At 72.9% G+C, this 53,775-nt stretch carries 42 protein-coding genes, 1 tRNA gene and 4 pseudogenes; 25 read left to right on the top strand and 22 right to left on the bottom strand.

Annotation, left to right across the window (positions count from 1 at the left end; genetic code table 11):
- The 4 genes from N866_RS01425 to N866_RS01410 form a co-directional block, all read right to left on the bottom strand.
- On the bottom strand, positions 1 to 1,432 hold a 1,432-nt coding region (locus N866_RS01425; protein ID WP_081802229.1), incomplete at its 3' end, for an FtsW/RodA/SpoVE family cell cycle protein.
- A 37-nt stretch (positions 1,433 to 1,469) separates the two neighbouring features.
- Positions 1,470 to 2,723, bottom strand: a complete 1,254-nt coding sequence (locus tag N866_RS01420; RefSeq protein ID WP_052022234.1) for a PP2C family protein-serine/threonine phosphatase — start codon at positions 2,721 to 2,723, stop codon at positions 1,470 to 1,472.
- 6 nt (positions 2,724 to 2,729) lie between these two features.
- The gene (locus tag N866_RS01415; RefSeq protein WP_034221580.1) at positions 2,730 to 3,254 is read right to left on the bottom strand and encodes an FHA domain-containing protein FhaB/FipA; all 525 of its coding nucleotides are present in this window, start codon (positions 3,252 to 3,254) and stop codon (positions 2,730 to 2,732) included.
- Between the two features lie 7 nt (positions 3,255 to 3,261).
- Positions 3,262 to 3,969, bottom strand: a complete 708-nt coding sequence (locus N866_RS01410; RefSeq protein ID WP_034221578.1) for an FHA domain-containing protein — start codon at positions 3,967 to 3,969, stop codon at positions 3,262 to 3,264.
- Between the two features lie 265 nt (positions 3,970 to 4,234).
- Here N866_RS01410 and N866_RS01405 point away from each other — a divergent pair.
- Together N866_RS01405 and N866_RS01400 are read left to right on the top strand one after the other, a co-directional pair.
- Positions 4,235 to 4,317 (top strand) — tRNA-Leu (locus tag N866_RS01405).
- Between the two features lie 232 nt (positions 4,318 to 4,549).
- Entirely contained in the window at positions 4,550 to 7,762 is a 3,213-nt protein-coding gene (locus N866_RS01400; RefSeq protein WP_052022233.1) for a type ISP restriction/modification enzyme, read from the top strand.
- A gap of 76 nt (positions 7,763 to 7,838) precedes the next feature.
- Here N866_RS01400 and N866_RS01395 read toward each other — a convergent pair whose 3' ends face one another.
- From N866_RS01395 to N866_RS01380, 4 genes are all read right to left on the bottom strand, one after another.
- On the bottom strand, positions 7,839 to 8,486 hold the full coding sequence (locus N866_RS01395; protein ID WP_034221575.1) for an FAD-dependent oxidoreductase: 648 nt from the start codon (positions 8,484 to 8,486) through the stop codon (positions 7,839 to 7,841).
- A 106-nt stretch (positions 8,487 to 8,592) separates the two neighbouring features.
- Entirely contained in the window at positions 8,593 to 9,153 is a 561-nt protein-coding gene (locus N866_RS01390) for a hypothetical protein (RefSeq protein ID WP_034221573.1), read from the bottom strand.
- A 40-nt stretch (positions 9,154 to 9,193) separates the two neighbouring features.
- Positions 9,194 to 9,895, bottom strand: coding sequence for a ferric reductase-like transmembrane domain-containing protein (locus tag N866_RS01385; RefSeq protein WP_034221571.1), 702 nt, complete (start codon positions 9,893 to 9,895; stop codon positions 9,194 to 9,196).
- 65 nt (positions 9,896 to 9,960) lie between these two features.
- Entirely contained in the window at positions 9,961 to 10,725 is a 765-nt protein-coding gene (locus N866_RS01380; RefSeq protein WP_034221569.1) for an IclR family transcriptional regulator, read from the bottom strand.
- Positions 10,726 to 10,822: 97 nt separating this feature from the next.
- Here N866_RS01380 and hutH point away from each other — a divergent pair.
- The 5 genes and pseudogenes from hutH (at position 10,823) to N866_RS01360 (ending at position 17,517) form a co-directional block, all read left to right on the top strand.
- Positions 10,823 to 12,353: pseudogene (gene hutH / locus N866_RS01375) on the top strand (histidine ammonia-lyase).
- Between the two features lie 25 nt (positions 12,354 to 12,378).
- Positions 12,379 to 12,654 (top strand): annotated as a pseudogene (locus N866_RS20235) (hypothetical protein); the annotation flags it as partial.
- Between the two features lie 23 nt (positions 12,655 to 12,677).
- Positions 12,678 to 13,049 (top strand): type ISP restriction/modification enzyme, encoded by a 372-nt coding sequence (locus N866_RS01370; RefSeq protein WP_245612322.1) that lies wholly within the window; start codon positions 12,678 to 12,680, stop codon positions 13,047 to 13,049.
- Complete coding sequence (locus N866_RS01365) at positions 13,049 to 15,112, top strand: DUF262 domain-containing protein (protein WP_052022232.1); 2,064 nt, start codon at positions 13,049 to 13,051, stop codon at positions 15,110 to 15,112. Before N866_RS01370 ends, N866_RS01365 begins: the two co-directional genes overlap by 1 nt.
- A gap of 131 nt (positions 15,113 to 15,243) precedes the next feature.
- Positions 15,244 to 17,517, top strand: coding sequence for a hypothetical protein (locus N866_RS01360; RefSeq protein ID WP_052022231.1), 2,274 nt, complete (start codon positions 15,244 to 15,246; stop codon positions 17,515 to 17,517).
- 68 nt (positions 17,518 to 17,585) lie between these two features.
- Here N866_RS01360 and N866_RS01355 read toward each other — a convergent pair whose 3' ends face one another.
- Entirely contained in the window at positions 17,586 to 18,551 is a 966-nt protein-coding gene (locus tag N866_RS01355) for an EcsC family protein (RefSeq protein WP_052022230.1), read from the bottom strand.
- A gap of 355 nt (positions 18,552 to 18,906) precedes the next feature.
- Between N866_RS01355 and N866_RS01350 the strand changes: the two genes are divergently transcribed.
- From N866_RS01350 to N866_RS19630, 3 genes are all read left to right on the top strand, one after another.
- Positions 18,907 to 19,908, top strand: coding sequence for a hypothetical protein (locus N866_RS01350; protein WP_155855145.1), 1,002 nt, complete (start codon positions 18,907 to 18,909; stop codon positions 19,906 to 19,908).
- 431 nt (positions 19,909 to 20,339) lie between these two features.
- Positions 20,340 to 21,185, top strand: coding sequence for an alpha/beta fold hydrolase (locus N866_RS01345; protein WP_034221563.1), 846 nt, complete (start codon positions 20,340 to 20,342; stop codon positions 21,183 to 21,185).
- Positions 21,182 to 23,350: a putative bifunctional diguanylate cyclase/phosphodiesterase gene (locus tag N866_RS19630; protein WP_052022229.1), complete on the top strand. Its 2,169-nt coding sequence runs from the start codon at positions 21,182 to 21,184 to the stop codon at positions 23,348 to 23,350. The genes N866_RS01345 and N866_RS19630 overlap by 4 nt, the downstream gene beginning before the upstream one ends.
- 34 nt (positions 23,351 to 23,384) lie before the next feature.
- Here the strand turns inward: N866_RS19630 and N866_RS01335 are convergent, their stop codons facing one another.
- Together N866_RS01335 and N866_RS01330 are read right to left on the bottom strand one after the other, a co-directional pair.
- Positions 23,385 to 24,338 (bottom strand): aldo/keto reductase, encoded by a 954-nt coding sequence (locus N866_RS01335; protein WP_034221561.1) that lies wholly within the window; start codon positions 24,336 to 24,338, stop codon positions 23,385 to 23,387.
- Entirely contained in the window at positions 24,335 to 24,910 is a 576-nt protein-coding gene (locus N866_RS01330) for a MarR family winged helix-turn-helix transcriptional regulator (protein WP_081802226.1), read from the bottom strand. The genes N866_RS01335 and N866_RS01330 overlap by 4 nt, the downstream gene beginning before the upstream one ends.
- Before the next feature lie 270 nt (positions 24,911 to 25,180).
- Here N866_RS01330 and N866_RS19625 point away from each other — a divergent pair, with 270 nt between their 5' ends.
- Positions 25,181 to 25,582 (top strand): PQ-loop repeat-containing protein, encoded by a 402-nt coding sequence (locus tag N866_RS19625; protein ID WP_052022228.1) that lies wholly within the window; start codon positions 25,181 to 25,183, stop codon positions 25,580 to 25,582.
- Between the two features lie 95 nt (positions 25,583 to 25,677).
- Entirely contained in the window at positions 25,678 to 27,255 is a 1,578-nt protein-coding gene (locus N866_RS01320) for an aspartate:alanine exchanger family transporter (protein ID WP_034221558.1), read from the top strand.
- A gap of 20 nt (positions 27,256 to 27,275) precedes the next feature.
- Here the strand turns inward: N866_RS01320 and N866_RS01315 are convergent, their stop codons facing one another.
- The gene (locus tag N866_RS01315) at positions 27,276 to 28,640 is read right to left on the bottom strand and encodes a fructose 1,6-bisphosphatase (RefSeq protein WP_216699355.1); all 1,365 of its coding nucleotides are present in this window, start codon (positions 28,638 to 28,640) and stop codon (positions 27,276 to 27,278) included.
- Positions 28,641 to 28,760: 120 nt separating this feature from the next.
- Positions 28,761 to 29,780, bottom strand: a complete 1,020-nt coding sequence (locus tag N866_RS01310) for a LacI family DNA-binding transcriptional regulator (RefSeq protein ID WP_034221556.1) — start codon at positions 29,778 to 29,780, stop codon at positions 28,761 to 28,763.
- A 289-nt stretch (positions 29,781 to 30,069) separates the two neighbouring features.
- Between N866_RS01310 and N866_RS01305 the strand changes: the two genes are divergently transcribed.
- The 5 genes from N866_RS01305 (at position 30,070) to N866_RS01285 (ending at position 37,919) form a co-directional block, all read left to right on the top strand.
- The gene (locus N866_RS01305; protein WP_081802224.1) at positions 30,070 to 32,139 is read left to right on the top strand and encodes a beta-galactosidase; all 2,070 of its coding nucleotides are present in this window, start codon (positions 30,070 to 30,072) and stop codon (positions 32,137 to 32,139) included.
- Entirely contained in the window at positions 32,136 to 33,059 is a 924-nt protein-coding gene (locus N866_RS01300) for a carbohydrate ABC transporter permease (protein WP_034221553.1), read from the top strand. The genes N866_RS01305 and N866_RS01300 overlap by 4 nt, the downstream gene beginning before the upstream one ends.
- 146 nt (positions 33,060 to 33,205) lie before the next feature.
- A complete protein-coding gene (locus N866_RS01295; RefSeq protein WP_034221589.1) occupies positions 33,206 to 34,030 on the top strand; it encodes a carbohydrate ABC transporter permease in 825 nt (274 codons plus the stop codon).
- A gap of 202 nt (positions 34,031 to 34,232) precedes the next feature.
- Positions 34,233 to 35,576, top strand: coding sequence for an extracellular solute-binding protein (locus N866_RS01290; protein WP_034221551.1), 1,344 nt, complete (start codon positions 34,233 to 34,235; stop codon positions 35,574 to 35,576).
- A gap of 108 nt (positions 35,577 to 35,684) precedes the next feature.
- The gene (locus N866_RS01285; protein ID WP_034221547.1) at positions 35,685 to 37,919 is read left to right on the top strand and encodes an alpha-galactosidase; all 2,235 of its coding nucleotides are present in this window, start codon (positions 35,685 to 35,687) and stop codon (positions 37,917 to 37,919) included.
- 33 nt (positions 37,920 to 37,952) lie between these two features.
- Here N866_RS01285 and N866_RS01280 read toward each other — a convergent pair whose 3' ends face one another.
- Both N866_RS01280 and N866_RS01275 read right to left on the bottom strand, forming a co-directional pair.
- Positions 37,953 to 39,632 carry an HNH endonuclease signature motif containing protein gene (locus tag N866_RS01280; RefSeq protein ID WP_034221545.1) on the bottom strand — a complete coding sequence of 560 codons (1,680 nt, stop codon included), beginning with the start codon at positions 39,630 to 39,632 and terminating at the stop codon, positions 37,953 to 37,955.
- A 222-nt stretch (positions 39,633 to 39,854) separates the two neighbouring features.
- Entirely contained in the window at positions 39,855 to 40,421 is a 567-nt protein-coding gene (locus tag N866_RS01275; RefSeq protein ID WP_034221542.1) for a dihydrofolate reductase family protein, read from the bottom strand.
- A gap of 160 nt (positions 40,422 to 40,581) precedes the next feature.
- On the opposite strand from N866_RS01275, the gene N866_RS01270 reads away from it, so the two are divergent.
- Positions 40,582 to 41,085 (top strand): hypothetical protein, encoded by a 504-nt coding sequence (locus N866_RS01270; RefSeq protein WP_034221539.1) that lies wholly within the window; start codon positions 40,582 to 40,584, stop codon positions 41,083 to 41,085.
- Between the two features lie 110 nt (positions 41,086 to 41,195).
- Here N866_RS01270 and N866_RS22315 read toward each other — a convergent pair.
- Together N866_RS22315 and N866_RS22745 are read right to left on the bottom strand one after the other, a co-directional pair.
- Positions 41,196 to 41,963 (bottom strand): annotated as a pseudogene (locus N866_RS22315) (DNA glycosylase AlkZ-like family protein); the annotation flags it as partial.
- 25 nt (positions 41,964 to 41,988) lie between these two features.
- A pseudogene (locus N866_RS22745) lies at positions 41,989 to 42,309 on the bottom strand (DNA glycosylase AlkZ-like family protein); the annotation flags it as partial.
- 95 nt (positions 42,310 to 42,404) lie between these two features.
- Between N866_RS22745 and N866_RS01260 the strand changes: the two are divergent.
- The 3 genes from N866_RS01260 to N866_RS01255 all read left to right on the top strand — a co-directional run bounded on the left by N866_RS01260 (position 42,405) and on the right by N866_RS01255 (position 44,519).
- Positions 42,405 to 43,091, top strand: a complete 687-nt coding sequence (locus tag N866_RS01260; protein ID WP_034221536.1) for a DsbA family oxidoreductase — start codon at positions 42,405 to 42,407, stop codon at positions 43,089 to 43,091.
- A 143-nt stretch (positions 43,092 to 43,234) separates the two neighbouring features.
- The gene (locus tag N866_RS21235) at positions 43,235 to 43,384 is read left to right on the top strand and encodes a hypothetical protein (protein ID WP_162177282.1); all 150 of its coding nucleotides are present in this window, start codon (positions 43,235 to 43,237) and stop codon (positions 43,382 to 43,384) included.
- A gap of 130 nt (positions 43,385 to 43,514) precedes the next feature.
- Positions 43,515 to 44,519 (top strand): aldo/keto reductase family protein, encoded by a 1,005-nt coding sequence (locus tag N866_RS01255; protein ID WP_034221534.1) that lies wholly within the window; start codon positions 43,515 to 43,517, stop codon positions 44,517 to 44,519.
- 106 nt (positions 44,520 to 44,625) lie between these two features.
- On the opposite strand, the gene N866_RS01250 is transcribed toward N866_RS01255, so the two are convergent.
- From N866_RS01250 to flgN, 5 genes are all read right to left on the bottom strand, one after another.
- Positions 44,626 to 45,885 (bottom strand): HDOD domain-containing protein, encoded by a 1,260-nt coding sequence (locus tag N866_RS01250; RefSeq protein ID WP_034221531.1) that lies wholly within the window; start codon positions 45,883 to 45,885, stop codon positions 44,626 to 44,628.
- A 98-nt stretch (positions 45,886 to 45,983) separates the two neighbouring features.
- Positions 45,984 to 46,433: a flagellar assembly protein FliW gene (locus N866_RS01245; RefSeq protein ID WP_034221528.1), complete on the bottom strand. Its 450-nt coding sequence runs from the start codon at positions 46,431 to 46,433 to the stop codon at positions 45,984 to 45,986.
- On the bottom strand, positions 46,430 to 47,332 hold the full coding sequence (flgL, locus tag N866_RS01240; RefSeq protein ID WP_245612321.1) for a flagellar hook-associated protein FlgL: 903 nt from the start codon (positions 47,330 to 47,332) through the stop codon (positions 46,430 to 46,432). Before flgL ends, N866_RS01245 begins: the two co-directional genes overlap by 4 nt.
- Positions 47,333 to 47,350: 18 nt before the next feature.
- Positions 47,351 to 48,754, bottom strand: a complete 1,404-nt coding sequence (flgK, locus tag N866_RS01235; protein WP_034221523.1) for a flagellar hook-associated protein FlgK — start codon at positions 48,752 to 48,754, stop codon at positions 47,351 to 47,353.
- 7 nt (positions 48,755 to 48,761) lie between these two features.
- Positions 48,762 to 49,244 carry a flagellar export chaperone FlgN gene (gene flgN, locus N866_RS01230; protein WP_034221520.1) on the bottom strand — a complete coding sequence of 161 codons (483 nt, stop codon included), beginning with the start codon at positions 49,242 to 49,244 and terminating at the stop codon, positions 48,762 to 48,764.
- 352 nt (positions 49,245 to 49,596) lie between these two features.
- Here flgN and N866_RS01225 point away from each other — a divergent pair, with 352 nt between their 5' ends.
- From N866_RS01225 to N866_RS01210, 4 genes are all read left to right on the top strand, one after another.
- Positions 49,597 to 50,496: a sigma-70 family RNA polymerase sigma factor gene (locus N866_RS01225; RefSeq protein ID WP_081802223.1), complete on the top strand. Its 900-nt coding sequence runs from the start codon at positions 49,597 to 49,599 to the stop codon at positions 50,494 to 50,496.
- Between the two features lie 539 nt (positions 50,497 to 51,035).
- Positions 51,036 to 52,811 carry a chemotaxis protein CheA gene (locus N866_RS01220; RefSeq protein ID WP_245612320.1) on the top strand — a complete coding sequence of 592 codons (1,776 nt, stop codon included), beginning with the start codon at positions 51,036 to 51,038 and terminating at the stop codon, positions 52,809 to 52,811.
- Positions 52,808 to 53,227, top strand: coding sequence for a chemotaxis protein CheW (locus N866_RS01215; protein WP_034221519.1), 420 nt, complete (start codon positions 52,808 to 52,810; stop codon positions 53,225 to 53,227). Before N866_RS01220 ends, N866_RS01215 begins: the two co-directional genes overlap by 4 nt.
- A 71-nt stretch (positions 53,228 to 53,298) precedes the next feature.
- Positions 53,299 to 53,775: response regulator (locus N866_RS01210; protein WP_034221582.1), on the top strand; the 477-nt coding region annotated here is incomplete at its 3' end.

Raw genomic sequence — 53,775 nt, 5'->3', positions numbered from 1 at the left:
GGCCGGCCCGCCGCCACCGGTCACCGCGCCGCTCGGCACGCGGGGCGTCGTCGTCGATCCCCGGCGGCATCGCGGCCGGGCCGCGCACGGCGTCGGCCGTCGGGCGGCGGGCGCTGTCGGAGATGCGCAGCAGCAGCGCGACGATCACCCAGTTGGCGAGCAGGGACGAGCCGCCGTAGGCCAGGAACGGCATGGTCAGGCCGGTGAGCGGGATGAGCCGCGTCACCCCCCCGACGACGACGAAGCACTGGAACGCCACGACGAACGACAGGCCGCCGGCCAGCAGCTTGCCGAAGCCGTCGCGCACGCCGATGGCGGTCCGCAGCCCCCGCTGGGCCACGACGAGGTAGGCCAGGAGGAGCGCGAGCAGGCCGGTGAGGCCCAGCTCCTCGCCGAGGGAGGCGACGATGAAGTCGGACTCGGCGAAGGGCACGAGGTCCGGGCGGCCCTCGCCCCAGCCGGTGCCCATGAGCCCGCCGTTGGCCATGCCGAACAGGCCGCGCACGAGCTGCCCGGACCCGCCCGGGGAGGCGTTGAACACGTCGTCGTCGAAGGCGTTCGTCCAGGCCTGGAAGCGCTGGTCGACGTGGGAGAAGACGTTCGCGGCGAGGACCGCGCCGCCCGCGAACAGGCCCAGGCCGATGACGACCCAGCTGAGCCGCTCGGTCGCGAGGTAGAGCATCGCGACGAACAGCCCGAAGAAGAGCAGCGACGTGCCGAGGTCGCGCTGGAAGACCAGCACCGCCAGCGACGCGGCCCAGGCCAGGAGGATGGGCCCGAGGTCGCGGGGGCGCGGGAGCTGCAGGCCCAGGACGCGGGGGCCGGCCAGCGCGAGGGTGTCGCGGGTCGTGACGAGGTAGCCGGCGAAGAACGTCGCGAGGACGATCTTGCCGACTTCCGCGGGCTGGAACGAGAAGCCGGCCACGCGGATCCAGATCTGCGCACCGTTGATCTGCGTGCCGAGTCCGGGGACCAGGGGCAGCACGATGAGGACGAGGCCGACCACCATCGCGGTGTAGGTGTAGCGGCGGAGCGTGCGGTGGTCCCGCAGGACGACGAGGACGAGCGCCGCGAGGACGACCGCGAGGGCGGTCCACGCGAGCTGGCGCGCCGCGAAGTCCGTCTCGCGGCCGCGCAGCGCGTAGGCGATGTCGAGCCGGTAGATCATGGCCAGCCCGATGCCGTTGAGCGCGACGACGACCGGCAGGAGCACCGGGTCGGCGTACGGGGCGCGCCAGCGGAGCACGAGGTGCATGCCCAGGGCCAGGCCCGTCAGGCCGACGGCGTAGCCCGTGATGCCGGCCGGCACGGCGTCCTGGGTCGCCAGGCCCACGAGCGCGTAGGCGCCGACGCCGAGCAGGAGCGCGGGGACGAGGAGCAGCAGCTCGAGGTGGCGACCGGGCCGGGCCCGGTACGGGATCACCGTGGCCACGCGATCACCTCCCGACCCGTCGTGCGGGCGGGAGCCGTCATGCGCCCGCGTCCGGCTCGAGCGAGGCGGCGCGCTCGCGTGCGTGCCGCAGGTCGTCCGCCGGGATGGTCTGGTCCAGCCGGTCGCGGACGAAGCCCGGCAGGTCCTCGACCCGGATGTCCGTCGTCTCGACGACCTCCGAGAGCTCGAACCCCGCGACGCTCTGCGGGATGCCCTGGTAGATCGCGACCCGGTCGTCGTCCACGCCCACGTAGTACTGCTGCTGGGTCCACCGGTAGCCGAGCCAGGCGGCGGTCGCCACCACGCCGAGGACGACGACGGCCGCGGCGAGCACGGCGAGCCGGCGGCGCAGTGGCGAGGGGTCGGCCTCCTCCTCGTCCTCGCGGACGGGGCGCACCGGGACGGGTGCGGCGCCCTCGACCGGCCGGGACCGGGCCTGGGCGGACATCTGGGCGGCCCGCGCGGCGGCGCCCTCGCCCCCGACGGTCGGGCGCTTCCGGTCCTTGGCCGCGGCGCCGACGACGGCGGAGGTCGTGGAGGGCGCGGCGCCGTCGGGCAGGTCGTCGACCTCGACGACGTCGCCCACGACGACCGTGATGTTGTCGGGGCCGCCACCGCGCAGGGCGAGGCGCACGAGCTGGTCGGCGCAGGCGTCGACGTCCGTGAGCTCCAGGAGCGTCGTGGCGAGCGTCTCGGCGGAGACCACGCCGGACAGGCCGTCCGAGCAGAGCAGCCAGCGGTCCCCGGGACGCGCCTCGCGGACCGACATGTCCGGGGCGATGTCCATGTCGAAGTCGCCCAGGACGCGCAGGAGCACCGACCGCTGGGGGTGGTGCTCGGCCTCCTCGGCGGTGATCTTGCCCGTGCTGACGAGGTGCTGGACGAAGGAGTGGTCCGTGGTCACCTGGGCCAGCCGGCCGTCGCGCAGCAGGTAGGCGCGGGAGTCGCCGATGTGCGCCATGGCGAGCTTGTTGCCCGAGCGCAGCAGCGCGGTGACGGTGGTGCCGAGGCCCGCGAGCTCGGGCTCGGCGTCGGCGCGGGCGAGCAGCTCCCGGTGCGCGGCGGACAGCGCGCGCGTCAGCTCCGCCAGGGCGTCGTCGGGGCCGTGGGCCTCGTCGTCGAGCGGGGCCAGGTGCGCGACGGCGACCGAGGACGCGACGTCGCCGCCCGCGTGGCCGCCCATGCCGTCGGCGACGACGAGCAGGTGGGGCCCGGCGTAGCCGGAGTCGTCGTTCTTGGCGCGCACGAGTCCCACGTCGGACCGGGCGGCGTACCGCAGGGCGATGGACACGCGGGCTTACCTCTGCAGCTCGAGGGTGCTCTGCCCCACGCGGATCTGCGAGCCGGGGCGTACCGGGGTGGGGGCCTCGACGCGCTGACGGTCCACGTAGGTGCCGTTGGTGGAGCCGAGGTCCTCGACGAACCACTGGCCGGCCTCGGGGTAGACGCGGGCGTGCCGGGAGGAGGAGTAGTCGTCGTCGAGCACGAGGGTGCACGACGGGGCCCGGCCGATGAGGATCGCCGAGGTGGCCAGGGGCAGGGTCGTGCCGCGCAGGGGTCCCTCCGTGACGACGAGCCGTCGCGGCCCGGCGTCCCGGCGCGGGATCGGGGTGGACCGGGGCTCGCCCTGCCGGCCGTCCGCGGGGGACGCGCCGGGCGGCGGGCCGGCGGGGGCCGCCAGGGGGTTCTGCTCGCGGCGCAGGCGCCGGACGATGCGCGTGCCGTAGAGGTCGCGCCGCAGCACGCCGATGGCGGCCAGGACGAACAGCCACAGGAGGACCAGGTAGCCCAGCCGCAGCAGGGTGATCGTGAGCTCGCTCACCCCGGCGTCACCCGTCCTCGGCGTCGTCGACGCCGGTCCAGAAGAGGATCCGGGTGCGACCGATCGTGATGGTGTTGCCGTCGACGAGCGTCGCGGCGGGCACCTGGTGCCCCTCCACGAACGTGCCGTTGGTCGAGCCGAGGTCCGTCGCGACGACGCCGTCGGGCGTGACCCGGATCTCCAGGTGCTTCCGGGAGATGCCCGGGTCGTCGACGATGATGTCGGCCTCGCTCCCCCGGCCGATCACCGTGACCGGGCCGGTGAGCAGGTACCGCTGGCCGTCGATGTCGACGAGCGGGTGGCGCATGGAGGCGGCGACCGTGGTGGCGGGCGCGACGGCGCCGCGCACCGTGGCGCCGCGGACCTGGAAGCGGCCCTCCTCGAGGGTGTCGTCCTCGACGAAGACGACGGTCACCGGGCCGACGAAGGCGTAGCGCTGCTGCGTCGCGTGCTCCGTCACGCTCGCGGCGAGCTCGTCCGCCAGCGGCTCGGCGCCCCACGCGAGGACCTTCTCGTGGTCCTGGGGGGACAGCTCGATGGTGAAGTCGTTGGGGACGACGGTGCGGTCCCGGCCGACGACGGCGGCGCGGTCGTCCACCTCGCGCCGCAGGGCGCTCGCGAGCTCCACCGGCTTGACCTCGCTGCGGAACGCCTTGGCGAACGCCGTGCTCACGACGCGCTCGACGCCCTTCTCGAACCGGTCGAGGACTCCCATGCCACCTCCTTCCCGTCAGGGGGACGTCCCGTGATCGGGCCGGACCTGCACAGGTCCCTGGTGATGGTATCCGCCGGTCCCAGGTCGCGCCGGGACGACGGCGGGTGAGCGTGGGTGAGGTGCGGATGAGGGGTGCGCGGCGGCCGTGCTGAGCACAGGGCGGTGCGGTCGGTCGGGTGTCCTGTCGGGTGTCCTGTCGGTCGTCCTTGCGGAGCCCGCGCGGGTTCGGAACCGCCTCCCGCACCGTGCTAACCTCGTCCGTCGCGGGCAAGTGGCGAAATGGCAGACGCGCTGGCTTCAGGTGCCAGTGTCCGAAAGGACGTGGGGGTTCAAGTCCCCCCTTGCCCACAGAACCCTGGGGAATCCCCCAGGTCGCAGAGCCGGGGACCACCAGGTCCCCGGCTCTCGTCGTTCTGGGCGGGGACGAGGACGAGGCGGCGCTGCCTCGTCCTGCTGCACCGTCCGGGGACGACCCGGACCTGCCGACCCGCACCTGTACGGGCCGGAGTTCCACCGCCTCGGGTTCGGCGAGGCGGTCGCGAAGGGCCTGCTGACCGACTACAAGGTCCTGGTCCTGGCGGTGGACGAGAAGGAGGTCTCCCGGACCTTCCAGACCCAGCTCGCCGACGAGAACTCCGAGCTGCGCCTGGACGACGTCGCCAAGATCGTCGGGTGCTGGAACGGCCTCGCGAAGCGCGGCCACGCCGAGTCCGGCTTCGGCGGCGACCACGCCCCCATGACCCGGGCTGTCGCGTTCGCCGGCACCATCGCCAAGTCCAAGCAGTTCTCGGAGATGTTCGGCGAGGTCGTCCACGACTACCTCGAGTACCAGCGCATCACCACCCCGGACGCCCCGGACGACGACGCCCCGACCGCGCCGACCGACTCCCCGCTGCGGTGCGAGGTGCGGCATGTGGACGGCACGTTCAACGTCCTGGTCCGCAACGAGCGCCTGGACTGGCTCAAGGCCACCACCGAACCGGACACGTGCCGGGTGCTGTCCAACGCCCGGTGCCTGTCCGAGGGCGTCGACGTCCCCGCCCTGGACGCGGTGATGTTCCTCAACCCCCGCAAGTCGGTCGTGGACGTCGTCCAGTCCGTCGGGCGGGTGATGCGCCTTGCCCCGGGCAAGCAGTACGGCTACATCATCCTGCCGATCGGCATCCCCGCCGGGATGGCCCCGGAGGACGCTCTGCGGGACAACACCCGGTACGCCGTGGTGTGGGAGGTGCTGCAGGCGTTGCGCGCCCACGACGAACGCTTCAACGCCATGGTCAACAAGATCGAGCTGAACCGGGGGCGGGACGACCGCATCCAGATCATCGGTGTCGGCGGTGGCGGCCGCGACGACGACGGCGCCGCGGACTCCACCCCCGGCAAGGGCACCCAGGGCACGCTGAACCTGCAGTGGCTGGACCAGTGGCGCGAAGCGATCTACGCCAAGATCGTGACCAAGGTCGGGGACCGCCGGTACTGGGAGGATTGGGCCAAGGACGTCGCCGTCATCGCCGACCGGCACGTCACCCGCATCACCACCCTTCTTGAGGACACGGACCTGCCTGTCCAGGGCCGCTTCGAGACGTTCCTGGCCGGGCTGCGGGCGAACCTCAACGACTCCATCAGCCGCACCGATGCGGTCAACATGCTCGCCCAGCACCTGATCACCCGACCGGTGTTCGACGCCCTGTTCGCCGACTACGCCTTCTCGCAGCACAACCCCGTCTCTCGGGTCATGCAGGACATGCTCGACGCCCTGGACGAGCACAACCTCGACGTCGAGAACGAGACCCTGGACCGGTTCTACGAGTCTGTGCGCCTGCGAGCCGAGGGCATCGACAACGCCGCCGGCAAGCAGCGGATCGTCGCTGAGCTGTACGAGAAGTTCTTCAAGCTCGCGTTCCCCAAGGCGGCCGAGTCCCTGGGCATCGTGTACACACCGGTGGAGATCGTCGACTTCATCATTCGCTCGGTCGAGCACCTGCTGAACACCGAGTTCGGGGCCTCGCTCACGGACGAAGGCGTGCACGTACTGGATCCCTTTTCGGGCACCGGGACGTTCATCGTCCGGCTCCTGGAGTCCGGGCTCATCAAGCCCGAGGACCTGCTCCGCAAGTACACCCAGGAGCTGCACGCCAACGAGATCCTGCTGCTGGCGTACTACATCGCCGCCATCAACATCGAAGCGACGCTTCATGGGCTGCTGACCGAGCAGGACCCGGACGCCGGGTACGTGCCGTTCGACGGCATCGTCCTGACCGACACTTTCCAGATGACCGAGGACGGCGACGTTCTGGACACGGCCGTCTTCCCCACCAACAACGAACGCGCTGCACGCCAGCTCGGCCTTGACATCAGAGTCTTGATCGGCAATCCCCCGTACTCGGTCGGGCAGGGCAGCGCCAACGACAACAACGCTAACGTCAAGTGCCCCACCCTCGACCGGGCCATCGAGAAGACCTACGCAGCCCGGTCGACGGCCACGAACAAGAACAGCCTGTACGACTCCTACATCCGCGCCATCCGTTGGGCGTCAGACCGGATCAAGGACGCCGGGGTCATCGGGTTCGTCACCAACGGCGGGTTCCTGGACGCGAACACCGCCGATGGGCTGCGCAAGGCCCTCGTCGACGAGTTCGCCGTCATCTACATCTACAACCTCCGCGGGAACCAGCGGACCGCTGGAGAGCTCTCCCGGCGCGAGGGCGGGAAGGTGTTCGGAGCCGGCTCGCGCAACACCGTCGCCATCACCTTCCTGGTCAAGAAGCCCGACGCGGCCGGCGCCCCACGGCTTCACTACAAGGACATCGGTGACTACCTCAGCCGCGAGGAGAAGCTGGAGATCGTCGGCCGCGACGACCTCGCGCTGATCGACTGGGAGACGATCACTCCCAATGCCGCCGGGGACTGGATCAACCAGCGTGGGGACGCATTCGAGGCGTTCGCGCCGCTCGGCGCCAAGGGTGACCCTTCGGCGGTCTTTCGGATGTTCTCCGGAGGCTTGAAGACGAACCGCGACGCCTGGGTCTACAACTCGTCTGAAGCTCAGCTTGCGTCACAAGTTCGTCATACCGTGAGCTTCTACAACGAGGCCGTACAGCGGTATGTCGCGAGCATTGACCGCGAACTGCCGCGAGACTCAAGACAGATCAGCTGGAGCGGCTCACTGGAGGCGACGCTCCGGGCAGCCGAGGTCCTGACGTTCGACGCAGCGAAGATTGGAAGTGCCCTCTACCGACCCTTCTTCAAGCAGAGGGTGTATTACGACTCCCGGCTGAACGAGCGGCGATACCAGTTGCCGGCGATCCTCCCAACGCCCAACCATGACAACCTCGGATTCTTTGTGATGGCGCCGCGGCCCGCGGCCGAGTTCGCAGTGCTCGCAACCGATCAGCTTCCTGACCTTAGCTTCTACTCGTACACGGGCCAGTTCTTCCCGCGCTGGACCTGGGAGAAGGTGAACAGCGACAGGGAGGAACAGGGCGCCTTCCACTTCGCCGACGACGCCGCTCCGGACGTGGTCGCCGGGTATCGCCGGAAGGACAACATCACCGCTGCGATCCTGGCGCAGTACGGGGAGGCGTACGGGGAGGTCATCACGGCCGACGACGTGTTCTTCTACGTCTACGGGCTGCTGCACTCCCCGGACTACCGCGCGCAGTTCGCTCCCGAGCTGACGAAGATGCTTCCCCGCGTTCCCCTGGTCACGAGCGTCGACGACTTCCGTGCGTTCGTCGCGGCCGGCCGGACCCTCGCGGACCTCCACGTCGGGTACGAGTCGTCACCGAGCTGCTGATCGTTTCCCCCCGTCGCAGGAGCCGGTGACCCACGCGAGTCAGCCCGCCGGGTCGCCCGCGGCACGCATCCCGGTGTCAGTAGCCGATGAACTCCTCCGTGAAGATGTCCCGCTCCGGCACCCCGAGACCCCGGAGGTCGGCGACAGCGCTACCCACTCGAGTGGGAGGGCCGGAGAGGTACCAGATCGCGTGCGGGTGCTCGTCACGAGCCCGCTCCAGGTCGGCGAGAGCCAGTGAGGAGGATCGAGCGAGAAGCCGGATCGCGGGGTTCTCCGCAGCGCACCGAGTGAGTTCATCCGCATAGGCGACGCGCCTCTCGTGATTCGCGACGTGCAGCACGGCGATGGGGACGTCCAGCGCCTCCTCGGAAGCGAAGCGAATCATGCTCACGTGAGGGGTGATTCCGACGCCGAACGCGACCAGGACGCGGGGCCTGTCCGACTTCCTCGTCAGCGTCACGTGGCCGTAAGGTCCCGACAGCCTGACCGTCGAACCGAAGGCGAGGCCGGCGAGGGTCCGCTTGTAGGCGCTCGGAGACCGTCGAAAGGCGACGGCCAGGATGTCTCTGTCGTTGGGCGACGAGGTTATCGAGAAGACGCGCGAACGGCCATGCGGGTCGCGTCCGTCCAGTGCGAGGACGCCCAGTTGTACGTGCTGCCCCGCGTCGAAATCGAAGCCCGGGGGGCGGCTCACCGAGATCTCGATCACATCCGGAGCGATCACTCTCCGATCCACGATGCGGGTCAGCCATGAACGTCGCCGAGCGACGTGCCCTCTCACCGACGATCCCTGCGTCTCCATGGCCTGCGGCCGGTCATCGCCCCGCACCCTACGGCCCGGCCGGCGTCACGACGGCGTCGGGGGGGAGCGTGAAGATCGCCGGATCGATGGGGTCATCCACTGCGTGGATGACCACGTTCACCGTGGTGCCGTCAGCGAGAGGGATCTGCTGCTCCCCCGCCCCGAACTGCGCCGCCCACTGCGCCGGTCCAGCGGAGAGATCGGGGAGCCCGAGGGCCTCCGGCTCCACAGGAGACAGCACGGACCAGGCCGGCGCGTCCGGGGATACGTCATCCGACGTGTAGAGGGCGCGCTCATCGAATCGGTAGATCTGGTCGGACACGACCGTGCCGCCCGCTGTGATGGTCTGACGGAAGAACGGTTCCGTATCCAGGTCGACCAGCCACAGATCGATCGTTCGCTGCTCCTCGAGGATCGTCATCGCGAACGTCTGCGCGTAGGGAGCGGGGGTCTCGCTCTGCTGTGCCGCGGACGCTCTGCTGGTCACCTGCTGCTCGGCCGCGACGACGACGACCGACAGCAGGGCGAGAGGGAGGACGAGGCTCAGTCCGATCAGCGCGAGACCAGTCGCTCGCAGTGCACCTCTCATCGGGGGAGTTCCGCGCCAGGTCGACGCCTGTTCGACCGCATCAGAGCGCTCCGACCTTCTGTCGGCGCCAGACGGCGGCGGTGAATGCAGAGGCCTGAGCGCCGACCGCGGTCAGGAACAACGCCAGGTAGTAGTAGCGGAGCGGATTCGGTTCGTAGATCGTCAGCCTCGTCGGTGATGGCGAATAGTGGATGAAGGCGAAGTAGAGCACGTGCAGCGTGACGAGGTAGAAGGCCGCATAGGCCAGAGTGTGCATCCACTTCCATGAGCCGATCCCGAGAAACGCGACGGCACGATCGAAGGATGTCGCGGCGAGCGCGAGGCCGAGTCCGAGCGCAGCGACGCCGAGGAGGTTGGCGAGGCCGAAGCCGGGCTCTGCTCGCAGGTAGAGTCCCGACTCCGGTGAGAACTGGTACCCAAGAAGGCCGGCGACATCCCACCGGGCCCAGCCGTCCCAGACGAGGTAGCCGTGGAGCGCGCTGACGAGAGCGAACCAGATCCCGGCCTCTCGTCGCCAGGGGACCAGCCCGGAGAGTCGAGGCCACAGGCGGGCGAGCGGTCCGATGATGATGGCCCACCAGAGCAGCCCGATCGCGGACACCCCGAGCGACTTCCAGAGCCTCATGTCGGCGCTCCAGGAGCTGTACAGCGCCCAGGCCGCCCCCGCGAGCGCGAGGGCTATCGCCGCCATCACGAGGTGTCGCAGGGCGACCGTGCCCCCCGATCGTGCTCCTAGCATCATGGCCGATCCTCCTCGTCGCCCTTCCCCATGCAGCGAATTCTGTCACGCGTGACATTTGAATCCGCTCAGCGCCCCGTGAGACGGGCCGTCAGCGCGTCGGCGGACGCGCGCACCGCGCGCGCGAGCGCGGCCTCGGCGAGGGCATCCACCGCCTCGCCCCGATAGGTCAGGCCGATGCCCGCACTCGGGTAGCCGGTGCGGTCGGTCGCCGCGGCGGCGACGGAGGAGTAGTCGGGCGTGATCTCTCCGTGCTCGCCGGCCCAGCCGCGCTCGCGCGCCTCGACGAGGATCCCGTCGAGCTCGCGCAGGGTCGCCGGCCCGATGCCGTGCCGGGTGATGAGGGCGTCGCGGTGCGGGTAGAGCGCCCGCACCTGGGCGGCGGGCAGCGCGGCGAGCATCGCGCGCCCGGTCGCCGTGAGGTGCGCGGGCAGTCGCACGCCGAGCCGTGCGACCGTCGTCGGAGCGCGCGGGGCGGAGGCCTGGCCGACGTACGAGACGTCCGATCCGCTCAGCACCGCGAGCTGCGCGACCGCGGGGACGGGCGCCTCGGCGACGAGCCGCTCGATGAGCGGGTTCGCGAGGCGCGCGAGCCGACTCGCCTGCAGCACGCTCGACCCGATCTCGGCGACGACCCCGCCGAGCCCGTAGGCGCGCAGCTCGGGGTAGTGGACGACGTACCCCTCCTCCTGCAGCACGCGGATGAGCTGGTACGTCGACGACCGCGGAAGCCCGAGCTCGCGCGCGATCGTCGACGCCGGCACGGGCTCGCTGTGGTGCGCGAGGTGCGTGACGATGCGCAGGGCCGCGCGCGCCGCGGGAACATCCGGCATCGCCCCGCCTCAACTCTCGTGAACATCGTCTGAAATCTCAGACACATTATCGCGCGGGGCCGGTGCCGGCGCCCCGCGCGAGCGGTTCACTGGGGCCATGCGCATCACGGTCGGCTCCCGCACCCTCACTCGCGACGACGTCGTCGCCGTCGCCCGCCATGGCGCCGAGGTCGTCATCGACGCGGATGCCCTGGACGCGATGACCGCGACGCGCGCCCTCATCGCGGGGCTGGCCCACGACACCGTGCCCCACTACGGCGTCTCGACCGGGTTCGGCGCCCTCGCGACCACGCACATCCCGCTCGCGAAGCGCGCCGAGCTGCAGCGCTCGCTCGTCCGCTCGCACGCCGCGAGCTCGGGGCCCGAGGTCGAGCGCGAGGTCGTCCGCGCGACGATGCTCTGCGCGTCGCGACGCTCGCGACCGGCCGCACGGGCGCCCGCCCCGTCGTCGCCGAGACCTACGCGGCGATGCTCAACGCGGGGCTGACCCCGGTCGTCGGCGAGTACGGCAGCCTCGGCTGCTCGGGCGACCTCGCGCCGCTCGCGCACTGCGCGCTCGCCGCGATGGGCGAGGGCTCGGTCAGGAACGCCGCGGGAGACCTCGTGCCCGCCGGCGACGCGCTCGCGGCGGCGGGCATCCGCCCCCTGGAGCTCGAGGAGAAGGAGGGCCTCGCCCTCATCAACGGCACCGACGGCATGCTCGGGATGCTCTGCCTCGCGCTCGCCGACCTGGACGGCCTCGTGGCCACCGCCGACCTCGCCGCCGCGATGAGCGTCGAGGGCCAGCTCGGCACCGACGCGGTCTTCGCCTCGGAGCTGCAGCAGCTGCGCCCCCACCCCGGCCAGGCGACGAGCGCCGCGAACCTGCGCGCTGTGCTCGCCGGCTCGGCCATCGTCGCGAGCCACCGAACCGACGACTGCACGCGCGTGCAGGACGCCTACTCGCTGCGCTGCGCGCCCCAGGTGCACGGCGCGGTGCGCGACACGATGGCGCACGCCGCCCTCGTCGCGAGCCGCGAGCTCGCGAGCGCGATCGACAACCCCGTCGTGACGCTCGACGGGCGGGTCGCGTCGAACGGCAACTTCCACGGGGCGCCCGTCGCCTACGTGCTCGACTTCCTCGCGATCGCCGTCGCCGATCTCGCGAGCATGAGCGAGCGCCGCACCGACCGCTTCCTCGACGTCGCCCGCAACGCCGGGCTGCCGCCGTTCCTCGCCCACGACCCCGGCGTCGACTCGGGCCACATGATCGCGCAGTACACGCAGGCCGGCATCGTGAGCGAGCTCAAGCGGCTCGCGAACCCCGCGAGCGTCGACTCGATCCCGTCGAGCGCGATGCAGGAGGACCACGTCTCGATGGGCTGGTCGGCCGGCCGCAAGCTGCGGCGCGCAATCGACGGCCTCGGCCGCGTCGTCGCGATCGAGCTGCTGACGGCCGCGCGCGCATCGACCTCCGTGGCATCGCGCCGTCGCCCGTGACCGCCGCGGTCGTCGCGGCCCTCCGCGCCGAGGTCGAGGGCCCCGGCCCCGACCGCTACCTCGCCCCCGAGATCGAGGCGGCCGTCCGCCTCACGCAGAGCGGCGCGCTCCTCGACGCCGCGCGCTCGGTCGTCCCCGAGCTCGTCTAGACCCGCACCGCACGAAAGGCCTCCCATGAGCATCGCGACCCCCTCCACGTCGACCGGCACCGGTGCCGTCGACGCGCGCCACGCATCCGGACCCCGCCCCGTGCGCGCCCACCGCGGAACCCAGCTGCACACCCTCGGCTGGCAGCAGGAGGGCGCGCTCCGCATGCTGCAGAACAACCTCGACCCCGAGGTCGCCGAGCACCCCGACGAGCTCGTCGTCTACGGCGGCACGGGCAAGGCCGCCCGCGACTGGCGCAGCTTCGACGCCCTCGTGCGCACCCTCGAAACCCTGAAGGGCGACACCCGCTCGACATCACCGGAGACGTGCCCACGGGTCCCGGCTCCGCGGACCTGTACGGGTGGTACCGGGTCGAGAAGATGCGGTGGGCCGGCACCGGAAAGGCCAAGGACCGTTCGACGATCGTCTACAACCCACGGATCACAGTGGCCGGGATCCCGGACGAGGCGCACGAGTACCTGCTGGGCTCCCGGTCCGGGGTGGAGTGGGTGATGGAGCGGTACCAGGTGAAGACGGACAAGGCATCCGGGATAGTGAACGACCCGAACGACTGGTCGCGTGAGGTTGGGGATCCGCGCTACATCCTGGACCTGCTGCGCCGGGTGGTGACGGTCAGCGTGGAGACGGTCCGCATCGTGCGCTCGCTGCCGGCGATCGACTTCGAGTCGCTGAGCTGATGGAGGCCCACCCCCGGACGTTGCGGTCCATCTTCCGCCAGGACCTGCGGCTGCTGGTGCCGCTGTTCCAGCGCCCGTACGTGTGGCAGGCGTCGACCCAGTGGCAGCCGCTGTGGGAGGACGTGGTCGCGACTGTCGAGCGGACCGACCACGGGGACGACACGCCGCACTTCCTGGGTGCGGTCGTGCTCCAGCTGCGCCGGGGAGCGGTGGGCAGCGTTGAGACCCGGGAGATCATCGACGGGCAGCAGCGGCTGACGACCCTGCAGCTGCTGATCGCCGCGGCCCTGCACGTCGCAGAGGCCGAGGGTGTCATGGGACGGACCCGGGCGCGGCTGCAGTCGCTGCTGTTCAACAACCCGGATCTCGTCGATGACCCGGAGGAACGGTTCAAGCTGTGGCCGACGAACCGCGATCGGGGCCCGTACGAGGCGGTGATGTCCGGTCGTGCGGACGGTGCGGGTACGGACAGCCGCATCCTGCAGGCCTACACCTGGTTCACCGGGGCCGTCCGTTCCTGGGTGTCCGGGCAGGAGGACGTCGAGGAGGCACTCACCCGCCTGGCCGGGGTGCTGGCCGACCGCCTCGAGGTGGTGGCGATCGACCTCGGTGAGGACGACAACGCTCAGATCATCTTCGAGACGCTCAACGCGCGGGGGACCCCGCTGCGGGCGGCGGACCTGGTCAAGAACCTGCTGTTCCGTGCCTTGCAGGACGCCGGGCGCCCGGTGGAGCGGCTCTACCGCGAGCTGTGGTCCCCGTTCGAGGACCCGTACTGGGAGCAGGACGTCCGTCAGGGGCGCCTGACCCGGCCGCGGATCGACACGTTCCTGGGGCACTTCCTGGTCGTCCTGCTGCAGACCGAGGTCCAGGCGCACGACTTGTTCGCGGCGGCGCGCCGGCACGTCGGTGCCGACCCCGACCGGGCTGAGGCCTTCCTGCGCGAGCTGGCCAGGTACGGGCAGGTGTACCGCCGTGTCGACGCCGCGCGAACGGGCGCCGGTGAGGACGATGCGGCGCTGAACCGGCTGCGGATGGTCGACACCCAGACGCTCCTGCCGCTGCTGCTGTGGCTGGTGGCCAACACGGACGGGCCCGAGCGGACGAGGGCGGTGCGTTCCCTGGAGTCGTTCGTCGTGCGCCGGCTGGTGTGCCGGCTGACGACGGCGAACTACAACCGGATGTTCCTGGAGCTGCTGCGCCGCCTGGGCGGCGGTGAGGCCCCGGTGGGCGAGGTGACGGAGGCCTTCCTGGCCGGTCAGCGGTCCGCGTCCGGGGTGTGGCCGACGTCGGACGACGTGCGCGACGCGTTCGAGACCCGTCCCCTGTACAAGATGCTCCGCCGCGAGCAGCTCCAACGGCTGCTACTCGCGCTGGACGCCGCGGCCGGGACCGCCCGGACGGAACCGGTGCCGCACTCCGCGCGGATGTCTGTGGAGCACCTGCTGCCGCAGAGTTGGTCCGAGCACTGGCCGCTGCCGCCGGACCCCGTGTCAGCCGAGACGGTCGAGGCCGAGCGGGAGGAGCTGGTGCACACCATCGGCAACCTGACCGTCATCACCGGGTCGCTGAACAGCGCGATGTCGAACGCGGCGTGGCCGATCAAGCGCGACGAGATCCTCCGGTACTCGGCGCTCACGCTGAACAGGGACCTGCCGGAGGACTGGAACACGTACCGCATCCGCGAGCGGTCCGCCTGGCTCGCCGAGCTCGCGGTGACGCTGTGGTCGCGCCCCGTGACCGGCGACGAGGCGGCGGTGCGTGAAGCGGTCGCTGCTGCCGGACCGGTGCCCGAGATCCGCGAGGACGCCGACGCCCCGGTCCGAACCGGGCGGGGCGACATCGCTGCCCACATCAAGAACGCGATGCGCACCGTCGCGCCGGGAGAGTTCATGACGGTCTCGCAGATCGCTCGCGTGCCCTCCGCCGACTACCCAGCGGGCAGCCCACCCTCGCAGGGCGCGATCGCCGCCCGGCTCTTCCCGCGAACCGGACGCCCGACCACGGTCCCGGGCGTTCGTGCGGAGATCCGCGAGGGCCGAAGAGGCGCCACTCGCCTGTAGTCACCCCTTCCTCATGCACACCGCCACGCCGAGACCGTTCGGCCAGCTGCGGCATGCCCCCTCGCTGGATCCGCGTTCGCCGTCCGGGTCCCCACACCCGTTCAGCACTCGTCCTCAAGGAGCTTCTCGTCATGACTGCTCGGCTGGCCACGGCCCGGCGCCCGTTCGACCCGCACAGCGATGTCCTTGACGACCCCGCGTCGGGGCTACTGGTCCTGCCCGGAGACGCGTCCCACGACTTCGGGTACGCCGAGTGGGATGAGGACTGGCCCGCGATGTGGCGTGTGGTTCTGACTGCTCTCGCCGAGGGCGCGCGACCGGTGTGGATCTCGGATCCGGACGATGACGACGGTCGTCAGCTGGTGCTCCCGCTGACCGTGGAGCTCGTGCCGCGCCCGGACAACGACTACAACGACGAAGCCATCGCGCTGGCCGGTCCGCCCTCGATGGGTGGATCAGTGTTGGACCGTCACCTCGGGTACATGAACGAGACGCATCTGCACTACCAGGGCGACGCGATCCGAGACCTGGCCGAGCACACCGGCCGCCCCGTCGGCGCGCATGCCTGGGTCGAGCTGTGGGATTTCGAGGCGGTGAGCGACGCCCGCTACGACGCCGGGCAGAGCGGTGACCGGGCACGGTGGGCGCCGAGCTCGCACTGGATCGCGGATGATGTCGAGGAGGGCGTCGAAGCAGAACTGTCGGAGGAGCCGGACCTGGAGGCGGACCTGGACGAGGACTCCCGGTTCACCGCTGCCGAACTACGCCGGTTCGGATACCGGATCGGGGGTCTCCGGTACACCCTGGCGTTCGCACCGGGGACATCTCGGGCGGTCGATGCTTACGTGACAGCGCATCCGCAGCGGCAGGGCCCGGGCTTGGACGCGCGTCGAGACTGGCATCAGCGGTTCGTCGACGCTGCGGCCAGGGCACTTGCGCGCCGATCCGCGACCGGGGCTTGGGGACGGCTCACCGAGCGCCAAGCCGCCGCGGACGTGCGTCAGGCCGCTGCGCTGGGGAACCTGCAGGCGTGGGAGCAGTGGCGGCGGCAGGACTCGGCCTACGGTCGGCTCCACGCTCGAACGGTGGTCACGTTCGGCCGACGCGACGTGCTGGTGCTCGATGACGCCGGGGTGCAGGTGGGCAAGCTGGACGGTGACGTGCTGACGCTTGTGGACGAACGGTGCCGGGCCGCGGCTGTCACGGCGATCGCAGAGCATGCCGGTCCTGGGACGGTGCGGGACCTGGACCTGTCCGGACTCGGCGAGTACCCGGACGCGGTCCTGATCCGGTCGGGCCCGGGCTGGGTGGTGGTCGGTGTCGCGGAGGGCCGGGAGGCCAGGGGCTCAGAACCGCTGGGTTGGGTCGAGCCGGAGGGAGGTCTCGCGCACGTCCTCGCCCCCGCGCATCAGCGTCCGGTCGGTGTGCTCCTGGCTCGGCACGGTGTGAACGTCAGCCGTGTGGCACTGTCCGGGCCAACCAGCGCTCCCGACTGGGTATGGCTCGACCCGGACGCTCGTCGAGTCCCGGTGACGTCCGCGAGGGCGAGGCTGGCGCTCCGGGCCGAGCACGCGGCGTTGGTTCCGCCGGAGGTGGCCACCGCGCTGCCTCTTCGGTTCACGTCGGAGGTGCGCAGCCAGGACCTCCCGGGACTGGCCGACAGCGGCCTGCTGCGGGACTGGTACCAGCCGGCGCCCAGGTCGCGCCTCCTGAGCGCTCAGTGTCGGCTCTGCGGGTCTGAGGCCCTCGCACCAGCTGACGCGGCCACGTACTGCGGTGCGTGCATCAACCTGGCCTCAAGAGGGCTGCTCGTGGACACGGGCTGCGACGGTCCGTGGACGCAGGCCACCGTGTGGGCCTTGCGGACCCTGGCGGAGAAGGAGTTCTCGGGGCCGCCGTCGCTAGCGCAGCTGGCTCGTGTGCCTGGTCCGGGGGTGCCGGCAGATCTTGCGGTGCTCTGCCGCATGCTCGTCCCGCGGATGGCGCGCCTTCCCGTTCGGTACCAGCGCAAGCCCCTGTCCTTCACCGAGTGGCTCGCTGCGGCGGGGCTGCTCGATGAGGGCCTGTCAACGCCGCGGGGGACTCGATCCGTCGCGAGCGACGGCCACGCATGCCGTTCGCTCCTCGAGCGTCACGTGGACGACTTCATGGCCCACCACGGCATCGAGCACGAGGTGGAGCCGTCGTGGCCGGCTCACCCGCGCTGGAACACCACAGGCATGCGGGCGGACTGGCGCCTTGGCGACGGGACGATGGTGGAGGCGTTCGGGCTGGAGGGGCACGGGGCCTACGACGCGAAGGTCGAGCGCAAGCGCGCCCTGGCGCATGAGCTCGGAGTGCGCCTGGTCGAGGTTCGCACCGAGGACCTTGGGCGCCTCCGGGAGACCTTCGCAGACTGGCTGTAGAGCTGTACCGGCGGTGGCAGACGGCTGATCTCCCGGCTTCCCTTTACGCGACCTCCGCGACAGGTACGTCACCCTTCCGAGCCCGCACACGCGTCGCCGTCAGCCAGAGCTGCTGGTAGCGGGAGGGCGTACTTCTCGCACAGGAAGCGCGTCTGGCAGTACCGCTGGGCGTCAGCGGCGACATTGGCGAGGACGGTGGAGTTCACGCCGGCACCGATGAGCACGCCCACGTAGGGCATCACCTTGGCGACGCTCTGGACTGACACCCGGCTGCCTGCGGGGCCGGCCTGCTTCATTAGCTTCTCGACGGCGGCCAGCATGCGGTGGTCGGCGCGGAGCTTCTCGCTCCAGTTGACCCGGTTCTTCGCGGCGCCCCACGCCCGTGCCGCCTCCTGCATCGGCTTGGCCTTGGCGGCCTGGCTGATGAACGAGCGCCGGACGAGGGAGTCGATGAACTCCTGCTCGCCCGGGTCGCGCGCGTCGTAGCCGTAGGAGTACGCGACCCTGGAGGCGATGGAGACGCTGAGCACCTGGATCACGAGGACATCGACGGTCAACGCTGCGACCGTCCCGGCCACGGGAACCATCGCCAGCGCACCCATTGCGCCGCCTTCCAGCGCTCCGACCGTGCGCCACTGCAAGGTGTTGCGGGTCAGCAGCCGGTCACACGCCTTGAGGTCGTGACCGCGTAGGTCGGTGAAGCTGTCGATCTGGAGCCCGCGCTTGCGAGCGAGGGCCTCCACGCTGGCGGGGTCGTTGAGCTCGGCGGCCCAGTCGTTGACGAGCTCGAGCAGGCTCGCGGCGCCGGCCATCGCTGGCCGCAACGCGTGGTCGGCTACCGCTCCGGCGGCGCGTTGAGCCGACTCCTGGACCTTCTGCGGCATCGCGTCGGACGCGCGATCGAGGGCGGTGCGGGTCGCGTCCCCGGCGCGCTCCAGGGCTGTCCCTGCCCAGTCCGGGAGACCCCGGCGGCTGTTGCGGCGCTGCCAGTGCTTGTCCAACGCCTCCCACACCTGCTGCTCGTAAGGGCTCATCCCGGCAGCACCCTCAGCTCCCGCTCCAGCACTGCTTGTCTGTTCCCCGTGCTGGTGCGGGACGCCTGGTGGTGCCCCGGGGAGCCCGCTCGGCGAGGCGGCGGCCGCGCCTCCCCGCAGGGGGCTGGACGCCACTGTCGTGTCGCCGGGCGGGTGGACTCCGTCGGCAACGACTTCGCGCGGCTCTTGCTCCACCTCGAGCACCCCCTGACGACCATGACTCCGACGCCCGAGACGCTAGCAGCGCATGCTCAGGGCGCTACGGCGCTGTCACCAGCGGGCTCACGCGCGGAAGTGACGTCCGAGCGACCAGGGTCGGTAGCCTCCCTGTGGGGCGAGGAGGCCAGCGGTGCACGTGAGCGACATCGTCGAGTACTGGGCGCGATTCAGACGGGACGACGCCACTGGCCAGTGGACCCATCCGGACGACCGGGCCGTTCTTGCGGGGCAGCACTCGTTCAACTTCGACTACCCGACCTGTCCCTACCTTGGGCCGGTGACCTCGGCGAAGGTCGTCATCCTGGGCGCCAACGGCGGCTACAGCCCGACCGAGACGCCCAAGGAGTTCCCCGACGCCGAGGCGTTCGAACGGTACCTGGGACGCATCCGCGACCCCGAGGGCGCGGACTGGTCGAACGTCTCCCCGTACTACGACCGCGTGAACTACGGACCGCTCGTTTACCGCGGTGACGCGGCTTGGATCAACGCCTCGCCCTACCGGAGCCCCCGCATCAGCGCCGAGCGCGACAACCAGCGCCTGGTCAGGTCGCTGCCGTCGTCGGTCTTCCTTCGGCGGTGGCTCCTCGAGGCCGTCGTGCCTCTCGCCGCCCGCGGAGAACGCCTTGTCGTCGTCAAGCGCCCGGGTCTGTGGCGGCTGCCGCCGGAGGTGAGGACGGCCCCGGGCGTCCTCGTCGACCCGGCGCCGATCTCACCTCAGCTGACCTCGGCGCCGTGGAACGCGGTCCAGGGCTTCCTCACCGGCAGAGGCCCGGCACCGGCCGCGCAGCCCCCGAGCCCCCAGGACCCGCCCCGGCGGTCGCGCACGGCAGCCGTCGTGAGCCCGGTGGCCGCGCGGCGCACCCCCCGGGGGACGGAGACCGTTGCAGCCGGGACGGCGCAGTCGCAGGTCGCCCCGCTGATGCGCGTCTGCGAAGCGCTGGGGCTCACGCTCCTGACGCCCGACGCGGCGTGGCCCGGCTACGGCAAGGTGGTCCACCTCGGCGGCGCGCGAAGCATCTACCTCAACCGCACCAACGCGGACGTCCGCTCCAGCCCGTCGGAGGTCGCCGCGTGGCAGCGCGCCGGCCTCGGCACCGTCCGACCCAACAACGACAGATACCTCCGCGTAATGCTGTAGCCGTCGTGCGGGACCCTCCATGCGGAGGTTCAGGGGGCCGACACGGAACGTGATCGTGCCGTGGCCGATCGTACGATCCGGCCATGGCGGTCAAGCGGCGCGGGTACCTCGGTCCGATCACCCTGCGAGCAGGCGAGGGAAGCCCTGTGGAGCCTCATCCTGGGAGATCCCCCAGCCCATCAGTTCCAAGTCCCCCCTTGCCCACCCGAACGAGAGCCGGTGACCTCCTGGTCACCGGCTCTTGTCGTTCCGCCCCGCTCCGGTCCGGCGCAGCCCTGAGGCCGGACGTCCGGCGCGCCCCACGCGGGTGAACCGACGCGACCGAGCCCGATGTCCTCAGCGCCGCGCGTGCCGCACCGATGATCGAGACGAGAGGGCGACGCCGTCGTCGTGGGGGTCTCGAGCCGTTCGGGTGTCGGGGAAGCGAGACCGTGCAGCACAGCAGGAACGCAACGCGCGAGGAGGTCCTGGCGCGCCAGAACGTGTCGCTCTCCGGGCCGCCGGACGCCCGGCCGATGGTGTTCGCGCACGGCTTCGGCTGCGACCAGCTCATGTGGAGCCGCGTCGCCCCCGCCTTCGAGGACGACCACCGGGTCGTCCTGTTCGACCACGTCGGATCGGGACGCTCCGACGTGGCTGCGTACGACCAGCGGCGGTACGACACGCTCGACGGCTACGCCGACGACCTCGCCGAGCTGTGCGCGGCCCTGGACCTGCAGGACGCCGTCGTCGTCGCGCACTCGGTCGGGGCGATGATCGCGGTGCTCGCCGCCGCACGGACCGACCGCATCGGCGCGCTGGTGCTCGTGGGCCCGTCGCCGCGCTACCTCGACGACCCGTCCGCGGGCTACGTCGGGGGCTTCCGGCACGAGGACGTCGAGGGACTCCTGGAGACCATGTCCTCGAACTACCTGGGCTGGACGGAGGCGATGGGCGCCCTGGTCATGGGGCGCGACCAGGACCCCGCGCTCACCGAGGAGCTGACCGCCGCGTTCTGCCGGACCGACCCGGAGATCGCCCGGCACTTCGCCCAGGTGACGTTCCTGTCGGACAACCGCGCCGACCTGGCCCGCGTCGCGGTGCCGACCCTCGTCGTCCAGGCCTCGCAGGACGACGTCGCCCCACCGGTCGTGGGCGAGTACGTGCGGGACAGCATCCCCGGGGCGCGGCTCGTCGTGGTGGACACGGTGGGTCACTGCCCGCACCTCAGCGCGCCGGAGGAGACGGTCGCCGAGATCCGCGCGTTCGTGGCGGGCGGAGGCGGTGGATCGCGATGACGCAGGTGCTCGAGGAGCTGGGCGACCTCTACGAGCGGGCGCCGTTCGGGTACGTCTCCACGGACGCGAGCGGGCGGGTCCTGCGCGTCAACGGCACGCTGCTCTCCTGGGCGGGGCTGGACCGCGGCGCCGTCCTCGGGACGGACCTGCGCGACCTGCTGACCCCGGGCTCCCGCACGTGGTTCGACACGCACTACCTGCCGCTCCTGCACGTCCGCGGCGAGGTCCGCGAGGTCGCCCTGGACCTCCGCGGCGCCGACGGCGACCGGCTGCCGGTGCTCGCGAGCTCGACGGTGGTCCGCGACGACGCGTCCGTCGTCGTCGTCCGCACCTCCTTCGTCCAGGCGGCGGAGCGGCGCTCCTACGAGCGCGAGCTGCTGCGGGCGCGGTTCGCCGCCGAGACCTCCGAGCGGCGGCTGCGGATCCTGCACGACGCGGTGACCGCGTTCGCCCAGGCGCCGGACCTCGCGGCGGTCGCCGCCGCCGTCGCGGTCGCGGTCGACTCCATCGCCCCGACCGTGGGTGTCGCCGTCTGGCTCGTGGACCCCGACACCCAGGAGATCCGCCGGCACTGCGTGCTCGGTGCCGACGACCTGGCGCCGTCGCTCCTGGACCCGGCGGGCGGCCTGCCCGCGGAGGAGGCCTGCCGCGCCCACGAGCCGGTGACGGTCTTCGACGTGACGACGACGGGCCGGCCGGCGGGAGTCGTCCGCTCCCTGGTGGCGGCGCCGGTCCGCCTCGAGGGTCGACTCGTGGGCGTCTACCAGGCCACGTACGGCCGGATGCGGTCGTTCCCCGCCGACGACCTGGAGACCCACGCTCGCCTGGTGCACCAGGCGGGGATCGCGGTGCACGGCGCCCGCCTGCACGCCCAGCTGCGCCGCGCCGCGCTGCACGACCCGCTCACAGGCACGGCCAACCGCGCGTCGTTCGACGAGGCGGTCCTCGCCGCGCTCGCCGCCGCCGCCGCGGGACGGCCTCTGGCCGTGCTGCTCCTGGACCTCGACGACTTCAAGGCCGTCAACGACACGCTCGGGCACTCGGCGGGCGACGACCTGCTCGTCGAGCTCGCCCGCCGGCTGGAGGGCAGCCTGGGCGAAGGGCACCTGCTCGCCCGGCTCGGCGGCGACGAGTTCGCCGTGCTGGCTCCTGAGGTGGACGAGCGTGCGGCGAGCGCCCTCGCGGAGGGCCTGCTCGCCGCCACGTCGCGCCCCTTCCGGCTCGCGGCCACCCCGGTGCAGGTGACGGCGAGCGTCGGGGCGTCCGTCCACCGACCGGGTCCCGGCACCAGCACGCCGACGCCGGACGAGCTGCGCCACCTCGCCGACGTCGCGCTCTACCGCGCCAAGGCGCAGGGGAAGAACCAGCACCGCGTGCACGACGCCGAGCTGCGCGCCGAGCTCGCCCGGCGGGAGTGGGTCGGCGCCGAGCTGCGCCACGCGCTGGAGCACGGTGACCTCGTGCCGTACTTCCAGCCGGTCGTCGACCTGCGCACCGGCCGGCTCGTCGGTGCCGAGTGCCTGTGCCGGCTGCGCGCCGCCGGCGAGCTGCTCCTCCCGGTCGACTTCCTCGAGATCGCCACCGAGGAGGGCGTCCTGCACCTGCTGGACCGGCAGATGCTGCGGCACGCCTGCGAGGAGCTCGTGGCCTGGGACGGTCTCGGGCGGGGCGACCTCGAGGTCTCCGTGAACGTCGCCGCCCAGCACGTGGCGCGGGTCGACTTCGCCGACGGCGTCCTGGAGGTCGTCGAGGCCGTCGGCTGCGACCCCGCCCGGCTGCACCTGGAGCTCACCGAGTCCGCGCTCCTCGAGCTCTCCCCGGGCACCACCGACCGCCTGCGGCGCCTGCGGGAGCTCGGGATCGGGGTGATGCTCGACGACTTCGGCACGCGCTACGCCTCGCTCAGCTACGCGCGCCAGTTCCCCGTGACCGCGCTGAAGATCGACCGGAGCTTCGTCGCGGGGCTGCCGACGACGCGCACCGATGCGGCGATCGTCCGGTCGGTGGCGGCGCTCGCCGAGGGCCTGGGTGTGAAGTGCGTGGCGGAGGGGGTCGAGACCCCGGAGCAGCGCGAGTTCCTCGCCGCGCTCGGGCTGCTCGGGCAGGGCTTCGGTCTGGCGCGGCCGATGCCGGCCGACGAGCTGCGGGCGCGTCTGCAGGACTGACCGGGCACCCGTCGAACCCCGGTCGTCGTCCCGGTCAGCTCCAGGCGCGGTCCGACCGGGCCGCCCAGTACGCCGCCGGGTCCTCCGGGGCGCCGAGCGCCTCGGCGACGACGGCGGGGTCGAGCCCGAGCCCGGCTCCGGTGACGTGCGACGCCAGGTGCTCGGTCGTCGCGGCGCCGGACAGCACGCGCCACGCCCACGGCTGCGCCAGCGCCACGGCGACGCACAGCTGGTCGACCGGGACGCCGACCTCGCGCGCCAGGCCGACGACGTGCCGGGCACCCGGGGCGTCGTCGTCGGTGCCGGGGGTCAGGCGACCGTTCGCGACGACCTCCTTGACCACGACCTGCGCGCCGCGCCCGGCCGCCTCCGCGGCCGCGGGCCCGACCGAGGGCTCCAGCGGGTTCCACGTCACCTGGAACGCGGTGAACAGCGGAGCCCCGCCGACGACGACGTCCAGGGCCGTCCGGACGGCGTCGGCCTGGTGCGGGCCGGAGGTCGAGATGCCGACGCGGATCCCGCGGTCGCGGACCCGCGCGAGCTCGCGGTGCAGGGCGGTGTCGGTGAGGGCGCCGGACTCCAGGGTCGCGGAGTGGACGAGGTACCGGCCCAGGTGCCGGCCGAGGAACCGGTCGCTCTGCGACCACTGCTCGCGGAAGGCGTCGACGGAGTGGTCCTTGACCTCGTGGACGTCGGCGTCCAGGCGCCAGTCGCCGACGTACCGGTAGCCCCACTTGGAGCCGACCTCGACCTCCCGGGAGTCCCGCCCCGCGAGCCAGGCGGCGACGAACTCCTCCGCGCGACCGTAGGAGCGCGCGACGTCGACGTACCGGACGCCGGCGGCGACGGCGGCGTCGAGCAGGGTGTGCGTCCGGCGCTCCAGGGCCTCCGGGGCGCGCTCGGCGCCCAGGTCCGCGGTGCGGCCGGGGGTGATGTAGGACGGGCGGCCGACGGCGGCCAGCCCGATCCCGAGGCGGTCGGCGGTCATGCGCCGATCATGCCGGGCCGGTCGGGCGGAAGCGCGCGCGGCGGGTGCCCGACAGTGCCGACAGGCTCGTGGGACGCGGGCGTCGCACTCGTCACGCTGCGGAGCAGCTCGGCGAGGAGGTGGTCCAGGAGGGCCCGCTGCGCCGGGCCCACCTGCGCGAGCAGCGCCGCCTGAGCGGCGAGGTCCTCCGCGACGACGGCGTCGGTCAGGCGCAGCCCCGCCGGGGTGAGCGTCACGGTGCGGGTCCGGGCGTCGTCGGCGCCGACCCGGCGGGTCACCAGCCCGCGTGCGGCGAGGCGGTCGACCCGCTTGGTGACGGCACCGGAGGTGACACCGAGGCGTCGCTGCAGGTCACCGGGCCGCAGGTCCGGGGCGCCGGCGTGCCGGAGCTCCACGAGGACGTCCAGGTCCCCCCGGCCGAGGCCCGCCGCGGCGAGCGGAGCGCGCAGGCGCAGGTCGAGGGCGTCGGCGATCAGCCGGACGCGCTCCAGGACGAGCGCGGGCGTCGCGTCCAGGTCCGGACGCGCGTCCTGCCAGGCGTCCACGGTGCGCCGGATGCGGTCGTCAGCCACGGGAAGCACTCTATCTTCCACGGAAGCAATAACGCCGGGAGGCTAGAAAGTTCCAAGGAAGACATGTCCTCGAGCGCGCGGTGCTGCACACGACGGTGGGGAGTGGCCCACGCCACCCCGGCGTGAGACGGAGGTCCCCTCAGAGAGCGGTCCCGGCTGTCGACACTGGGGGAGGCCCGCGCGGATCGCTGCGGCCCCAGCTCGTCCTTGACTCGCCCTCCCCCGCTCCTCCGCCGCGTCCGCGCGCCCCCACCCGACCGGAGTCCCCCCGTGCCGCTGCTCACCGAGGTGTCGGGGCTGCTCGCCTCGATCACCGGCCTCCTCCTGTGGCTCCCGCAGGGCCTGCGGGTGTGGCGCGACCGGCACGACCCGGAACGCCTCGCCGGGATCGCGCTCCCGACGCAGGTGCTCTCCCTCGCCGGCAACGTCCTGTGGCTCGTCCACGCGATCGGCATCGGGTCCTTCTGGCTCGGCGCTCCGAGCATCGTCAACATGCCGATCGCCGTCATGACGATCGTCGTCGTCCGCCGGGCGGGCGCCGGGCGGGCCACCCGGAAGGACGCCGTCCGCGAGGCGGCACCCAGCACGGACCAGGCCGCCTGCCCCTGCACCCTCACGCGGCTGGACCCCGCGCTCGCGTCCGACGGCGACGCCCTCGCGCTCGCGAGCTGACGCCCTGGGGGGGCGCCCGGGCCGAGGTCGACCTGCGGGATGACGGCTTCCCGATCTACGGTCGGGGGCGTGATCGACTCCCTCCGGCCCCTCGCGTGACCTCCGTCCTCGACGTCGTCGCGGCGTCACCGCTGCTCGCGATCGTCGTCGTGATGGCACTCGGCACCGTCCTGGGGGCCGTCCCCTTCGGGCCGGTGCGGTTCGGCCCGGCCGGAGCGCTGTTCGTGGGGCTGGCCGTCGGGGCGCTCGACCCCCGCCTGGGCGAGGGCCTCGCCCTCGTGCAGACCCTGGGCCTCGCGCTGTTCGTCTACACGGTCGGGCTCGCCGCCGGGAACACCTTCTTCCGGGACCTGCGCCGTCAGCTGCCGCTCATGGCCGTCGGAGTCGGCGCGATCCTCGTGGCGGCGGCGACCGCGTTCGGGCTCGGCGGCCTGGCGGGCCTCGGCGGGCCGCTCACCGCCGGCACGTTCACCGGTGCCCTGACGTCGACCCCCGCGCTCGCGGCCGCGGTCGCCGCGGCGGAGAGCCAGGAGCCCGCCGTCGGCTACTCCCTCGCCTACCCGGTCGGCGTCACGGTCGCGATCCTCGTCGTCGCCGCGACGGTGACCCGGCGGTGGCCGGGGCCGCGCGACCCGCAGCCGGCGGCCGGGCTCGGCCTCCTCGCCGTCACCGCGCAGGTCGAGCGCACGACGACGCTCGACGACGTCCCCGGCGTGCGCGACCAGGGCGTGCGCATGTCCTACCTGGCCCGCGGGAGCCGGACCCGGGTCATCGCGCCGCACGAGCTGCTGCACCCGGGGGACCAGGTGGTCGTCGTCGGCCCGCAGGAGGCGGTCGACGCCGCCGTGGCCCACCTGGGCGTGCGCGTCGAGGAGCACCTGGCGGACGACCGGACCACCGTGGAGAACCAGCGCTTCGTCGTGTCGGACCGGCGCATCGCCGGACGCACCGTCGCCGACCTGGACATGCCCGGGCGGTTCGACGGCGTCGTCACGCGCGTGCGCCGGGGCGACCTGGACCTGCTCGCCCGCGACGACCTCACCCTGGAGGTGGGGGACCGCGTGCTCGCGGTCGTGCCGCGGGAGCGGCTGGCCGAGGTGCAGGACTTCTTCGGCGACTCCGAGCGGCGGGTGTCCGAGATCGACCCCGTCACCGTGGGCGGCGGCCTGGCGTTCGGCCTGCTGCTCGGGCTCGTCACGCTCCCGCTGCCGGGCGGGGTGGCCTTCGCGCTGGGCTCGGCCGCCGGTCCGCTGCTGGCGGGCATGGTGCTCGGCCGGCTCGAGCGCACCGGCCCGCTCGTCTGGCGCATGTCGCTCGCGGCGAACCTCACCATCCGGCAGCTCGGGCTGCTGCTCTTCCTCGCCGCGGTGGGGCTCGCGTCGGGGCAGGCGTTCGCCGAGCAGGCGCTCACCGCGACGGGCCTGCGGGTGGTGCTCGTGGGCGTCGTCGTCGTCGGGCTTGCGTCCGTCCTGTTCGTGCTCGGCGCCCGCGCCGTGGGGGTGAGCGCGCCGCGCGCTGCCGGGGCGCTGGCGGGGCTCGTCGGGCAGCCGGCGGTGCTCGCCTACGCCGGGTCCCGCGTGGTCGACGAGCGCGTCGAGGCCGGGTACGCCGCGCTCTTCGCGCTGGGGATCATCGTGAAGATCCTGCTCGTGCAGGTGCTGGTCATCGCCTGAGCGCGACTGCCTCGCACGGGTTACGGCCCGCTGACCTCCTTCTCGGTCGGTCGACCGGGCGCGCGATGGTCCTGCGCGGCCTGCTCGCGGGCCTGCCGTGCCTTCCGCAAGGCCTCCGGGGTGCGGACGTCGGCCGCCGTCAGCGGCACCCACCGGGACGCCAGCCGCTCGTCGGGGACCGGGGTCGTCGTCCCCCGGAGGGGGTCGGGCGCCAGGCGGTGCGGCTCGAACGGCCCGTGGTGGCGGTAGTGGTCCATGACCTCGACGGCCCGCGACCGAGCGCGGTCGAAGGACGGGTCCGCGAACATGTCGCGCGGGCCGATGAGCTCGCCGTCCGTGAGCTGGAAGCCGAGGCAGACGACGCGCGGTGGCCCGTCCGAGCGCGTCGGGTGGGCGTCGTCCAGGCCGACCGGCATGAGGGGCGCGCGGTGGGCGCCCCGGAGGCCGCCGGCGACGGAGTAGGGGAAGGCGAAGGGCTCGAGCACCTCACCGACCGAGGGCAGCCCCGACTCCGCCCGCACGATCATCACGGGGTCGTCCTGCCCCGCCGACCTGCCCGCGATGAGCGACAGCCGCTGCGTGCTCGTGGCGGCCGCGACGACGCCGGTGGCCGCGGAGCGCACGCAGTGGATCACGTAGCGGGAGGGGGCGCCGACGTACAGGAGCAGGTCGTAGGTCTCCGCCGGGCACGCGAGCTCGACCGCAGTGTTCTCCTGCAGGTCGTAGACCTCGAAGACGAACCCCTCGCGCATCGCCGGGTCCACGACGAGGCCTGAGGAGGTAAAGGGGTCGGCGAAGGTGCGGAAGAGCGGGTAGTTCCACGCCCCGGGCTGGGCCTGGTCGGTGAGGAAGCAGAGGACCGGCTCGCTGGGCCGCTCCTCGCCGATCTCCAGCTCGGCGTAGCCGAGGCCCGGGCCGCGCAGCTCGCCGTCGGGCGTCACGTCGTCCGGCTCGACGTCGTGCGACTCGACCCCGTGCGACCGGACCCCGTCCGGCTCGGCCCCGTCCGACTGGACCCTGTCCGACTCGGCCCCGTCCGTTGCGGCGCGGTCCGCCCCGGCCGGGTGCGGCCCAGCCCGCTTCCTCCCGGCCCCGACGACGTCGTCGCGGGTCCCGCCGTGCAGGCCGAGCTCGTCGGCGACCGCGCTGGTCCGGCGGAAGACGTCCCACGCGAAGCTGTGCACGACCTGCGCGTCCGCACCGTGCCGGTGGCTCATGATCAGCGCGAGGTCGTCGCCGCAGGAGGCGACGTGCGCGTCGTCGACGAGCCCCGACTCGATCGCGCGGCGCAGCTCCCGGCCGGCCGCGGCCTCCTGGTCCGGGTGGACCGACGAGTGACCGACCCACCCGCCGGTGTCGGCCTTGATGATGGACAACGTCCGCATCGTGCCCACCTCCACGTGGCGACGTCCCGCGACCTCTCCACCGTCCGCCGGTGCGGAGGGGTCGTCGAGGGACGGAGGTCCCGCGCCGCGGGGGACGTCGGCGGGTGGTGGGCGGGTTCCTCAGGCCGATCCGCGCAGGACCACGTGGGTCTCGAGCAGGGTGCCGACCGGCTCCGGGGACTCCCCGCGCAGCTGCGCCAGCACCGACTCCGCCGCGCGCTCCCCGAGGAGTCGCGCGGGCTGGTGCACCGTCGTCAGCTGCGGGTGCGTGCGCCGGGCCCAGGAGGAGTCGTCGAAGCCGACGACGCCGACGTCCTCCGGGACGCGCCGGCCGTGCGCCCGCAGGGCGTCGAGCGCGCCGGCCGCCACGGCGTCGGAGGCGGCGAACACGCCGTCGACCTCGGGGTCGCGCTCGAGGAGCTCCTCCATCGCGGTGCGCCCGGCGGTGTACTCGTAGAGGGGGCGTGCGACGACGAGGCGCTCGTCGAACCGGTCGCCCAGCGCCTCGCGGAAGCCCGCCAGCCGGTCGGCGCCCGAGTCGCGGTCCAGGGCGACCGCGATCATCCCGATGCGTCGCCGTCCGGTGCTCACGAGGTGCCCGGTGATCGCCGCGGCGGCGCCCCGGTTGTCGATCCCCACCCACGGGACGGACACGTCGGCGGGGGGCCGGCCCACCAGGGTGGCCGGGATGCTCAGCCGGCCGATCGCCCCGAACAGCGAGTCGTTCTGCCGGGCGGAGACGACGACGGCGCCGTCGACGAAGCCGCCGCTCAGGTACCGGGCGACGCGACGGCTGTCCCGCTCGGAGTCGATCACCAGGCTGACCATCTGGTGGTCGGCGCCGGACACCACCCGGTTGGCCCCGAGGAGGATCGCGCCGATGTTCGGGTCCTCGAGGAAGAGCTCGTGCGGCTCGTGGACGATGAAGCCGATCGCCTGCGCCCGCTGGAGCGCGAGGTTCCGGGCGGCCGTGTTGGGGACGTACCCGACCTTGGCGACGGCGGCCTCGATCGCGGCCCTGGCCTGGGCGGAGACGTAGGGCTCGCCGTTGAGGACGCGGGACACCGTGCCGCGGGAGACCCCGGCCTCCAGGGCGACGTCGCGGATGGTCGCGCGCCGGGGGCGTCCGCTGGTGGACATGCCCGGATGCTAGCCGCAGGCCGGGTCCCGACCGGGACGCCGTGCGGCCGAAGGGGTGGCGGGGGAGTGCCCGCCGTGACCGCGCCGCAACCGCACCGTGACCGTCCCGTGATCGCTTTTGGGCGGCATTGGTCGGATGTGTTGACACACCTCGATCACCGCACGTAGCGTCTGTGAACGGTCACAGAACACGCAGTCCCGACTTCGGTCCTGCTCTCTGTGAACGGTCACAGAAACGTCAGAGCCGACGTGGCGGAGGTCGCGTCGGGCTCGCACCCGAAGGAGCGCCATGAGCACCGCCGCACGCGACGCCGCCCCCGCCGGGGCCCGCGACGTGGCCGGTGCCGGCGCGGACCGGCCCCGCTTCGTCCCGGAGCGCTTCGCGTTCGGCTGCGACTACAACCCCGAGCAGTGGGACCCGTCGGTGTGGCAGGAGGACGTGGTCCTCATGCGCGAGGCCGGCGTCGACCTCGTCGCGGTCAACGTCTTCGGCTGGTCGGACGTGGAGCCCGAGGCGGGACGCTTCGACCTCAGCCGCCTCGACGCCGTCGTCGCGCTGCTCCACGAGCACGGCATCGGCGTGAACCTCGGCACCGGGACGGCCTCCCCGCCGCCGTGGCTGACGACGCTGCACCCCGAGATCCTGCCCGTCATGGCCGACGGCACCACGCGTTGGCCGGGCGGGCGGCAGGCGTACTGCCCGAGCTCGCCGGTCTTCCGGGAGCGGTCGCTCGCCCTCGTCGAGGAGGTCGCCCGCCGCTTCGGTACGCACCCGGGGGTGCGCCTGTGGCACGTCTCGAACGAGCTCGGCTGCCACAACTCGCTCTGCTACTGCGACACGTCGGCCGAGGCGTTCCGGGAGTGGCTGCGGGCGCGGTACGGCACGGTCGAGGCGCTCAACGCCGCGTGGGGGACGTCGTTCTGGAGCCAGCGCTACGGCGCGTTCGAGCAGGTCCTGCCGCCGCGGGAGACCGTCTCGTCCTCCAACCCGACGCAGGTGCTCGACTTCCACCGCTTCAGCTCCGACGAGCTGCTCGGGCAGTACCGCGCCGAGGCGGAGGTGATCCGCCGCCACAGCACGATCCCCGTGACGACGAACTTCATGGTCACCGCTCACCAGCGCGACATGGACTACTTCGCCTGGGCGCCGGACATGGACGTCGTGGCGAACGACCACTACCTCGACCACCGCCTGCCGGACCCGCACCTCGAGCTGGCGTTCGCGGCGGACACGACGCGCGGCATCGCCGGCGGCCGCCCGTGGCTGCTCATGGAGCACTCCACGAGCGCCGTGAACTGGCAGCCTGTCAACGTGGCCAAGGCCCCGGGGGAGATGCTGCGCGTCTCGATGTCCCACGTGGCCCGCGGGGCGGACGGCCTGTGCTTCTTCCAGTGGCGCGCGTCCGCCCAGGGCGCCGAGAAGTTCCACTCCGCCCTCCTGCCGCACGCCGGGACGTCGTCGCGCACGTGGCACGAGGTCCTGGAGCTGAGCCGCACGCTCGACACGCTCCGGGAGGTGCTCGGCAGCACCGTCCGCAGCGACGTCGCGCTGGTCTTCTCCTACGAGAGCTGGTGGGCGGCCGACGGCGGCAACCGGCCCTCCGGCGACGTCCGGTACCTCGAGCAGGTCCACGCCATGTACGGCGCCCTGCGCGCTGCCGGCCTCGCCGTCGACGTCGTCCCGCCGGGTGCGGCCCCCGAGGTCCTCGCGCGGTACCGGATGCTCGTCGTGCCGGAGCTGTACCTCGTCCGTGACGCCGAGGCGGCCGCGATCGAGCAGTTCGTGGCCGACGGCGGGCACGCGGTCGTCACCTTCTTCAGCGGGATCGTCGACGAGGACGACCGGGTGCGCCTCGGTGGCTACCCCGGTGCGTTCCGAGACATGCTCGGTGTGGTGACCGAGGAGTTCCACCCCCTGCTGCCCGGCGAGACCGTCACGCTCGACTCGGGCGCCACGGCGAGCCTGTGGACCGAGCACCTGCGGACGGTCACCGCGAAGGCCGTGGCCCACCACGTCGACGGCCCCCTGCCCGGCGTCCCCGCGATCACCCGCAACGAGCACGGCCACGGCACGGCCTGGTACGTGGCCACGGCGCTGGACGCGACCCACGCCGCGGAGCTGGTCTGCGCGGTCGCCACCCACGCCGGCGTCACCCCGATGCCCGCCGCCGGTCCCCAGGTCGAGGTGGTCCGCCGGGCGCACGACGGCGGCGCGTCCTACCTCTTCGTCATCAACCACAGCGACGACGTCGTCGAGGTGCCGGTGCCCGGTCACGAGCTGACCCAGGGCGTCCGCACGGAGACGCTGCGGGTGCCCCCGGGCGCCGTGCGCGTCGTCAGGGAGGACGAGACGCCATGAGCACCACCGCACTGGACGCGCCGGCGAGGACGGCGCCGTCACCGGTCAACAAGACGAAGGTCGCCCACAAGTCGGCGATCGCGGTCTTCGTGGCCCCGTTCGGCGCCCTCTTCGCGCTGTTCTACCTCCTGCCCATCGGCTACGCGGTGTGGCAGTCGACGCGGGTCGTCGAGCGGGAGGGCACGTTCGGGCCGCCGACCGAGGTGTTCGGGGGGCTCGCGCAGTACCGGAACGTCCTGGACAACGAGGCGTTCTGGGAGTCGATCGGCCGGGTGCTGCTGTTCGGGATCGTCCAGGTGCCGGTCATGCTCGGCCTCGCGCTCGTCTTCGCCCTGCTGCTCGACTCGCCCCTGGTGCGCGGTCGGCGGTTCTTCCGCCTGGCGTTCTTCGCGCCCTACGCGGTGCCGGGCGTCATCGCGGCGATCATGTGGGGCTTCCTGTACTCGCCGAACCTGTCGCCGTTCCGGCCGCTGACGGCGGAGATCAACTTCCTGTCCGCCGACCTGGTGCTGTGGGCCATCGCCAACGTCGTCACCTGGGTCTACGTCGGCTACAACATGCTGATCATCTACTCGTCCCTCCTGGCGATCCCGACGGAGGTCTACGAGGCCGCGCGGCTCGACGGGGCGTCCCAGTTCCGCATCGCCTGGTCGATCAAGATCCCGCTCGTCATGCCGGCGATCATCCTCACGGCGATCTTCTCGATCATCGGCACGCTCCAGCTGCTGGCCGAGCCGCAGGTGTTCCAGTCCTTCACCTCGTCGGTGACGAGCGACTTCACCCCGAACCTGCTCGTCTACTCCACGGCGTCCGTGCCGAACCCGAGCCTCGCGGCCGCCTTCTCGGTGGTCCTCGCGCTGGCGACGTTCATCATGTCCTTCACCTTCCTCAAGGTGACCCAGCGGAAGGCGTTCCAGTGAGCACCCCCGCAGCCCACCTGCCCGGCACGGGCGACGCGCGCGTCGCGACGGCCCCGGGTGAGACCACGCCGCCGTCGGCCCGGGCCGCCGCCCGCACGCGGGACCGCCGCGCCGGCACGCCCGCCTCCGGCCCGCGCGAGAGCATCCTGTCCCGCACCGGCGCGATGCTCGTCATGGGCGTCTTCACGCTGTACTTCCTCACGCCCATCTGGTGGCTCCTGGTCGCCTCCACGAAGAGCCGCGGGGACCTGACCGGCACCAACGCGCTCTGGTTCGCGGACGTCCAGCTCGGGCAGAACCTCGCCGCGGTGTTCGACTACCAGGGCGGCGTCCTGGTCAAGTGGCTCGGCAACAGCATCGCGTACGCCGGGGGCGGTGCCCTCCTGGCCACCCTCCTGGCGGGCATGTGCGGCTACGCCATCGCGAAGTACCGCTTCCCGGGGCGCGAGCTGCTCTTCAACGTCGTCCTCGGCGGCGTGCTCGTGCCGGCCACGGCGCTCGCCCTGCCGCTGTTCCTCATCTTCAGCGAGATCAACGCGACCAACACCTTCTGGTCCGTGTTCCTGCCGAGCATCGTCAGCCCGTTCGGCGTGTACCTCACGCGCATCTTCGCGGCGGCGTCCGTCCCGGACGAGCTCCTCGAGGCGGCCCGGCTGGACGGCTCGGGGGAGGTCCGGACCTTCTTCACGGTGTCCGTCCGGCTCATGTTCCCGGCGCTGGTGACGGTCTTCCTCTTCCAGTTCGTCGCGATCTGGAACAACTTCTTCCTGCCGCTGATCATGCTGCGGGACAGCGAGCTCTTCCCCGTGACGCTCGGCCTCTACAACTGGAACTCCGTCGTCAACCAGGTGCCGGAGCTGCGGCTCTACGTGCTGGTCGGGGCCCTGGTCTCGATCGTGCCGCTGATCCTGCTGTTCCTCCTCCTGCAGCGCTTCTGGCGCACCGGACTGGGGACGGGGGCGATCAAGTGACCGCCCGCCGTGCCCCCGCGGCCCTCCCCTGAGGTCCGTGGCGGCGCCACCCGGCCCCGCCGCTCATCCCGCACCACCCGTCCCGAGGACCCGCTCCCGTCGAGCAGGCCCTCTTAGCACCACCTCAGCACCACCCGAGCACCATCCCCAGCACCATCCCCAGCACCTCTGGACCGATCACCCCGACCGGAAGAAGGAACTGATGCGCACCACCACACGAGCGGTCAGCGTGGCCCTGCTCGCACCCCTGCTCCTCGCAGCCTGCTCCGACGCGGGCGGCGGCGAGGAGGAGGCAGCGGCCGGCGGCGGCGCTGCCGAGTCCGGCGCCTGCGAGCCGGCCGGCGAGCCGGTCACCCTCACCTACACGTCCTGGATCCCCGGGATCGAGGACGTCGTCGCGATCTGGAACGAGGCGAACCCCGACATCCAGGTCGAGGTGCAGACCGGCCCGAACGGCAACGGCGGCACCTACGCGAACTTCTTCAACCAGCTCGAGGCCGGCAACCCGCCGGACCTGGGCCAGATCGAGTTCGACGCCCTGCCGAACTTCCGCGTGCAGGACGGCCTGGAGAACCTGGCCGTCTGCGAGGACGTCGCGGCGGCCGGCGACCAGTTCATCGACTGGACCTGGAGCCAGGTCGGCCTCGGCGAGGAGGGCGCGGCCTACGCGATCCCGCAGGACACGGGCCCGATGGCCATGTTCTACCGCGCCGACCTCTTCGAGCAGGCCGGCATCGAGATCCCGACGACGTGGGAGGAGTACGCCGCGGCCGCCGAGCAGGTGCGCGAGGCGGGTGGCTACATCACCAACTTCTCCACGGGTGACATCAACCAGTTCGCCGGCTTCGTGTGGCAGGCCGACGGCTCGTGGTTCAACAACAACGGTGAGGCGTGGGAGGTCTCGCTGACCTCCGACGCGTCGATGCAGGTCGCCGACTACTGGCAGGACCTCATCGACCGCGACCTCGTCTCGAGCCTGCCGGGCTGGACGACGGAGTGGGACAACGCCTACAACACGGGTCAGGCCTGGACGTGGATCTCCGCCGTCTGGGGCGCGAACTCCATCGCGAGCGGCGCGCCGGACACGGCGGGTCAGTGGCGCGTCGCGCCGGCCCCGCAGTGGGAGGGCGTCGACGGCGGCGGCAACTGGGGCGGCTCGACCACGGCCGTCTTCAAGGGCACGGAGAACCTCTACGAGGCCTCGCAGTTCGCGCTGTGGCTGAACACCTCCGAGGAGGCGCTCAACGCGCTCATCGAGGCGGCGAACCTGTACCCGGCCACGAAGGAGGGCATCGAGCTCCCGGCCCTGTCCGAGGGTGTCGAGTTCTACGGCGGCCAGGAGATCTACGAGGTGTTCCGCGAGGCGGGCGCCAAGGTCTCGCCGGACTTCGTCTGGGGCCCGACGATGACCCAGGTCTACAACGACGTCTCCGACGGCTTCTCCGCCGCCGTGTCCGGTCAGGGCACGCTCGGCGAGGCGCTGGAGGCCGGCCAGGAGTCGACCATCGCGGCCCTCGAGGCGCAGTCGATCCCGGTCGCCGAGTGATCTGATGGTCCCGCCCGCCGGTGATCCCGGCGGGCGGGGCCCGCGACGGCCCGGCCCGCAGCACGACGCGGGCCGGGCCTCTGCCTGTCCGACGTGAGGAGCGCTGCCGTGATCGTCCATCTCCGTGCCGCCGGGACGAGCGTCCTGCTGGACGCCCGCGGCGCCGCCGTCCCCGCCGTCGTGCACTGGGGCGCCGACCTCGGTGACCTCGACGAGGCGGCGGCCGAGCGGCTCGTCGACGCGCAGGTCCCGGCCGTCCCGCCGAGCGCGGTCGACGTGCCGTTCCGGCTGAGCCTGCTGCCGACGCTGCACGAGGCCTGGAGCGGTCGGCCCGGGGTGAGCGGATGGGTCGGCCACGAGGCCGGGTCGACGGGCTCGGCAGCGTCGGCGGGTTCGCGCTCGACAGAATTGCCGGGTCCGGGCTCGACTGAATGGCCGGGTTCGGCGCGCTCGACCGGCACCGCGGGTCCTGTGCGTCGTCCGCTGCCCCCGCTGCGGCTGCGGGACGTCGCGACCGAGCACTCCTCGGTCCGCCTGGACCTGACGGCCGACGGCGGGCTGCGGGTCACCACCGAGATCGAGCTCACCGCGCAGGGGGTGCTGCGGCTGCGGCACACGTGGGCCAACGAGGGCGACGCCCGGCTCGAGGTCGCGTCCCTCGACGCGGTGCTGCCGGTGCCGGAGCGCGCCGCCGAGGTCCTGGACTTCTCGGGGACGTGGGCGCACGAGCGGCGTCCGCAGCGGCACGCCGTCGGCGACGGAGTGTGGAGCCGGGAGGGCCGGCACGGGCGCCCGGGGCACGACCACCCGTTGCTCGTGGTGGCGGGGACACCCGGGTTCGGCTTCCGGTCCGGCGAGGTGTGGGGCCTGCACGTGGCGTGGAGCGGGGACACCCGGCACTGGGTCGAGCGCTCGACGCTCGGCCGGACGGTGCTGGGCGGGGGCGAGCTGCTCGCCCCCGGCGAGCTGAACCTGGGCCCCGGTGAGTCCTGGACGACCCCGTGGGTCGTCGCCGTGTGGTCCCGGGACGGGCTCGACGGGCTGTCCGCGCGGCTGCACCGGTGGGTGCGCGCGACGTCTCCGGTGCCGGGGGAGCGGCCCGTGACGCTGAACACGTGGGAGGCGGTCTACTTCGACCACGACCTGGAGCGGTTGGGGGCGCTCGCGGACGTCGCCGCCGAGGTTGGGGTGGAGCGGTTCGTGCTCGACGACGGCTGGTTCCGGGGGCGCGTGGACGACCGGCGCGCGCTCGGCGACTGGTTCGTCGACGAGCGGCGGTGGCCCGACGGGCTCCACCCGCTGGCGGAGCGTGTCACCGGGCTCGGCATGCAGCTCGGGCTGTGGGTCGAGCCGGAGATGGTGAGCCCCGACTCGGACGTCGCCCGCGCCCACCCCGAGTGGCTGCTGTCGGACGGTCCGACGTGGCGGCACCAGCACGTGCTGGACCTGCGGCGCGAGGACGCCAGGGCCCATGTGCTCGAGCGGCTCGACGCGCTGCTGGCCGAGTACCCGATCGCCTACCTCAAGTGGGACCACAACCGGGACCTGCTGACCGAGGGTGCTCACGGGCAGACGGCTGCTCTGTACGCGCTGCTGGACGAGCTGCGCCGGAGGCACCCGGGGGTCGAGGTCGAGTCGTGCGCGTCGGGCGGGGCTCGGGTGGACCTGGGCATCCTCGAGCGGGTCGACCGGTTCTGGACCTCCGACGACAACGACCCGATGGAGCGCCAGGCGATCCAGCGGTGGACCACGCTGCTGCTGCCGCCGGAGTACCTGGGCAGCCACGTCGGGCCGTCGCCGGCGCACACCACCGGGCGGGCGAGCGACCTGGGCTTCCGGCTCGTGACCGCGCTGTTCCTCAGCGCGGGGCTCGAGTGGGACCTCACGCGGGCGTCCGTCGCGGAGCGGGAGCACGTGCGTCGGTGGATCGAGGAGTACCGCGAGCTGCGGGGCCTGCTGCACAGCGGCACGGTGGTGCGGGTCGACGCGAGCGATCCGGCTGTCGAGGTGCACGGCGTCGTGGCCGAGGACCTCAGCGAGGCGGTCTTCGCGCACGTCGCGCTCGCCGCCCCGCGCGCGGCGCTGCCGGCGCCGGTCCGGTTCCCGGGCCTGGACCCCGACCGTGACTACGTGGTGCGGGTGCTGCCCATCGGCGACCCCCCGCGCACCCTCGAGCCCCGCCCTCCCGCGTGGCTGGAGGGGGACGGCTGGCTAGGTGGTCCGGGCACCCTGCTGGACGACGACGACCTCGTCCTCAGTGGTCGCCTGCTCGCGGAGGTCGGCCTCCCGGGCGCGCTCCTCCTGCCCGGGCAGGCGATGGTGTTCCACCTCGGGGCGTCCTGAGCTCGCGGCCGAAGCAACCGACGCGATCGGAGCTCAGAACGGAGGTTCGCCCAGGTGGTCTGGGTCGCCCAGGTCGTTCACGTCGCCCAGGTGGTCCGGGTCGCCCAGGTCGTTCACGTCGCACAGGTCAGTGCGTTCGTTGAAGTCGCGAGGGTCGCCTACGTCACTGGTGTCGCCGCGGGCCCTGCGGTCGCCGACGTCACCGGTCCCGCCCCTGTCCCTGGGGTCGCCGACGTCACCGGTCCCGCCCCGGTCACCCGGAGCGCCGGGAGCACGGCCCGGTCCACCCGGACGGTGGGGTCCGGCTCGTCCGTCCTCGTGTCGTGGCCATGACTCGCCGGGTGCCCGAACGGGGTCGCGCGCGTACGGCTTGCCGCGCGGTGAGATCCAGATGGTGACGCCGGACGCCGGGTCACGGCGAGGGCTCCAGGTGGTGTGCGTCTTGAGCCGGTGATGGTGGCGGCACAGTGCCGCGAGGTTGCTGCGCCTCGTCTGCGCGCCGGGCTCACGGGTGTCGTCGTAGGGGATGGTGTGGTCGAGGTCGCAGACCTCCGCGGTGATGCGGCAGCCGGGGAAGGTGCAGGTCACGTCGCGGGCCACGATGGCCGAGCGCAGGGAGTCCGGAGGGCGGTACCGGCTGCCGGCCTGCTCGAGCGCCTCCCCGGTGGCCGGGTCGGTGCGCTGGAAGTGCCACGTCGCCTCCTGCGCCAGCCGGCGCGCCAGGCTCGGCAGGACCGGCCCGTACCCGTCGAGATGACCGGGCGTCGTGGACGCCCCGGCCAGCGCGTCGGTGCTGATGGTGAGGGACAGCCGGGGTGCACGGCCCTTGCGCGTGCGGAGGACCTCCCCGTCGGGGGCCACGCCCCGGTCCAGGACTGCGGCGAGGACGTCCACGAGCGCGTCGGCCCGCCGTGCGTCGATGCCGCGAGGATCGTCCGGAGCGGCGGTGGCGGCCACGGCGTCGAGGGCTCGCATCGCCTTCACGGCCTCCACAGCGGGGAGGAACGCGCGGATCGTCGCCATGCAGTCCGCAGCCGGCTCGAGCACGACCGTCCGGTCCTCGCGTGCGCGACGGTGCCGGTGCTCGGCGGCGTCCGGGTCGATCTCCAGGACGGCTCGGCGGGCCGCGGCCCCGAGCTCGGGCGCCGTCAGACGGGAGGCCTCGGGGAGCAGCTGCTCGTGCACGCGCCGGGCCTCCACGCCGGACAGCATCCCCGTGTCGTGCAGGAGGACGTCGGCCTTGCGCACGGACAGCACGCCCTCGAGGAGTGCGTCGTGGACCTCGGGTGCCGCCGCGAGCTGCAGGGACCGGTCGAGGAGGACCTTCACCGCACGACCGGACGCGGCGAGCGTCCCGGCGACCTCGTCCTGGAGGCCCTTCTGGGCCCAGGTGGAGAGCTCCACCCGGCGGTGGAGCTCCTGGAGCACCCGCGCCTGCTGGGCGACGACCCACGCGGCCAGCCGGTCCCACGCACCGACTGCCTCCAGCAGGTCCTCGCTCGGGGCGTTCGCGACCCCGAGGTCCACCAGGTGGGCGGCGAGTGCCGGGCCGGGACGGGCCGCGGCGAGACGTGCCGCGTGCGGGTTCGCCAAGGCCCACCGCACGGCGATGTCCTGGCACGGGATGGACCGACCGGCGTGCGAGCGGGCATAGGCGAGGGCGGCCGCGACGTCGTCCTCCGCGGTCCGCTCCACCAGCACCCTGTCGAACATGTGTACGAGGCTATCGGCGACCACTGACACGTCTCGTTCGCGTCCGGCGTCACGGCCACGCTTCTCGGGATCGGCATCGCCCTCACCGTCGTCGGCCTGGCGCTCCGCAGCCGAGAGCGCGGACGGCGGCGGAGGAGGTAGCGATCACGGCGCCGACGCATCCACCGATCAGCCGCGCGCTGATGACGGACGCCGCGCCCCTGTCCCAGCGTGCGGTGTCGGTCAGGCGATGCCGCGGACCGCGTGGCGCAGAGCGATCACACCGTTGCCCAGACGCCGGTGGTCCAGCAGCTCGAGGTCGAGACGCACGTCCCGGGGCAGGGCCGGCTTGCCGCCGCCCACCGTCACGGGGCACAGGAGCAGGACGCACTCGTCGACCAGGCCGTGCCGGAACGCCTCCGCCGCGATCCCGGCACCGCCGATGCTCAGGTCCGAGGCGGACGTCTCCTTGAGCCGTCGCACCGCCTCGGGCTCGAAGCGCCGCTCGATCCTCGTCCGCGCTGTCGTCACCTCCGGGAGCGTCGAGGAGTAGACGATCTTGTCGGCGGCCCGCCAGATCCCCGCGTACTCGCGGACGACGGCCGGCTCGTCCGCCAACCAGTCGTCGTCCTCCCAGACGCGCATCGTCTCGTACATGCGGCGGCCGTAGAGCGACGTGCCGATCTGCCGCTCGTGCTCGTTCCAGAACGCATGCACCTCCTCGTCGGGCACCGACCAGTCGAAGGAACCGGTCACGTCCTCGAGGTAGCCGTCGAGCGACATGTTCGCCGCGTAGATCAGCGTGCCCATGGGTGCCTCCGCTCGGACGGGTCTCCAGCATCCACCTGTCACGGCGCATCAGCGAGGACGCGACCTCGGGTGTGTCCCCACGCTGTGAAGGTGGGGCCGGCGGCAGACTCTCCGACGTTCGGTCGTACCGATCAGACGACGACACAGGGGGCACGGACAGATGCGGACGAAGACATGGGCAGCGGTCTCGGCGGCGGTCCTGAGCACGGCGGTCCTGGGTGGCTGCAGTGCCGACGGCGAGCCTCAGGCAGAGGAGATCGAGGCGCCCCAGGCCAGTACCGCAGCCGAGGAGCCGTCCCCGGCCACGCCGCCCGACGACGGGGCTCCGGATGACGCCGCCGTCTGCGCCGCGTTCGGTGATGTGCTGACGATCGTGGAGAACGCCGACCTCGGCCTCGCCGGCGGCCGCATGGAGGCGCAGGAGCGTGACGGCTGGTACCAGCTGGCGACCCGCGTGCTCGACCGTCTGCCCTCGACCGGGGGGAGTGCCGTGCGCACCGCGATCGGCGAGCTGCAGGAGATCGCGCCGGCCGTCCCTGCCGGCGGGTACGCCGAGTCGACCGGTGTGCGCTCCCCCGAGTGGAACGACGCGGAAGGGCTCCTCGGCGCTGCCTGCGACGATCTCGGCGCTCCCCTGGCGATCACCGTCTTCACCGGGGGATGACACACGGGGCGATGACTGACCCACGGGGGGACGGCACACCGGGGGGATGGCACACCGGGGGACGGCGCACGGACCGCGCTCCGAGGCGCGCCCCTGATGCGGAGCCCGACCTAGGGCCGGACGCCGGCGGCCGCGTCCTCCACGACCGCTGCCCCGAGCCGCTCGACCTCCGCCGCCACCCCGAGCGGCCAGTCCTCGAAGGGCTCGGCCTCGACCCGCCGTCGGCTCCCGCCTCCCACGACGCGCCACACGCCGACGACGCGGCCGTCGTGGACGACCGTGGGCCGGAAGACGCCGTTCGCACCGGGGACGATCCGGTCGGCGTGCTCCGGCGCGACCGTGACGGACCGGTCGGCGTACCCGAGCACGATCTCGTCGAAGCCCGGCAGGAGCATCGTGCGTCGGGCGTCCTCCCGGTGGGTCTCGAGCCCCTCGAGGAGCGCCGGGTCCACGAGCAGCGACCGGCCGTCCAGGTCGAGCGTCGTCAGCCGGTCCGCCACCGCGGCGAGGCCGCGGCGCACCGGCCCGAGCGGCAGCCCGGTCCACCGCGCCAGGTCCTGGGCCGTGGCAGGACCGTGACCCCGGACGTACCGCAGCGCCAGCTCGGCGAACGCCTCCTCCTCGCCCAGGTCACGCCCCAGGACCCGACCGCCCGGGACCCAGGAGGACGTCAGCACGAACAGCTGCTCCCCGTCGCGGACCGGGCCGAGGCAGACCACGCCCGTCTGCGCCAGGAACGCCAGGAGGTGGTAGCCGGCCCCGGCCGCCGTCGGCAGACCTGCCTGGGCCCAGAGCGCGAGCACCTCCGCCCGTGCGAGCCCACGCCCGTCGGCGAGTGCGGCCTCCACGAGCGCCCCTCGCCGACGCGAGGTGGTCCTCCGTGAGCCCGAGCTGCCCCCGCCGGCGTGCCGCCGCCGTCCGGGGCCGCTCGGTCATGAGGGCGACCATCCACGGCAGGTCCTCCGCAGCCACCAGGTGCAGCGTCCCGCGCATGGGCCACGTCCGGACGACCTCGCCGGCGTCGAGCGCCCGGACGACGTCGGCGACGGTCCCGTCCGTCCGCAGCGCCACCGACCGCAGGGCACCGGGCAGGTCCTGGCCCTGCACGGCCGCGAGGTGCGCGACCGCCTCGCGAGCCGTGGCCGCGCGCGGGCCGGCCAGCCGCTGGGCGACCAGACGCAGCAGGGCGACGTCGTGCGCCGTCGTCGGGCGGGTGCTGTCCATCGGACGAGTGAAGCAGCCGACACCGACACGGCAGCGCGGCAGTCCCCAGGGCGCCTCGCGGAATGCAGGACACCTCTCGTCCGTTCCCCACGGACATGAGCGCAGCGATCATCGTCGACGTCTGGTCGGACGTCATCTGCCCGTGGTGCTACATCGGGAAGCGGCGCTTCGAGCGCGGGCTCGAGCTGTACCGGGAGCAGGGCGGCACGCTGGACGTGCAGGTCACGTACCACTCGTTCCTCCTCGCACCGGACACGCCGGTCGACTTCGACGGCTCCGTGGCGGACTTCCTCGCGGTGCACAAGGGCATGCCGCCCGAGCACGTCGACCGGATGCTCGAGCAGGTGACCGGCATCGCCGCCGCCGAGGGCCTGGCCTACCGGTTCGACACGGCGCAGCACACCACGACGCTCACCGCGCACGAGCTGCTCCACCACGCCGCCGCGCACGGTCTCCAGAACGCCATGGTCGAGCGCCTGTTCCGCGCCTACTTCGAGGAGGGTCGGCACGTGGGACGCGTCGAGGACCTCGTCGAGCTGGCCGCCGAGGTCGGGCTCGACCCGGGCGAGACGCGCGCGGCCCTGACCGACGGGCGCCACGCCGACGCCGTCGAGCAGGACTTCGCCCAGGCCCGGGCCTACGGGATCTCCGGGGTTCCGTTCACCGTGGTCGACGGGCGCTACGGCGTCTCGGGCGCGCAGGAGGCGGAGGTGTTCGCGCGGGCGCTCGCCCAGGCGGCCGCGGACCACCAGGCCGTGCCGGTCGGCGGGTCCGGCGCGTGAGCGGTCCGACGACGGCGCCCGTGGCCCACGACGGGGGCCCCGCGGCAGCCGCGCCGCCGGCGGACCGGCCGACGACGACGCCTCCCGCTGTGCCGACGACGGCGCCTCCTGCCGCTGTGCCGACGACGGCGCCTCCTGCCGCTGTGCCGCTCTTCACCGTCGGGCGGGGCGACGGCCTCGGCGGCCAGGGCGACGCCGTTGCCCTTCCCGGCCTGCAGATGGTCGGGAGCGACGGCCCGGGCTGCGTCGGCGACGTCTGCGCGGTCCCCGGACCTGCTGGTCCGCCCGACTGACCCTTCGGCCACCGGGTGTCGGTGGCGTGTGGTCGAATCGGAGACAGCGGCAACCCGGCACCCACCACCGACACCTCACCCGCGACATCCCACCCGCGACACCCCACCGACGACGCGCAGGAGCGACCCCATGCAGCACCGGTATCTCGGCAACAGCGGCCTGAAGATCTCCGAGATCACCTACGGGAACTGGCTGACGCACGGGTCGCAGGTGGAGAACGAGACCGCCGTGGAGTGCGTGCGCGCGGCGCTGGACGTCGGCATCAGCTCCTTCGACACCGCGGACGTCTACGCGAACACGGTCGCGGAGGAGGTGCTGGGCGACGCCCTGCGCGGGGAGCGCCGCGAGTCGCTGGAGATCTTCACCAAGGTCTACTGGCCGACCGGGCCCAAGGGCCACAACGACACCGGGCTGTCCCGCAAGCACATCATGGAGTCGATCCACGGCTCGCTGCGGCGCCTGGGCACCGACTACGTCGACCTCTACCAGGCGCACCGCTTCGACGTGGAGACGCCGCTGGAGGAGACGATGCAGGCGTTCGCCGACGTCGTCCGTCAGGGCAAGGCGCTGTACATCGGCGTGAGCGAGTGGACCGCGGACCAGATCCGGGCCGGCCACGCGCTGGCGAAGGACCTCGGCATCCAGCTCATCTCGAACCAGCCGCAGTACTCGATGCTGTGGCGGGTCATCGAGGCCGAGGTGGTGCCCGCGTCGGAGGAGGTCGGCGTCTCCCAGATCGTGTGGTCACCGGTCGCGCAGGGCGTACTCACCGGCAAGTACCAGCCGGGCCGGTCCGCGCCCGCGGGGAGCCGTGCCGCCGACGACAAGGGCGGCGCAGACATGATCAAGCGCTTCATGGACGACGAGGTGCTGACGGGCGTGCAGGCGCTCAAGCCGATCGCCGACGACCTGGGGATCACCATGGCGCAGCTCGCGATCGCCTGGGTGCTGCAGAACCCCAACGTGGCCGCCGCGATCATCGGCGCCTCGCGCCCCGACCAGGTGCGCGACAACGTCCGGGCGTCCGGCGTCCAGCTGGACGAGTACGTCATGGCCGCGATCGACGACGCCGTCGGGCACCTCGCCGAGCGCGACCCCAGCCGCACGCAGGTGCCGCCCACGCGCGTCGCCTGACGTCGGACGCGCCGACCCCGCGCGTCACGCGACCGCGACGCACCGACCCCGCGCGTCGCCGGAGCGCCGACGCGCGGGGTGGAGCGCCGGCCACGAGGACCGGACGTCAGAGCTGGTTCTGCCGGGTGACCGCGCGCGCGGTCTCCAGCGCGTCGGAGACCGACCGCATGTAGACCGCCGAGAGCTCCTCGGGCTGGAAGCCCGCCGCGATGACCATGAGGGTGTCGGCGCGCTCGTGCGCCCGGACGGCGTGGAGCACGTTGCCGAGCTCGCCCGACTCGTACCGCACCGCGTCGGCGACCGCCGGGGAGACGCCCACCTTCTCGACGACGACCGAGGCGGGGATCCCCAGCTGCTCCGACAGGGCCGAGAGCATGCCGACGGTGTAGGCCGCGGAGTCCTGCGCGAGCGTCTCGCACGTCAGCGCCCGCGCGAGGATCAGCCAGAGGCTGTCCATGGCGTCGGGGCGGGCGTCGAGCATGAGCGCGGACACCAAGGTCCGGAGCTCCTTGACCCCCACCAGCACGACCGCCTGGCTGACCGTGTCGACGCTGTGCCGCAGCGCGAACGCGCCGCTGTTGACCAGGTGCAGCACGCGGAGCACCAGCACGGGGTCGGTGTCGATCACCTGGGAGATCGCGCCGAAGTCCGGCTCCTCCTCGTGCAGCAGGTGCAGCAGCGCCAGGCACTGCGCCTCGCCCGCCCGGAACACGCGCGTCGTGCCCTCCGCGGGAGCCGCCTCGGCGGGGGCCGCCGACGTGCCGACGAGCCCGTCCACCCCCGCGGCCCGGCACTCGTCCTCCGCCGCGCGGTCCGTCAGACCCGTCACGAGGACGCGCGCCTGGCCCGCGTGCGCCGCGTGGACGAGCGGCGCGAGCGGACCGGATGCGTGCCTGACGAGGACGAACGACAGCTGGGGGAGGAGGGGGTCCTGCGCCGGCTCCCCGCGGTAGCCGTCGAGCGCGAGCTGCATGCCGAGGCCGCGCAGGGCGGCGGCGCGCGTGGCGGCGTCCGCCGTCAGCTCGAAGCCGGCCGGCAGCGTCAGCACGAGGCGGCCCGGGACGACGGGCGTCGGGACGAAGCCCTCGAGCATGAGGGGAGTGGCGGGGAGCAGCACGAAGCGGTCCGCCACCAGGTTCGGGAGGTCGAGGGCCAGGTACGCGTCGTGCAGGCGCTGGGCGTCGTCGGACGCATCCGGCCCGGGGTCGAGGCTCACCGTGACCGAGTACCCGACGACGTGCCCGTCGAGCGTCACGACAGGGCGACGGTGCACGGTGCCGGGCACGGTGGCTGCCGTCGGGTGCCCTCCCGCGCCGGTGGACGGGTCGAGGCCCCCGGTCGGGGCGGGCTGCGAGGACGGCTGCACGGTGACTCCTGCCGGGACGGGTGGTGGTGTCGTCGACCCCATCGGCGCCGACGGTGGCCTCATGACAGGTCCGGGCCGTCGAGACGATCGAGGTCCCGTCAGGCCGCGGACTCCTGGGCGCCCAGGGGCGCGCGCAAGGGCCACTCGTCGCTGTCGAGCACGACCTGCAGGGCCGCCCCGGTGGTCGGGTTGACCACGACCGGGGCGAGGAGGTTCGCCGTCGGCGGCATGCCGTCCTGACCGGGGTGGACGACGACCAGGAGGACGGGCTCGGTCTCGCCGTCGCCGGCGTCGCCGACCCCGAGGGTGCCGAGGGTCTCGGCGTCGAGACGGGGGGCGTACTGCGGGAAGTACGGGAGCGGAGGCACGACGAACAGGCGCACGCCCGGGTCGTCGTCGCTGCGCAGGGCGAACAGGAAGCCGACGTCGTCCAGCGGGCTGAGCGTGAAGCGCCGCAGGTCGAGCATGCCGGGCGGCGGCGCCGCGAACTCGAGGCGCTCGGGGACGTCCCGGCCGGTCGTGGTGGCCACGGAGACGAGGACGCTCATCGCAGGAAGTCCATGAGGCTCGGCTGGAGCACCCGCGAGGTGGCCCCGAGGGCTGCCTGGTAGGAGACCTCCTGCGACTGGAGCTCCACGATGACGGCCGCGAAGTCGATGTCCTCCACCTCGGCGATCGATCCCTTCAGGTCCATGAGCGACTTCTCGATCCCCTGCTGCGCGTCCATGACCTGCCGGTGCCGGGTGCCGACGCCCGCCAGCTCGCCGAGCATCGCCTCCATCCGGGTGTCGATCGCTGACAGGTGCTGGGCGACGTCACCGCCGGCGCGCAGGTCCGCGGCGATCCGGTCGAGGACCTCGAAGACGGTCGAGCCGGGAGCCCCGAAGGCCGCCGACCCGTCCACGTCCACGCGGACGACGGCGTCGGGCGCGAGGCGCCGCTCGACGGTGCCCTCGCCGCCGGTGAAGGCGTAGACGGGCGGCGTCGCCGGCGGCCCGGCGGTCGCGGGCGTCATGGTGAACGCCGACCCGGCGCCACTGGTCCCCGCGAACACCGAGCGTCCGAGGTAGGTGGTGTTGGCCTGCGACAGGAGCGCGTCGCGCAGGCCCTCGATCTCCATCGCGATCGCCTGCCGGGCCTGCTGGCCCGCGGCGCCGTTCGCGCCCTGGACCGTGAGGTCACGCGCCCGGCGCAGGGAGCCGAGCGAGGTGGTCAGCGCGCTGTCAATCGTCGTGAGCCAGGCGGCGCCGTCGGACGCGTTGCGGGCCGCCTGCTCGACGCCGCGCTTGTCCGCCCGCAGCTGGAGGGCCTGGGCGGTGCCGGCGGGGTCGTCGGACGGCTTGGTGATCACCTTGCCGCTGGACAGCTTGCCCTGCAGACCGGACATGCGGTCGAGGTTGAGCTGGAGGTTGGCGAGGGTGGACCGCTGCACGGTCTGGTGGGTCACCCGGTTGATCACGGTGCGTTACCTCCCGACCAGGCCTGTGCGGTTGATGAGGACGTCGAGCATCTCGTCGACCGCGGTGAGGACCCGCGCCGCGCCCTCGTAGGCGCGCTGCGTGGCCAGCATCATCACGGTCTCCTCGTCGAGATCGACCGAGGCCTGCGAGAGCTGAAGGTTCTGGGACGTCGCGCGCGCCGTCTCGGTGATGGTCGCCCGCTGCTCGGCCGCCCGGGTGCGGACGCCGAGGTCCACGACGAACGAGCGCCAGACGAGGTCGGGGCTGCCTGCCTCCAGGCCGAGGCCCGACAGCCTCTGCGCCCAGGAGCCGTCCAGCGCGCCCTGACCCGGTGCCGCGGCGGCGACCTGTCGCGGGTCCGTGACGGCGATGCTGAGGCTGGCGGCGGGCCGGGCCGGGTCGTAGGCGAAGAAGGCCTGGCCGGTCCCGCCGTCCTGGTCGATGCCGGTCGCGTGGACGGCGTTGACCGTGTCCGCCAGGGCGGACGCCACCTGGTTCCAGGTCTGCGCGGCGCCGGCCAGCAGCCCACGGTCCGACAGGTCCGTGAGGTGGCTCGCGAGGCGGCCGGAACCCGGGTCCAGGCGCGTCCCCGTGTTCCTCCACTCGAGGTGGACCGGGTCCGACGACGTCCCGGGGCCCATCTCGTAGCTGCCGCGGGTGACGACCTCGTTGGCCTGGACGCCGCGGACGAGCGCGTTGCCGCCGACCATGACGTCGACGGTGCCGTCCTCGCGGTGGCGCGCCTCGGCGCCGACGAGCCCGGAGAGCTTGGTGATCGCGAGGTCCCGCCGGTCCATGAGCTCGTTCGCCGAGCCTCCGGAGACGAGGATCGACCGGATCTGCTCGTTGAGGTTCGCGACCTCCGCGGCGGTCGAGTTCACCTCGGTGACGAGGGTGTCCGTCTCCGTGCGCATCTGGCTCCACTGCGTCTCGACCGACCGGTACCCGGCGGCGATCTGCGCGCGCACCGTCTCGGCGGCACCGAGCACGACCTTGCGCGCCGCGGCGTCGTCGGGCCGGTTGGCCACGTCCTCCCAGGCCGCCCAGTACTCCTGCAGCGAGGCGGAGAAGCCGGTGGCCGAGGGCTCGGTGAGCGTGGACTGCAGCCGGTCCAGCGACTGCGCCTGGGCCTTCTGGAACGCCGCGGTCCCGGTCTCCGCCCGGACGCGCGCGTCGAGGAACACGTCGCCGAGGCGGGCGATGTCCGTCACCTTGACGCCGTTGCCGGCCGCGAGCTGGTTGGAGAACATCGTCGGCGCCGTGAGCGCCTCGACGGACTGCAGGTTGGCCCGCTGGCGGGTGTAGCCGACGGTGTTGGCATTGGCGATGTTCTGGCCCGCGACGTCCAGCGCCTGACGCTGGGCGATGAGGGAGGAGAGCGCGGTGCTCAGTCCGGAGAAGGTGCTCACGCCGTCCTCACAGGGCCTGGTCGAGGAGCTGGACGCTGCCGGTGGCGCCGGTGGCGGCCCCCGTCGGGTCGTAGGTGCGGACCGAGTCCTGCAGCGTCATGAGCGTCTCCTGCGTGGCCCGGTGCGACGTGGAGAGGAGCTCGCGGTTGGCGACCGCGAGGGCGTTGATCTGGTCGGTCAGGTCGACGAACGCCTGGTGGTGGTCGCGCAGGAGCGCGTCCCAGGGCGCCGGGGCCCGCTGGGCGAGGGCGAGGAGGCTGCTGCCCTCCTCCAGCCCGAGCTCCAGCGCGGCGTCCTCCGCCTCGATCGCGCGCCCGAGCTCCACGCCGCGGATCTGGTCCAGGACGCTCTCCACCTCGCGGGTCGCGTGGCCGAGCCACTGGGACTTGCCGCTGGTGAGGATGAGCTGCTCCTCCTCGAGCTTGAACAGCAGCAGCTCGAGGAGCTGGCGCTCGCGCCACAGCACCCCGGACAGCTCGTTCAGACCCATCGACCGTCTCCTCCTGTCGGGCGCGGGGCGACCACGCCGTGTCAACAGGCTCTATCGGACGGTTGAGCGGTCCTGTGATGAATTGCCCTGCGGCCCGCCCCTCTGGCGGACACCCCACGACGGACGGGGGGCGGCATGTGGGCCGAACGGGTGAGTCGGCTGAGTGTGACGTACGTCACGTTAAGGTGGGCGCCGCACCCGGGATGTCCGTATTGGGAAACGGACACACCGGGACATCGCCGGACAGGTCGCTGAACTGCAGGAATGTGATTTGGCCGACATGTCCCGGGGCCTGGTTCTTCACCCGTCGGCGGGTCTCAAGTGGAGCTCGGGGCGCCCCGAAAACTCGTCCATGGCTCCCACGGCTCCCACCCAGCACCCGACGAACGGGCTCGTCACCGAGAACCTCGCTCTCGTCGGCTACCACGTGAACGCGATGCTGGCCCGCGTTCCCAGCTACGTGTCGCGTAGCGACCTCGTCTCGGCCGGGCACCTCGCCCTGGTCCGCGCCGCCCGCTCCTACGACGAGACGACGGGCGTCCCCTTCGCCCGCTACGCCGCGCTGCGGATCCGCGGCGCGCTCGTCGACGAGCTGCGCAGCATGGACTGGGTCTCCCGCGGCGCCCGGCAGCGTGCCCGCCGGATCACCACCCTCACCGACGAGCTGACCGGCACCCTGGGCCGCGCCCCGATGCGGCACGAGCTCGCCGAGGCCATGGGTGTCGCGGTCGAGGAGGTCGACGCCGCCCGCGGTGACGCCGAGACGCGCGTCCTGTCCATCGAGGGCTTCGACGGCTCGATCGCCGACACGGTCGCCTCCACGACGATGGGCCCGGAGGAGGCCCTCCTCGTCAACGAGCGCCTCCAGTTCCTCGGCGCCGGCGTGGCCGCGCTGCCGGAGCGTCTGCGCTACGTCGTGGAGCAGCTCTTCTTCCACGACCGCCCCGTCTCGGAGCTCGCCGACGAGCTCGGTGTCACGCAGTCGCGGATCAGCCAGCTGCGCACCGAGGCGCTGGGCCTGCTCAAGGACGGCATCAACGCGAGCCTCGACCCCGACCTCGTGCCGTCGGCCGAGCGCCCCGAGGGCGTCGCCGAGCGCCGTCGTCGGGCGTACTTCGCGCAGGTCGCGGCGCGTGCCGCAGCGGCGACGACGGCGGCCACGGTCGCCCAGGTGCCGACGCAGTGCACCCCCGACCACGACATGGTCGAGACGCTGCTGCCGAAGGTCGCGCAGCACCGCGTCGCCGTCTGAGGACCCGCAGCCCCCGGGCTGCCACAACGGAGCTTGTTGAGCGGCTGGAGCCGCCGGTCAGCAGGTGCCAGGCGAGGGCCGTACCCACGAGGGTGCGGCCCTTGTCATGTGCCGGGCTGCCTCGGCCGCCCCACTCCCGCGGCCCGCCCCTCCCGTGCCCCGCCACTCCCGTGCCCCGCCACTCCCGTGAAGGGTTGGTCCGGCTGGGCGCCACCAACCCTCCACCGAGCGCGGTGCCGAGGTGGAGAAGGCGCTCGGGCCATCCCCATCGCGGCACTCCCTCGCAGACGTCGCCGGCACGAGTCCCGTGAAGGGTTGGTCCGGCTGGGGGCGACCAACCCTTCACCGAGCGGCGGTGCCGAGGTGGAGAGGGGCTCCGGCCCTTCCCATCGCGGCACCCCGTCGCCGGTGCCGCACGCACGAGTCCCGTGAAGGGTTGGTCCGGCTGGGGGCGACGAACTCTTCACTCAGCGTGGTGCCGAGGTGCCTCACTGCCGGGTCGGCGTCCACAGCCGGCCGTGCGGCGGGCGGTTCCACGGGTGGAGCGGCCCGACGGCGTCGTCGGGCGCCGGCTCGCGCAGGGTCGCGACCATGCCCCGCACCGAGGTCCTCGACGCCGTCCGCGCGCTGGCGGCGAGCTCGTCCTGGCCCGCAACGCGATCACCCGTCTCGCCGACGACGCCGCCGACATCGACCTCGTCCGCGCCTCCCAGCGCCTGAGCCTCATCGCCTCGGAGCTGCAGGAGGGCGTCATGAAGACGCGCATGCAGCCCATCGAGCACGTCTGGTCCAAGGTGCCGCGCATGGTGCGCGACCTGGCCGCCGCGTGCGACCGCCAGGTGCGCCTGGAGATGGTCGGCGGGGACACGGAGCTGGACCGCAGCCTCCTCGAGGCGATCAAGGACCCGCTGACCCACCTCATCCGCAACGCGGTCGACCACGGCATCGAGCCGGCGGCGGAGCGCGTCGCGGCGCGCAAGAACGCGGCCGGGCTCCTGACGCTGCGCGCCTACCACGCCGGCGGCCAGGTGGTCGTGGAGGTCATCGACGACGGCAAGGGCATCGACCCCGAGCGGGTCGCCGCCAAGGCCGTCGAGCGGGGCCTGCGCACCGCACGCCAGGTCTCGGCCATGGCGCCCGCCGAGCTGCTCCAGCTGCTGTTCCTGCCCGGGTTCTCCACGGCCGAGGCGGTCACCAACGTCTCCGGCCGCGGCGTCGGGATGGACGTGGTCCGCACGAAGATCGAGGCGATCGGCGGGACGGTGGACGTCGAGTCCGTCGTCGGCCGGGGCACGACGTGGCGCCTGCGGATCCCGCTGACGCTCGCGATCATGCCCGCGCTGACGGTCGAGTGCGACGGTCAGCGCTACGCGATCCCGCAGGTGAGCATGCTCGAGCTGGTCGCCCTCGACACCGGCGCGGCCGGTGCCGGCGGCATCGAGCACGTGCGCTCCGCGGCGGTCTACCGGCTGCGCGGGGAGCTGCTCCCGCTCGTGGACCTGCGCGACGTGTTCGGCGCGCCCGAGCGGCCGACGGACGCCTCGACGGTCATCGCCGTCCTCCAGGCCGACACCCTGCGCTTCGGCCTGGTGGTCGACCGCGTCCTCAACACCGAGGAGATCGTCGTCAAGCCGCTGTCGCCCCGCCTCAAGGCGATCGGGCTGTACGCGGGCGCGACGCTCCTGGGCGACGGCCGCGTCTCCCTCATCCTCGACGTGCAGGCGATCGGCCGGCGCTGCATGGGCGTCGAGGTCGTCGACGCCGAGCGCAGCGCCACCGCCGCCGACGCGGTGCACCGCGAGACGGTGCAGGTCCTCGTCGCCGGGATCGGCGGCGACCGGCGGGTCGCGATCCCCCTGGCCGTGGTCACGCGCCTGGAGACGCTGCCCGCGGCGATGCTCGAGCACGTCGGCGGGCGCGAGGTCGTGCAGTACCGCGGGTCCATCACCCCGGTCGTGCGCCTGGACCGCCTGCTCGGCTCGATGGTCACCGACCGCGACGAGCTCACCGTGGTCGTCTCGACCCGCGGGGACCGCAGCGTGGCGATCGTGGTCGAGGAGATCGTGGACATCGTCGACGACGACGCCGCGGCGCACTCCGACCTCGGCGACCACGGGCTGGTCGGCTCGACCGTCCTCAAGGACCGCGTCACCGAGCTGCTCGACGTGCGGTCCGCGATCGCGGCCGTCGACCCCCTGTTCTACGCGGAGGCGCCGACGCCCGGCTCGGGAGGGCTCACCCCCGCGGACATGGTGGCCCTGACCGCGCTGGCGGACGCCGGCGCCCATGACGTCCTCGCGGGAGGTGTGCGATGAGCCGGCAGCTGGCGACGTTCGTGCTGGACGGTGCGCGCTACGGCGTGGACGTCCTCAAGGTGCAGGAGGCCCTGCGGTCGCAGGTCCGCACGCCGGTCCCGCACGCCCCCGACGGGGTGGCGGGCCTGGTGAACCTGCGCGGCCAGGTCGTCCTCACGGTGGACCTGCGCACCCGCCTCGGGCTGGAGCCCCTCGCTGCCGACGCCGAGCCGATGATGGTCGTCGTCCAGGTGGACGGCGAGCCGGTCAGCCTCCTCGTCGACGAGATCGGCGACGTCATCGACGTCGACGACGAGCAGTTCGAGGCGCCCCCGGAGACCCTCGACCCCGCCCTGCGGGACGTCATCCTCGGCGCCTACAAGCTCGAGACCGGTCTGCTCCTCGCGCTCGACGTCACCCGGGCCACCGCGGCCTGACCCCTCGCACGCCCCCCTCGCACGCCCCCTCCGTCCGGCAGGTCCGGCGTCCGACCCGAAGGCAGGTCCCCGTGTCACGCATCAGAGTCCTGGTGGTGGACGACTCCGTCGTCATCCGCCGGCTCGTGACCGACGCGCTGTCGTCGGACCCGGCGATCGAGGTCGTGGGCGTCGCCGCCAACGGGCAGATCGCGCAGAACAAGGTCGAGCAGCTCCAGCCGGACGCCGTCACCATGGACATCGAGATGCCGGTGTGCGACGGCATCCAGGCGGTCCGGGAGCTGCGTCGCAGCGGCTTCCGGCGGCCGATCGTCATGTTCTCCACACTGACCGAGCGCGGCGCCACCGCGACGCTCGACGCGCTCGCGGCCGGCGCGGACGACTACGTCACCAAGCCGGCGAACGTCGGCAGCGTGCAGCAGGCCATGGCGCAGGTCGCCGGCGAGCTCATCCCGCGGATCAAGGCGCTCGTGCCCCGGCCCGCCGGCACCCCGACGACGGCGCCGTCCGGGTCGGCCCGGCCGGTGGCCCCGCCCCCGGCGCCCAAG

It is taken from the genome of Actinotalea ferrariae CF5-4, from assembly GCF_000603945.1.
GTDB classification, from domain to species: domain Bacteria; phylum Actinomycetota; class Actinomycetes; order Actinomycetales; family Cellulomonadaceae; genus Actinotalea; species Actinotalea ferrariae.
The sequence above is the reverse complement of the archived record's forward strand: the minus strand, read 5'-3'. Positions and strand labels throughout refer to the sequence as shown.

What these genes read in the sequence shown, in the direction of transcription:
- N866_RS01410 (WP_034221578.1), bottom strand. Translation starts at nt 3,969, where the DNA reads ATGGGAGTCCTCGACCGGTTCGAGAAGGGCGTCGAGCGCGTCGTGAGC.
- N866_RS01390 (WP_034221573.1), bottom strand. Translation starts at nt 9,153, where the DNA reads ATGAGAGGTGCACTGCGAGCGACTGGTCTCGCGCTGATCGGACTGAGC.
- N866_RS01385 (WP_034221571.1), bottom strand. Translation starts at nt 9,895, where the DNA reads ATGATGCTAGGAGCACGATCGGGGGGCACGGTCGCCCTGCGACACCTC.
- N866_RS01380 (WP_034221569.1), bottom strand. Translation starts at nt 10,725, where the DNA reads ATGCCGGATGTTCCCGCGGCGCGCGCGGCCCTGCGCATCGTCACGCAC.
- N866_RS01365 (WP_052022232.1), top strand. Translation starts at nt 13,049, where the DNA reads ATGGAGGCCCACCCCCGGACGTTGCGGTCCATCTTCCGCCAGGACCTG.
- N866_RS01360 (WP_052022231.1), top strand. Translation starts at nt 15,244, where the DNA reads ATGACTGCTCGGCTGGCCACGGCCCGGCGCCCGTTCGACCCGCACAGC.
- N866_RS01355 (WP_052022230.1), bottom strand. Translation starts at nt 18,551, where the DNA reads ATGAGCCCTTACGAGCAGCAGGTGTGGGAGGCGTTGGACAAGCACTGG.
- N866_RS19630 (WP_052022229.1), top strand. Translation starts at nt 21,182, where the DNA reads ATGACGCAGGTGCTCGAGGAGCTGGGCGACCTCTACGAGCGGGCGCCG.
- N866_RS01335 (WP_034221561.1), bottom strand. Translation starts at nt 24,338, where the DNA reads ATGACCGCCGACCGCCTCGGGATCGGGCTGGCCGCCGTCGGCCGCCCG.
- N866_RS01315 (WP_216699355.1), bottom strand. Translation starts at nt 28,640, where the DNA reads ATGCGGACGTTGTCCATCATCAAGGCCGACACCGGCGGGTGGGTCGGT.
- N866_RS01310 (WP_034221556.1), bottom strand. Translation starts at nt 29,780, where the DNA reads ATGTCCACCAGCGGACGCCCCCGGCGCGCGACCATCCGCGACGTCGCC.
- N866_RS01305 (WP_081802224.1), top strand. Translation starts at nt 30,070, where the DNA reads ATGAGCACCGCCGCACGCGACGCCGCCCCCGCCGGGGCCCGCGACGTG.
- N866_RS01300 (WP_034221553.1), top strand. Translation starts at nt 32,136, where the DNA reads ATGAGCACCACCGCACTGGACGCGCCGGCGAGGACGGCGCCGTCACCG.
- N866_RS01290 (WP_034221551.1), top strand. Translation starts at nt 34,233, where the DNA reads ATGCGCACCACCACACGAGCGGTCAGCGTGGCCCTGCTCGCACCCCTG.
- N866_RS01280 (WP_034221545.1), bottom strand. Translation starts at nt 39,632, where the DNA reads ATGTTCGACAGGGTGCTGGTGGAGCGGACCGCGGAGGACGACGTCGCG.
- N866_RS01275 (WP_034221542.1), bottom strand. Translation starts at nt 40,421, where the DNA reads ATGGGCACGCTGATCTACGCGGCGAACATGTCGCTCGACGGCTACCTC.
- N866_RS01270 (WP_034221539.1), top strand. Translation starts at nt 40,582, where the DNA reads ATGCGGACGAAGACATGGGCAGCGGTCTCGGCGGCGGTCCTGAGCACG.
- N866_RS01260 (WP_034221536.1), top strand. Translation starts at nt 42,405, where the DNA reads ATGAGCGCAGCGATCATCGTCGACGTCTGGTCGGACGTCATCTGCCCG.
- N866_RS01255 (WP_034221534.1), top strand. Translation starts at nt 43,515, where the DNA reads ATGCAGCACCGGTATCTCGGCAACAGCGGCCTGAAGATCTCCGAGATC.
- N866_RS01245 (WP_034221528.1), bottom strand. Translation starts at nt 46,433, where the DNA reads ATGAGCGTCCTCGTCTCCGTGGCCACCACGACCGGCCGGGACGTCCCC.
- flgN (WP_034221520.1), bottom strand. Translation starts at nt 49,244, where the DNA reads ATGGGTCTGAACGAGCTGTCCGGGGTGCTGTGGCGCGAGCGCCAGCTC.
- N866_RS01225 (WP_081802223.1), top strand. Translation starts at nt 49,597, where the DNA reads ATGGCTCCCACGGCTCCCACCCAGCACCCGACGAACGGGCTCGTCACC.
- N866_RS01215 (WP_034221519.1), top strand. Translation starts at nt 52,808, where the DNA reads ATGAGCCGGCAGCTGGCGACGTTCGTGCTGGACGGTGCGCGCTACGGC.